The sequence below is a fragment of the Micromonospora hortensis genome (genome assembly GCF_022230935.1).
Lineage (GTDB): Bacteria > Actinomycetota > Actinomycetes > Mycobacteriales > Micromonosporaceae > Micromonospora > Micromonospora hortensis.
Genome location: NZ_JAKKFE010000009.1, coordinates 1 through 57671 on the forward strand (window position 1 = coordinate 1; position 57671 = coordinate 57671).

The 57671-nt window shown below is 72.0% G+C and carries 45 protein-coding genes, 5 tRNA genes and 3 pseudogenes (1 of these 53 running past the window's edge); 28 read left to right on the forward strand and 25 right to left on the reverse strand.

The window, feature by feature from the left end; translation table 11 throughout:
* Positions 1 to 315: 315 nt before the first annotated feature.
* Positions 316 to 636, forward strand: coding sequence for a DMT family transporter (locus tag NIE111_RS04975; protein WP_112585076.1), 321 nt, complete (start codon positions 316 to 318; stop codon positions 634 to 636).
* A 55-nt stretch (positions 637 to 691) separates the two neighbouring features.
* Here the strand turns inward: NIE111_RS04975 and NIE111_RS04980 are convergent, their stop codons facing one another.
* Positions 692 to 2068: a cellulase family glycosylhydrolase gene (locus NIE111_RS04980; protein ID WP_238683256.1), complete on the reverse strand. Its 1377-nt coding sequence runs from the start codon at positions 2066 to 2068 to the stop codon at positions 692 to 694.
* A gap of 376 nt (positions 2069 to 2444) precedes the next feature.
* On the opposite strand from NIE111_RS04980, the gene NIE111_RS04985 reads away from it, so the two are divergent.
* Positions 2445 to 3407: a TIGR03557 family F420-dependent LLM class oxidoreductase gene (locus NIE111_RS04985; protein WP_238683257.1), complete on the forward strand. Its 963-nt coding sequence runs from the start codon at positions 2445 to 2447 to the stop codon at positions 3405 to 3407.
* Between the two features lie 83 nt (positions 3408 to 3490).
* Positions 3491 to 4279, forward strand: a complete 789-nt coding sequence (locus NIE111_RS04990; protein WP_238683258.1) for an alpha/beta fold hydrolase — start codon at positions 3491 to 3493, stop codon at positions 4277 to 4279.
* A gap of 137 nt (positions 4280 to 4416) precedes the next feature.
* Here NIE111_RS04990 and NIE111_RS04995 read toward each other — a convergent pair whose 3' ends face one another.
* The 8 genes and pseudogenes from NIE111_RS04995 to NIE111_RS05025 form a co-directional block, all read right to left on the reverse strand.
* Entirely contained in the window at positions 4417 to 5154 is a 738-nt protein-coding gene (locus NIE111_RS04995) for a hypothetical protein (RefSeq protein WP_238683259.1), read from the reverse strand.
* Positions 5155 to 5221: 67 nt separating this feature from the next.
* The gene (locus tag NIE111_RS05000) at positions 5222 to 6031 is read right to left on the reverse strand and encodes an endonuclease/exonuclease/phosphatase family protein (RefSeq protein ID WP_238683260.1); all 810 of its coding nucleotides are present in this window, start codon (positions 6029 to 6031) and stop codon (positions 5222 to 5224) included.
* A gap of 11 nt (positions 6032 to 6042) precedes the next feature.
* Entirely contained in the window at positions 6043 to 7533 is a 1491-nt protein-coding gene (locus tag NIE111_RS05005) for a phosphatase PAP2 family protein (RefSeq protein ID WP_238683261.1), read from the reverse strand.
* A gap of 70 nt (positions 7534 to 7603) precedes the next feature.
* Positions 7604 to 8605, reverse strand: coding sequence for a YihY/virulence factor BrkB family protein (locus tag NIE111_RS05010; RefSeq protein WP_238683262.1), 1002 nt, complete (start codon positions 8603 to 8605; stop codon positions 7604 to 7606).
* Positions 8598 to 9602: a diacylglycerol/lipid kinase family protein gene (locus NIE111_RS05015; protein ID WP_238683263.1), complete on the reverse strand. Its 1005-nt coding sequence runs from the start codon at positions 9600 to 9602 to the stop codon at positions 8598 to 8600. Before NIE111_RS05015 ends, NIE111_RS05010 begins: the two co-directional genes overlap by 8 nt.
* 93 nt (positions 9603 to 9695) lie before the next feature.
* Positions 9696 to 9902, reverse strand: a pseudogene (locus NIE111_RS32505) (Clp protease N-terminal domain-containing protein); the annotation flags it as partial.
* A 186-nt stretch (positions 9903 to 10088) separates the two neighbouring features.
* A pseudogene (locus NIE111_RS32510) lies at positions 10089 to 10274 on the reverse strand (Clp protease N-terminal domain-containing protein); the annotation flags it as partial.
* Entirely contained in the window at positions 10274 to 10510 is a 237-nt protein-coding gene (locus NIE111_RS05025) for an HTH domain-containing protein (protein WP_030336062.1), read from the reverse strand. The gene NIE111_RS05025 and the pseudogene NIE111_RS32510, both read right to left, overlap by 1 nt.
* Positions 10511 to 10662: 152 nt before the next feature.
* On the opposite strand from NIE111_RS05025, the gene NIE111_RS05030 reads away from it, so the two are divergent.
* The 3 genes from NIE111_RS05030 (at position 10663) to NIE111_RS05040 (ending at position 14853) form a co-directional block, all read left to right on the forward strand.
* Positions 10663 to 11523 carry a universal stress protein gene (locus tag NIE111_RS05030; protein ID WP_238683264.1) on the forward strand — a complete coding sequence of 287 codons (861 nt, stop codon included), beginning with the start codon at positions 10663 to 10665 and terminating at the stop codon, positions 11521 to 11523.
* A gap of 67 nt (positions 11524 to 11590) precedes the next feature.
* Entirely contained in the window at positions 11591 to 13984 is a 2394-nt protein-coding gene (locus tag NIE111_RS05035) for a phosphoketolase family protein (RefSeq protein ID WP_238683387.1), read from the forward strand.
* Between the two features lie 11 nt (positions 13985 to 13995).
* On the forward strand, positions 13996 to 14853 hold the full coding sequence (locus NIE111_RS05040; RefSeq protein ID WP_238683265.1) for a universal stress protein: 858 nt from the start codon (positions 13996 to 13998) through the stop codon (positions 14851 to 14853).
* Between the two features lie 35 nt (positions 14854 to 14888).
* Here the strand turns inward: NIE111_RS05040 and NIE111_RS05045 are convergent.
* Positions 14889 to 15146, reverse strand: a pseudogene (locus tag NIE111_RS05045) (reductase); the annotation flags it as partial.
* Positions 15147 to 15371: 225 nt separating this feature from the next.
* On the opposite strand from NIE111_RS05045, the gene NIE111_RS05050 reads away from it, so the two are divergent.
* The 4 genes from NIE111_RS05050 to NIE111_RS05065 are packed head-to-tail and all read left to right on the forward strand — an operon-like array spanning position 15372 to position 22951.
* On the forward strand, positions 15372 to 16304 hold the full coding sequence (locus tag NIE111_RS05050; protein WP_238683266.1) for an ABC transporter ATP-binding protein: 933 nt from the start codon (positions 15372 to 15374) through the stop codon (positions 16302 to 16304).
* Entirely contained in the window at positions 16301 to 17023 is a 723-nt protein-coding gene (locus NIE111_RS05055) for an ABC transporter ATP-binding protein (RefSeq protein WP_238683267.1), read from the forward strand. The genes NIE111_RS05050 and NIE111_RS05055 overlap by 4 nt, the downstream gene beginning before the upstream one ends.
* Positions 17024 to 17030: 7 nt before the next feature.
* A complete protein-coding gene (locus tag NIE111_RS05060) occupies positions 17031 to 20195 on the forward strand; it encodes a permease (protein WP_238683268.1) in 3165 nt (1054 codons plus the stop codon).
* Positions 20192 to 22951 (forward strand): FtsX-like permease family protein, encoded by a 2760-nt coding sequence (locus tag NIE111_RS05065; RefSeq protein WP_238683269.1) that lies wholly within the window; start codon positions 20192 to 20194, stop codon positions 22949 to 22951. The genes NIE111_RS05060 and NIE111_RS05065 overlap by 4 nt, the downstream gene beginning before the upstream one ends.
* 86 nt (positions 22952 to 23037) lie before the next feature.
* Here the strand turns inward: NIE111_RS05065 and NIE111_RS05070 are convergent.
* A tRNA-Val gene (locus NIE111_RS05070) sits at positions 23038 to 23112 on the reverse strand.
* Between the two features lie 26 nt (positions 23113 to 23138).
* Positions 23139 to 23211, reverse strand: a tRNA-Gly gene (locus NIE111_RS05075).
* A 147-nt stretch (positions 23212 to 23358) separates the two neighbouring features.
* Here NIE111_RS05075 and NIE111_RS05080 point away from each other — a divergent pair.
* The gene (locus NIE111_RS05080) at positions 23359 to 23601 is read left to right on the forward strand and encodes a DUF6458 family protein (protein ID WP_091400768.1); all 243 of its coding nucleotides are present in this window, start codon (positions 23359 to 23361) and stop codon (positions 23599 to 23601) included.
* Between the two features lie 170 nt (positions 23602 to 23771).
* Here the strand turns inward: NIE111_RS05080 and NIE111_RS05085 are convergent, their stop codons facing one another.
* Positions 23772 to 24728: an NADP-dependent oxidoreductase gene (locus tag NIE111_RS05085; protein WP_238683270.1), complete on the reverse strand. Its 957-nt coding sequence runs from the start codon at positions 24726 to 24728 to the stop codon at positions 23772 to 23774.
* Positions 24729 to 24774: 46 nt separating this feature from the next.
* On the reverse strand, positions 24775 to 25356 hold the full coding sequence (locus NIE111_RS05090; protein WP_112585044.1) for a TetR/AcrR family transcriptional regulator: 582 nt from the start codon (positions 25354 to 25356) through the stop codon (positions 24775 to 24777).
* Positions 25357 to 25473: 117 nt separating this feature from the next.
* Here NIE111_RS05090 and NIE111_RS05095 point away from each other — a divergent pair, with 117 nt between their 5' ends.
* The 4 genes from NIE111_RS05095 to NIE111_RS05110 all read left to right on the forward strand — a co-directional run bounded on the left by NIE111_RS05095 (position 25474) and on the right by NIE111_RS05110 (position 32770).
* A complete protein-coding gene (locus tag NIE111_RS05095) occupies positions 25474 to 26208 on the forward strand; it encodes a GNAT family N-acetyltransferase (protein WP_238683271.1) in 735 nt (244 codons plus the stop codon).
* Positions 26209 to 26385: 177 nt separating this feature from the next.
* A complete protein-coding gene (locus NIE111_RS05100) occupies positions 26386 to 26859 on the forward strand; it encodes a winged helix-turn-helix domain-containing protein (RefSeq protein ID WP_274530705.1) in 474 nt (157 codons plus the stop codon).
* Between the two features lie 275 nt (positions 26860 to 27134).
* A complete protein-coding gene (locus NIE111_RS05105; protein WP_238683272.1) occupies positions 27135 to 31841 on the forward strand; it encodes a golvesin C-terminal-like domain-containing protein in 4707 nt (1568 codons plus the stop codon).
* Positions 31842 to 31864: 23 nt separating this feature from the next.
* Positions 31865 to 32770 carry a ricin-type beta-trefoil lectin domain protein gene (locus NIE111_RS05110; RefSeq protein ID WP_238683273.1) on the forward strand — a complete coding sequence of 302 codons (906 nt, stop codon included), beginning with the start codon at positions 31865 to 31867 and terminating at the stop codon, positions 32768 to 32770.
* A 142-nt stretch (positions 32771 to 32912) separates the two neighbouring features.
* Here NIE111_RS05110 and NIE111_RS05115 read toward each other — a convergent pair.
* The 3 genes from NIE111_RS05115 to NIE111_RS05125 all read right to left on the reverse strand — a co-directional run bounded on the left by NIE111_RS05115 (position 32913) and on the right by NIE111_RS05125 (position 33178).
* Positions 32913 to 32987: transfer RNA gene (locus NIE111_RS05115), tRNA-Val, on the reverse strand.
* Between the two features lie 13 nt (positions 32988 to 33000).
* A tRNA-Cys gene (locus NIE111_RS05120) sits at positions 33001 to 33071 on the reverse strand.
* A gap of 34 nt (positions 33072 to 33105) precedes the next feature.
* Positions 33106 to 33178, reverse strand: a tRNA-Gly gene (locus tag NIE111_RS05125).
* A 388-nt stretch (positions 33179 to 33566) separates the two neighbouring features.
* On the opposite strand from NIE111_RS05125, the gene NIE111_RS05130 reads away from it, so the two are divergent.
* From NIE111_RS05130 to NIE111_RS05140, 3 genes are all read left to right on the forward strand, one after another.
* The gene (locus NIE111_RS05130) at positions 33567 to 34169 is read left to right on the forward strand and encodes a TetR/AcrR family transcriptional regulator (protein WP_210783237.1); all 603 of its coding nucleotides are present in this window, start codon (positions 33567 to 33569) and stop codon (positions 34167 to 34169) included.
* Positions 34170 to 34252: 83 nt separating this feature from the next.
* A complete protein-coding gene (locus tag NIE111_RS05135; RefSeq protein ID WP_238683274.1) occupies positions 34253 to 34834 on the forward strand; it encodes a TIGR03086 family metal-binding protein in 582 nt (193 codons plus the stop codon).
* A gap of 141 nt (positions 34835 to 34975) precedes the next feature.
* Positions 34976 to 37906 carry a M36 family metallopeptidase gene (locus NIE111_RS05140; protein WP_308193630.1) on the forward strand — a complete coding sequence of 977 codons (2931 nt, stop codon included), beginning with the start codon at positions 34976 to 34978 and terminating at the stop codon, positions 37904 to 37906.
* Positions 37907 to 37949: 43 nt separating this feature from the next.
* Here the strand turns inward: NIE111_RS05140 and NIE111_RS05145 are convergent, their stop codons facing one another.
* Complete coding sequence (locus NIE111_RS05145) at positions 37950 to 38843, reverse strand: hypothetical protein (protein WP_238683275.1); 894 nt, start codon at positions 38841 to 38843, stop codon at positions 37950 to 37952.
* A 150-nt stretch (positions 38844 to 38993) separates the two neighbouring features.
* Between NIE111_RS05145 and NIE111_RS05150 the strand changes: the two genes are divergently transcribed.
* From NIE111_RS05150 to NIE111_RS05170, 5 genes are all read left to right on the forward strand, one after another.
* Positions 38994 to 39662: a class I SAM-dependent methyltransferase gene (locus NIE111_RS05150; RefSeq protein WP_238683276.1), complete on the forward strand. Its 669-nt coding sequence runs from the start codon at positions 38994 to 38996 to the stop codon at positions 39660 to 39662.
* A gap of 9 nt (positions 39663 to 39671) precedes the next feature.
* Positions 39672 to 40853: a cytochrome P450 gene (locus tag NIE111_RS05155; protein WP_238683277.1), complete on the forward strand. Its 1182-nt coding sequence runs from the start codon at positions 39672 to 39674 to the stop codon at positions 40851 to 40853.
* 24 nt (positions 40854 to 40877) lie between these two features.
* Positions 40878 to 41726 (forward strand): polysaccharide deacetylase family protein, encoded by an 849-nt coding sequence (locus NIE111_RS05160; protein WP_238683278.1) that lies wholly within the window; start codon positions 40878 to 40880, stop codon positions 41724 to 41726.
* A gap of 89 nt (positions 41727 to 41815) precedes the next feature.
* Positions 41816 to 42748: an ABC transporter ATP-binding protein gene (locus NIE111_RS05165; RefSeq protein ID WP_238683279.1), complete on the forward strand. Its 933-nt coding sequence runs from the start codon at positions 41816 to 41818 to the stop codon at positions 42746 to 42748.
* Positions 42745 to 43566: an ABC-2 transporter permease gene (locus NIE111_RS05170; protein ID WP_238683280.1), complete on the forward strand. Its 822-nt coding sequence runs from the start codon at positions 42745 to 42747 to the stop codon at positions 43564 to 43566. The genes NIE111_RS05165 and NIE111_RS05170 overlap by 4 nt, the downstream gene beginning before the upstream one ends.
* A gap of 36 nt (positions 43567 to 43602) precedes the next feature.
* Here NIE111_RS05170 and NIE111_RS05175 read toward each other — a convergent pair whose 3' ends face one another.
* The 4 genes from NIE111_RS05175 to NIE111_RS05190 are packed head-to-tail and all read right to left on the reverse strand — an operon-like array spanning position 43603 to position 47823.
* Complete coding sequence (locus NIE111_RS05175; protein WP_238683390.1) at positions 43603 to 44220, reverse strand: response regulator; 618 nt, start codon at positions 44218 to 44220, stop codon at positions 43603 to 43605.
* Positions 44221 to 44279: 59 nt separating this feature from the next.
* Complete coding sequence (locus tag NIE111_RS05180) at positions 44280 to 45851, reverse strand: sensor histidine kinase (protein WP_238683281.1); 1572 nt, start codon at positions 45849 to 45851, stop codon at positions 44280 to 44282.
* A 54-nt stretch (positions 45852 to 45905) separates the two neighbouring features.
* On the reverse strand, positions 45906 to 46631 hold the full coding sequence (gene bioD / locus NIE111_RS05185) for a dethiobiotin synthase (RefSeq protein WP_091400737.1): 726 nt from the start codon (positions 46629 to 46631) through the stop codon (positions 45906 to 45908).
* Positions 46632 to 46686: 55 nt separating this feature from the next.
* On the reverse strand, positions 46687 to 47823 hold the full coding sequence (locus NIE111_RS05190; RefSeq protein ID WP_238683282.1) for an 8-amino-7-oxononanoate synthase: 1137 nt from the start codon (positions 47821 to 47823) through the stop codon (positions 46687 to 46689).
* Positions 47824 to 47990: 167 nt separating this feature from the next.
* Between NIE111_RS05190 and bioB the strand changes: the two genes are divergently transcribed.
* From bioB to NIE111_RS05205, 3 genes are read left to right on the forward strand one after another with little or no spacing between them, the layout of a single operon-like run.
* Positions 47991 to 48986, forward strand: coding sequence for a biotin synthase BioB (gene bioB, locus NIE111_RS05195; RefSeq protein WP_238683283.1), 996 nt, complete (start codon positions 47991 to 47993; stop codon positions 48984 to 48986).
* Between the two features lie 5 nt (positions 48987 to 48991).
* Entirely contained in the window at positions 48992 to 49183 is a 192-nt protein-coding gene (bsaP, locus tag NIE111_RS05200) for a biotin synthase auxiliary protein BsaP (RefSeq protein WP_238683284.1), read from the forward strand.
* A gap of 4 nt (positions 49184 to 49187) precedes the next feature.
* Positions 49188 to 49694: a GNAT family N-acetyltransferase gene (locus tag NIE111_RS05205; protein WP_238683285.1), complete on the forward strand. Its 507-nt coding sequence runs from the start codon at positions 49188 to 49190 to the stop codon at positions 49692 to 49694.
* Between the two features lies 1 nt (position 49695).
* On the opposite strand, the gene NIE111_RS05210 is transcribed toward NIE111_RS05205, so the two are convergent.
* On the reverse strand, positions 49696 to 50223 hold the full coding sequence (locus NIE111_RS05210; RefSeq protein ID WP_238683286.1) for a DUF488 domain-containing protein: 528 nt from the start codon (positions 50221 to 50223) through the stop codon (positions 49696 to 49698).
* A gap of 139 nt (positions 50224 to 50362) precedes the next feature.
* On the opposite strand from NIE111_RS05210, the gene NIE111_RS05215 reads away from it, so the two are divergent.
* Positions 50363 to 52516, forward strand: coding sequence for an acyltransferase family protein (locus NIE111_RS05215; RefSeq protein ID WP_238683287.1), 2154 nt, complete (start codon positions 50363 to 50365; stop codon positions 52514 to 52516).
* A gap of 78 nt (positions 52517 to 52594) precedes the next feature.
* Here the strand turns inward: NIE111_RS05215 and NIE111_RS05220 are convergent, their stop codons facing one another.
* The gene (locus NIE111_RS05220) at positions 52595 to 55498 is read right to left on the reverse strand and encodes a glycoside hydrolase family 9 protein (RefSeq protein WP_238683288.1); all 2904 of its coding nucleotides are present in this window, start codon (positions 55496 to 55498) and stop codon (positions 52595 to 52597) included.
* 432 nt (positions 55499 to 55930) lie between these two features.
* Between NIE111_RS05220 and NIE111_RS05225 the strand changes: the two genes are divergently transcribed.
* Positions 55931 to 57496 (forward strand): aldehyde dehydrogenase family protein, encoded by a 1566-nt coding sequence (locus tag NIE111_RS05225; RefSeq protein WP_238683289.1) that lies wholly within the window; start codon positions 55931 to 55933, stop codon positions 57494 to 57496.
* Positions 57497 to 57559: 63 nt separating this feature from the next.
* Here NIE111_RS05225 and NIE111_RS05230 read toward each other — a convergent pair whose 3' ends face one another.
* On the reverse strand, positions 57560 to 57671 hold the 3' portion of the coding sequence (locus NIE111_RS05230) for a GNAT family N-acetyltransferase (protein WP_238683290.1). 965 nt of this gene lie beyond the right edge of the window; 112 of the gene's 1077 nt are visible here — the last part of the coding sequence; the start codon falls outside the window, past its right edge; its stop codon occupies positions 57560 to 57562.

Genomic DNA, 57671 nt, shown 5'->3' on the forward strand with positions numbered 1-57671 from the left:
GGGCGCGGAGCGCGGGGCGCGGGGCGCGGGGCGCGGGGCCAATCCGATGACGAAGTCTGATTCGTCGATGGGGATCTGCGTCGTTGGCGAAGGCTGATCCGTCGCCACGACCGATTCGTTTGTGACATCAGCTCCAAAGGCGTTCTGTGACAGATGCCGAGGTCGTACGGACGCCACTTCACGGGCCGCAGGGACGCCGCGCGACGGGTCGACTCGACGTCGATCGGACGTGGGCGGGCCGGCCGGGCGGGGGCAGCGCCGGCACTAGCCTGTGTGGCGACGGGCTTCATCGACCACGAAGGACCGAGGGGACGCATGGCGTACGTGCTGCTGGGGATCGCCATCCTCGCCGAGGTGGTGGCTACCAGCCTGATCAAGAGCACCGCCGGCTTCAGTCGGCTCTGGCCGACGGTGGCGTGTCTCGGCGGCTACGCGCTGGCGTTCCTCCTGCTGGCCCAGGCCGTCAAGGAGATCCCCGTGGGGGTGGCGTACGCGCTCTGGTCGGGTCTGGGCACCGCGGCCATCGTGGCGATCGGGGCGGTGTTCCTGGGTGAGTCGGTGGGGCTCGCCAAGCTCACCGGCATCGCACTGATCATCGCCGGGGTGGTCATCGTGAACCTGGCCGGGGAGCACTGAGCACTACGGTCTCCGGTGGCCGGGTCTGGCGCGGACCCGGCCACCGGTCCGACGGTCAGCTCGCCGTGCAGCTCACCACCGGCGGGCTGTTGGTGCCGGTCCAACTGCCGAGGAAGCCGAAGCTGGCGCTGGCGCCGGCGGCCAGCCGTCCGTTGTAGTCCGTGTTGCGGGCGGTCACCGTGGTTCCGCTGCTGGTGAGGGCCACATTCCAGGACTGGGTGACGCGCTGGCCGTTGGCGAAGGTCCACCCGGCGGTCCAGCCGGTGATCGCCCTCGCGCCGGCGGTCACCCGTACCTCACCCTGGAAGCCACCCTGCCACTGGTTGGTCACCGTGTACGTCGCCGTGCAGCCACCGTTCGGCGGAGGCGTCGTCGGTGGCGGCGTGGTCGGCGGCGGGGTCGTCGGCGGGGGCGTCGTCGGGGGTGGCGTGGTCGGCGGTGGGGTGCCGCCGAAGACGCTGGCCTCGCGGGCGGTCTGCCGGATGCCGTTGACTCCGTTGAAGAGGCGCTGTCCCCAGTCGGTCAAGCTCGCCGGATTGAAGTTGGTGGCCAGGTCGAGATACTCGACGCCGCCGCCGTTGCCGCTCCACGACCAGCCCAGCCAGCCGATCCCGTTGGCCTGGCTGTACGCGAGGATGGCGTCCTCGTCCGGGTTGCCGTCGGAGTGGTTGAAGCCGAACTCACCGACCACGATGGGTAGCCCGGCAGCGCGGAACCGGCCCAGATAGTCGCTGATCTCCGCGGCGGTGTCGAACACCCCGTACATGTGGATGGAGAACACGGTGTTGCGGGCCGGGTCCGCGGCGAAGACCGACGCGGCGTTGTCGCGCATGGTGAACGACCAGTCCTGCCCCCAGTTCGGCGCGTCCACCATGATCGTGTGGGTCAGTCCGCCGGCCCGCAGGCGCTTGATGGCATTGGCGCTGTCGGTGGCCCACGAGGCGTAGTTCTGGTTGCCGTATGGCTCGTTGCCGATGTTGACGATGACGTACCTCTCCTGGCCGGCGAGGACGTCGGCGAGGCTGAGCCAGTAGTCGACGGCGCGGTCGAGGGTGATCGCGCCGCTCTGCTCGCCGTACCCGGTGGTGTCGTGCACCTCCAGCACGCAGATCAGCCGGTTGGCCTTGCAGAGCGAGATGACGTTGGCGACGTCGGCGTTGGTGTTGCGGGTCCACCGGTCGCCGCTGGACAGCACCACCCGCACGGTGTTCGCGCCGAGCGCCTTCACGTCGGCGAACGAACTGGTCTGCTGCGGGTACCAGGTGTGCGCGTGGTTGACGCCGCGCATGATGAATTCGGCACCGTTGGCGTCGTACAACTTGCCGCCTGCGACGGAGAAACCAGCCGCGGCGTGCGCCGGCTGGCCGAACGCCAGCACTGTGACGAGCAACGCGAGCAGTGTCGCGCCGGCGGCGGAGAGTCGAGTCTTCATGGCCTTCCTCAGGGAGGACCCCCGGTGCCCGACAGGGGTGGGGACGTGACAGGGGAAGGCGGCTGCAGCCCGGCAGCCGCGCGCGGCTCCCGGCGCAGGCATCAGCGTAGGACGATGGATTGGTCCTCGCAACCGGTTCAGTTGACGGGCCCGCAGCCCGGACAGCCGTAACGGCCCACGCGGACGCGGGCCGTCACGGGGCGGTCATCCCCACCACAGGATGTGTCGCCATGCCCGGCTCTTAACCGGTTAAGAGCGACGGTAGGCAGGAGGCTGGGATCCGTCAAGCACGAGGACAGCCGAACCGGACGGGAGGGTTGACCGGCGTGCACTGGGGTATCTCGGGAACGATCCGTCAGCGAGAGGGGATACCAGGATGGTCAGCGTCGGCTACACCCTGATGAGCGAGCAGGCCGGGCCCAAGCAACTGGTGGACCATGCGGTACGCGCCGAGGCGGCTGGCTTCGACCAACTGGTGATGTCCGACCACTACTACCCCTGGCTGGACTCCCAGGGCCACTCCCCGTACGCCTGGTCGGTGCTCGGCGCGGTCGCCCACGCCACCTCCCGCGCGGAGCTGATGTCGTTCGTGACCTGCCCGATCCGCCGCTACCACCCGGCCGTGGTCGCGCAGAAGGCCAGCACCATCGGCGCGCTCTCGGACGGCCGTTTCACCCTCGGCCTGGGCGCCGGGGAGAACCTGAACGAGCACGTGGTCGGCGGCTGGCCGCACGTCCAGCAGCGGCACGAGATGTTCGAGGAGGCGTTGCAGATCATCCGGCCGTTGCTCAACGGGGAGACGCTGACCTTCTCCGGCAACCACTTCGACGTGCCCGACGCCTACGTCTGGGACCGCCCGGAACGGCCGGTGCCGATGGCCATCGCCGCGTCCGGTCGACAGTCCGCGACGCTGGCCGCCGAGTACGGCAACGGCCTCATCTCCACCGAACCCGACCGGCACATCATCGAGATGTACGACGACGCCGGGGGCGCCGGCCAGCCCCGCTACGGCCAGGTGGCCATCTGCTACGGCCCCGACGAGGCGGAGTGCCGCAAGATCGTGCATGACCAGTTCCGCTGGTTCGGAATGGGTTGGAAGGTCAACGCCGACCTGCCCGGCCCGGATTCCTTCGCCGCCGCCACCCAGTTCGTCCGCGAGGAGGACGTCGCCGAGGGAATCTCCTGCGGTCCGGACGTGGACGCGCACGTCGAGGCGTTCCGCACGTTCGTCGACGCCGGCTTCACCCACGTGGCGATCATCCAGGTGGGTGGGGAGAGCCAGCCGATGTTCCTGGACTGGGCGCAGGAACAACTGCTGCCCCGGCTGCGCGAGCTGTGAACCGAGGTGCGGCACCTCGACCGCCCGGGTCGACAGGCCGCAGCGCCGTCGGCGGGTTCGGGCCGGCCGAGCTGCGACTCGCCATGGCCGCTCCCCGGGCAGCCGGCGGGCTGACCAGCGAGTGGCGGGTCGTCGACGGACTGCGCACCCACACCCGCCGCAGCGCCGACCCGGGGACCGGGGCGCCACCCGTGGTGCTCGTGCACGGCCTGGCGGTCTCGCACCGCTATCTCACCCCGCTGGCCGTCGCGCTCGCCGCCACCCATCAGGTGTACGTGCCGGACCTGCCCGGCTTCGGGCTCAGCGAACATTCCCAGGGCGCGTACGACGTCCGCCGGCACGCCGACCACCTGGCCGCCTGGCTGGCCGCGTACCAGTTGCCGCCGGTCTGCCTGCTGGGGCACTCGTTCGGCGCGGAGGTGGCCGCCGCGGTCGCCGCGACCCACCCCGACGCCGTACGCGCGCTGGTGCTGGCCGGGCCGACCAGCGACCCGGCGGCCCGGTCCCGACGGGACCAGTTCGGTCGTTGGCTGGTGGACAGCCTGCGCGAGGCGCCGCTGCAGGCCCCGATCCTGGTGCGGGACGTCTGGAACGCCCGGCCCTGGCGGGTCCTCGCCACGCTGTCGCACTCGGTGCGCAACGCCATCGAGGCGGACCTCGTCCGGGTCAGCGCGCCGACCGTCGTCGTGACCGGCGACCGCGACCCGGTCGTGCCGCAACGGTGGCGGGACGAGGCGACGCGGCTGGTGCCGAAGGCAGCCCTGGTGGTCGTTCCTGGTGCCGCGCACAACGTGGTCACTACCACCCCGACGGCCGTCGCGGACGTGATCCGGCACCTGCTCGCCCCTCATCCCGCACTCACGGACAGGTGAACGTCATGCGCTTCGGCAACACGGAGATCCGCCCGCTCGGCGGGGGCCTCGGCTGCCTCCTGATGATCCTCTTCTCGATCGTGGCGTCGGTGGTGCTGACCATCCTGCTGAATCTGGTGCTCTGAGCCCCGCACGTCTCAACGGCGCAGGCCCAGGCCTTCGAGCACCTCCCGGACAGCCAGCCGGGCCGGGTCGAGCACCGAACGGCGGGCCCAGCGGGCCGCAGGCGTGACGGTGGCCCGCCACAGCCAGCGCAAGCCTCGCCCGAGTGGGCGCAGCAGTAGCCGGTGAAGCAGTCGCAGCACCCGTCCGGCCGTCCGCCACGCGCCGACCACCGCGGCGGCGACCAGCCGACCGACGGGCGTGAGCACAGTGCCCACCCAGTACAGCGGCCACAGGACCAGGTACTTGGCCAGCCAGATCAGCACGCGCCCCAGAACCACGAGGGCCGGGCGCAGCCCATGACGGGTCAACCAGACCAGCACGGGCCAGATCACCGTGCGGGCGACCCACAGCAGTGGGAGCCACAGCAGATGCCGGACGCACCAGACCAGCGGAAGCCAGACCAGCCGCTGCAGCACGCAGGCCAGCGGGGCCAGCAGCCAGCGGCGCAGGAACCGGCCCGTCGGGCGGAACAGGTACCGGTGCAGCAGTCGGCCGGCAGCCACGATCAGCTCCCAGAGCAGGCGTACCGGCAGCACCACGACCAGCGCCACACCACGCGCGACGGCCGCGACGAGCGGAGGCGCGACGGCGGCCGGCCGCGCCGTGCCCGAGACCGTTGAGTCGGCGGCCGAGCGAGCCCTCGCCGGCGCGGCCCGGTGATCGTTCGGCGGACCGGGCAGCGGTGAACGGAGGGTGCGGCGGTCGGTCACTGTGGCACGGTAATCGATGCGCGCCACGGCCCTGGGTGGCACCGGCAGCGCGAGCCGACGGGTGGCGTCAGCCGGGAGACAACTCCAGCGTGGCGAGCAGCGGATAGTGGTCGGAGGCGGTGGCCGCCGCGCCGTCGCGGATCACGCGACAGCCGTGCGTGCGCCGCGCCACCGCCGGGCTGCCGAGCAGGTAGTCGAGCCTCATCCCGGCGAACTCGGCCCCGCCGAGCCGGGTGGGCACGGTGTGGCCGGCGGCCTCCGGTGCGCCGACGTTGCCCGCCGGCCAGAGGTCGACGAGGCCGGCCGCGAGCAGCCGGGCGACAGCGCGGGTGTCCACGGCGTCACCGGAGCGACGCAGGTGCCGCCGCCGGTAGAGGGTGGGCATGCCGGCCAGCCGGGCGGTGTGGTCGACGGTCGGGTCGAGCGAGTTGAGGTCACCGGTGACCAGCGTCAGCTGCCCCCGGTCGCGGCGCATCGCGGCGACCAACCAGTCGACCTCCATCCGCCGCCGACCCCCGGAGTACGGGTAGAGGTGGGTCCCCAGCACCGTGAACGGGCCGGCGGACGTGGCCACCACGACGCGGGCGGTGGCGTGGTGGAACGGGCGGCGCACCGACCCCGCGTCGACGACCCGGTACGGGGGCCGGACCAGCACTGCCACCGGCTGCCCGAAGCAGGACCGGGCCAGGTGAGGAATCATCCCCACCCGGCCCGCCACGCCGGCCATCAGCCCGTCCCGGTCGAAGCCGCGCAACTCCTGCAGGGCCAGCACGTCCGGTGCCTGATCGTCGACGAGCTGGACCACCTGATCCAGCCGGTCGAGGCCGCCGCGATCCCGGCCGCCGGTGCGGATGTTCCAGGTCATCACCCGCAGCACGACGGCGACGCCTAGTCGGCTCGGCCGGCCCGCGCCAGCTCGTCGTCGAGGCTGTCCACGTCCTCCGACTCGATGGCCGGTCGGTTGCCTTCCCTCAGGTCCTCGTTGGGGCGGATCACCAGGTAGAGCAAGCCGATCCAGAGCGCGGAGAGCAGGATCGCGCCCATGAAGTCGGTCGGGTGGTGCATCCCCCGATACATCCGGGAGGTGGCCACCCCGACCGGCATGAGCACTGCCAGCCCCACGAAGATCCAACGCCACCACCGGTCGGTACGCGGGAAGACGACGAGGGTGATCGCCAGCCAGACGCAGATCGTGGCCGCGATGTGCCCGGACGGGAACGACGAGGTGGGCATCTGCCCGTCCAGGTTCTCCACCGGCGGACGCGGCCTGTCGATCGCGCGGGCCGACGCGAGGAAGAGGGTCAACTCCCCCACCATCGCCAGCGCCACGAAGAGCACCGGGCGCCAGCGCCGCCACACCGCCAGCACCAGCGGGCAGAACACCAGCGAGATCAGCAGGATGGCGTGGGTGTCACCGAACTTGCTCCACCACCAGCTCACGTCGGTCAGCACCTCGGTGTGCCGCTCGGCGAACCACTGCGGCACCCTCGTGTCGAGCGTGTCGAAGAAGGTGCCCTTGGCGTGGTAGCTGACGTACGTGCCGAAGCCGTACAGCGCCCCGAACACGATCACCCAGCCGACCAGCAGCTCGGCCACCGCCGAGCGGGGATGGGCCAGCACGTGTTCCTCGGCCGGGGCGGGGGCGATGTCGTGCCCCGCCTCCGGCTCCAGGCCCTCGGTCAGCGGCGGCACCGGCCGCCCCCGCTCCCGCCGCCACAGCCGGAAGGCGTACGCGGTGACGCCCAGCCAGGCGGCCCCGAGCAGCCAGGCGGCCAGCACGTCGGAGACGAAGTGCACGCCCAGCGCGATCCGGGTCAGCCCGACCAGTGCCACCAGCACACCGACGCCGACGATGGCCGGCTTGCGCCAGCGGGGCGCCATCGCCGGCAGGAACACCAGCAGCAGCGCTCCGTACGCGACGAACGAGCCGAGCGCGTGCCCGCTCGGGAAGCTGTTGCCGGGCGCGCTGGCGATCGGCACGTCCACGACCGGGCGGAGCCGGCCGACAAGCGTCTTCAGTGACGGGTCGAGGATCAGGCCACCGACCCCCGTGATGATCAGGTAGACGGCGAGTCGGGGCTGCCGCCGGATCAGCAGCCCGACCACGGCGATCGTGACCAGCCAGATGAGGATCGGCCGGCCGCCCAGGTCCGTGACCGCCTGGAGCACTGTGACCAGCGCGTGGTGCGGGGCGACGAGCCCGTTGAACCACTCGGCGAGCCCGTGGTCGACATCCTGCAACGGGCTCCACCGCACCCGGACGAGCAACAACAGCAGCCCGAAGGCCACCCCGGCACCGGTGACGGCCACCAGACCGGCAATGCTCCGTTCGGCGAAATGACCGATCGGACGGTGCGCCACCTCTTTGACCGCGGTCACCCCGCACCTCCCTTGTCGACTCTGGCGAGGCGCTTTACCCGATCCGCGTCCGTCGTACACGCCGGTGCCGCTAGAGCGCCGACATGTCCCCGGTGTCGTACAGCTCGGCGCGGTCCGGGTCGGGCTCCCACAGATCCGGTTGGGCGGGCTCCCGCGCACCGATGCGCAGCGCCTCCAGTTGGGCGGCGAAGGACAGCCCGCCGAAGAGCGCCATCCCGGTCAGGTTGGCCCAGAGCAGCAGCGCCATCATGCCGGTCAGGGCGCCGTAGGTCTGCCCGAAACCGTCGCTGAACCGCACGTACGCGGCGAGCAGCAGGCTGGCCAGCCACCACAGCGCCGTGGCGATGCCGGCGCCGAACAGCAGCCAGGACAGGCCGGGCTGGTTGCGGCGCGGCGCGTGTCGGAACAGCACGGCGACGGCGACGACGGTCAGCCCGAGGCTCAGCGGGAAGCGGATCACGTCCCAGATGCCGTTGGCGAGTTCGCCCCACTCGTAGTGTTCGCGGACCGAGTCGCCCATCGCGCCGCCGCCGACCAGGATCAGGAAGCCGGCGAGCGCGGGCAGGCCGGCGGTGACGGCCAGCACGGCGGCCCGGAGGTACTTGCGCAGCGCCGGGCGGTCCCGTTCGACGCCGTAGATGCGGTTGGCGCCCCGCTCGATCTGGGCCATCGTGGTGGTGAGCGCGAACAGGCCGGTGAGCAGACCGAGGGTGAGCGCCAGCTCCCCCGCGTCCTCGACGCGTTCGCCATCGCCGAGCAGCTCGCCGACCATCTGCGAACTCTGGCCGGGGGTGAGCGCCAGGACGGTGTCGGCGACCACCCGGCCGCCCTCCTCGACGCCCAGCTCGCTGATCAGGCCGGTGAGGGCGATCAGGAACGGCACCACGGCGAGGCAGAGTTGCAGCGCGAAGGCCCGGGAGTGGCTGAACCCGTCGCCGTAGCGGAACCGGATGAACGCGTCCCGCAGCAGGTGCCAGCCACCCTGCCCGCGCAGTGTGTGCCAGGCGTCGTCGGCGGACAGCTCCTCGTCGGCCATCAGCCGGGTCTCCGGCACGATCCGGGTACTACTCACTGCGGGCTTCCTCGATCAGCTGCTCGCCCCGCTCCCCGGCACCTTGCGCGTCGACGGCCAGGTCGGGGGCGTCCTCGGGCTGGGGGACGCAGAGCCAGAGCGCCTGCGGCCGAACCTCGGCCCGCAACTGCCGGCCCGGGGAGATCAGGTCGCCGTCCAACTCCCGAGGTTGCGCCCGGTTGCTGGTGACCACCACCCGCCGGCCCCGGAAGATCTCGAGCTGCGGCACCTGGCCGCTGCGGCGGATCACCGCCCAGCCGAGCGCGAGCCAGTGCCGCAGGTTGCGCGGGGTGAGCACGGCGACGTCGAGCCAGCCGTCGTCCGGCTCGGCCTCGGTCAGCAGGGTCACGCCGCCCTGCAGCCGGCCGACGTTGGCGATCAGGACCGAACGGGCCCGACGGCGCACCGGCGGCCGGTCGTCGATGCGGATCTGCACCCGCATCGGCCGGTCCCGGAGGTGGCGGGCGGCACCCATCACGTACGCGGGCCAGCCGATGCGGGCCTTGGTGGTCTCGTTTGTGGCTTCGAGCATCTGGGCGTCGAAGCCCATGCCGGCCATCACCGTGAAGTACTTGTCCTCGACAGCGCCGACGTCGAGCAGTCGTCGGCCGCGTTCGACGGCGACCTGCAACCCGGCGGCCAGGTCGGTGGAGAGCCCCAGGTTGGCGGCGAGCAGGTTGCCGGTGCCCTGCGGCAGCACGGCGAGGGCCACGTCGGTGCCGACCAACCCGCTGACGCAGGACATCACGGTGCCGTCGCCCCCGCAGGCGAAGACCAGGTCGACGCCGTCCTTGACGGCCTTCTCGGTCTGGCCGCGACCCGGATCGTCGACTGTCGTCTCGTACCACTGCGGCGCGGGCCAGCCGGCCGCGGTCAGGGCGTCGTCGACGGTCCGGCGCAACTCGTCGAGATCGTCGACCTTGACCGGGTTGACCACCACAGCGGAGCGCAACCCGCCGTCGCCGCCCGAGGGCCGCCTGTCCTGTCCAGCATCCACGGCGCCAGTGTGCAGCACCCGGACGCCTTCAGCGACCCGGCGACCGACGCGCGTCGGAAGTGCCACAGACAGGTTTCAACCCGGCCTCGCCCGTCAGGCCGCCGCCCGCAGGGCGAGCTCCACCCGTCGGCGCAGATCATCGAGGTCGACCCCGGACTCGGTGAGCACCAACGCGCCGAGCCCGTTGCCCTCCCTGAGCACCCCGAGCAGGATGTGCTCGGTGCCGATGTGGCGGTGGCGCAGGCGCAGGGCCTCCCGCAGGGACAGCTCCAGCGCCTTCTTCGAGCGGGGCGAGAACGGCCCGCCGAGGTACCGCTTCCGCCCCCAGCGGCGGCGTGGCGCCGGCACCGCCTCCCGTAGCGCGTCCGGGCCGAAGGACTGCTCGATGCGGGCCACGATCGCGGCCAGGTCGATGCCGATCTCCCGCAGCGCCGCGGCGTCCGCGTCGCCGAGGCCCGCGCCGCCGGTGACGGTGTGCCGGCGTACGCGTTCGCGCAGGTCGTCGGCGCGTACGCCAGCGTCGGCGAGCACCCGGCTGGCCAGCCCGGCGTCGTCGGCGAGCAGGGCGAGCAGGAGGTGCTCGGTGCCGACCGGCCGCTGGCCCTCGACCCGCGCCTCCTCCAGTGCCCGTTTCACCACGTCGCGCGCCCGGTCGGTGAACCGTTCGAACATCACGCCTCCCAGGATGAGTTGACCGCCGGTCGCCCGGCGTGCTTCTTGTGCACTGCCTGCCGGCTGACCTCGAGCGTGTCGGCGATCTCCTGCCAGGACCAGCCCTGTCGTCGGGCGTTGTCGACCTGGACCACCTCGAGCCGCTCAAGGAGCCGGCGTAGCGCGCGGACGGCACGCAACCCGACCCGGGGGTCGGTGCTGCCGGCTGCCGCCGCGAGTTCTGTCGCCTGACTCATGCCGTCAACATACGTTGACAACTGGTGGCTTGTCAACCCTGGTTGACGAGCGCCGGACGCGGCGGATCGGACCCGCCACCGGGCACATCCGACTACCCTCGGTCAGGGACAGCTTGGTCGTGCCGGGCGCGACGCCCGGGAGGTGATATCGGATGGCCGCACCCGCCGACGCAGCGGTGCTGGTCGGCCTCGGGTCGGAACTCGACCTCCCGGTCGTCGAACAGGCCGCGCAGGAGGCCGCCGGACACGGCCGGCCACTGCACCTGCTGCACACCTTCGACTGGCGCGCGGCCTTCGCCGCGGACACCGTCGCCGCACCCCGGGACCAGGCCGAAAAACTGATCACCCGCGCCGCACAACTCGCCCACCAGACCGAGCCGGGGCTGACCGTACGCGGGGAGATCGTCGAGAGCGCGATGCTGCCCACCCTCATCCGCCGCTCGGAGGGCACCTTCCTGCTCGCCGTCGGCGACAGCGGCATGGCGGGCAGCGGTCAGTGTGTTCCGGCCGAGACGACCGCCGTGCAGTTGGCCGCACGCGCCGGCTGCCCCCTGTTGGTGGTCCGACGTGAACCGCCGCCGCAGGGCCCGGTGTTGGTGGGCGTGGACGGCTCGCCCAGCTCACACCTCGCCCTGCAATGGGCCGTGCGGTGCGCGGCCCGCCGGGGCGCCCGACTGCTGGCGCTGCGGGTCGTGGAGTACGACGAGGACACCGACGCGGTCGCCGAGCAGCTCACCGAAGCACTGGCCCGGCACACCGGCCGCGACAACACGGTGCCGACCGAGTGCCGGGTGGTACGCGGCGACCCCGCCGACGTGCTGATCGACACGTCCCGCAACGCGCAGGTGGCGCTGGTCGCCGCCCGCGGCGACGAACCGGGCCGGGCCATGCTGGGCGCCGTCGCCCAGTCCCTGCTCTACCACTCCCCGGCCCCGGTGGTCGTCGTCCGCGGCCTGGCCGAGGCGCCGCTGACCGGGCCCGGCGCCGACCCGGAGCCGGACCAACGGCCCTGACCCGGGGCGTGCGCAGCGGCCAGGCTGGACGCCGGACGCCCCATTCCTACCCGCGAGAGGCAGCATGATGGAGACCGCTCTCGACGTGCACCACGCCCTCACCGACGACGAGCTGCGCCGGCTGGACGCCTACTGGCGCGCCGCGAACTACCTCACCGTCGGGCAGATCTACCTGCTGGACAATCCGCTGCTGCGCGAGCCGCTGACCCCCGACGACATCAAACCCCGGCTGCTCGGGCACTGGGGCACCAGCCCCGGCCTGAACCTGATCTACGCCCACCTCAACCGGGTGATCGTGGCGCGCGACCTCAACGCCATGCTGGTCACCGGCCCCGGCCACGGCGGACCGGCCATCGTGGCCAACACCTGGCTGGAGGGCACCTGGTCGGAGCGCTACCACGACGTGGCCCGCAACGAGGCCGGGATGTCCCGGCTCTTCCGCCAGTTCTCCTTCCCGGGCGGCATCCCCAGCCATGTCGCGGCGGACGTGCCGGGCTCGATTCACGAGGGCGGCGAACTCGGGTACGCGTTGAGCCACGCCTACGGCGCCGCGTTCGACCACCCGGACCTGTTGGTGGCCTGCGTGATCGGCGACGGCGAAGCGGAGACCGGGCCGCTGGCCGGCAGTTGGCTCTCCGACGTCTTCCTCAACCCGGCGCGCGACGGCGCGGTGCTGCCCATCCTGCACCTCAACGGCTACAAGATCGCCAACCCGACAGTGCTGTCCCGGATCCCCGAGGCCGACCTGCTCGACCTCATGCGCGGATCGGGCTACCAGCCGTACGTGGTGGCCGGTGACGAGCCCGCCCGGGTACACCGGGCCCTCGCCGCGACGCTGGACCGTGTGCTGGGTGAGATCGTCGAGATCCAGCGGAGGGCACGCTCCGGAGGCGACGTCGAACGTCCCCGCTGGCCGATGATCATTCTGCGGACGCCGAAGGGCTGGACCGGCCCGCGTGAGGTCGACGGCACCCAGGTGGAGGGCACCTACCGCGCCCACCAGGTGCCCCTGTCGGGCGTACGCGACAACCCGGCGCACCGAGCCGAGCTGGAGCGCTGGCTGCGCAGCTACCGGCCGGAGGAGCTGTTCGACGCGACCGGCGCGCCGGTGGAGGAGCTGCTGACGCTTCCGCCGCGCGGTGACCGGCGGATGAGCGCCAACCCGGTCACCAACGGCGGCGTGGTGCTGCGCGACCTGACCCTGCCGGACTTTCGCGACTACGGCGTGGAGGTTCCCGAACCGGGTACGCCGATCGCCGGCGCGACAGGGGTGCTCGGCCCCTGGATCCGCGACGTCATCAGCGCCAACCCCCAGACGTTCCGGCTGTTCGGCCCGGACGAGGTCGCGTCCAACCGACTGGGTGCGGCGTTCGAGGTGACCGACCGGGCCTGGGTGGCCGCCACGGTGCCCGGCGACGACCACCTCTCCCCCGACGGGCGGGTCATGGAGGTGCTCTCCGAGCACCTGTGCCAGGGCTGGCTGGAGGGCTACCTGCTGACCGGTCGGCACGGCGTGTTCACCAGTTACGAGGCGTTCATCCACATCGTCGACTCGATGCTCAACCAGCACGCCAAGTGGCTGAAGGTGACCCGGGCCATCCCCTGGCGGCAGCCGATCGCCTCGCTGAACTACCTGCTCTCCAGCCACGTCTGGCGGCAGGACCACAACGGCTTCTCCCACCAGGACCCGGGCTTCATCGACCACGTCGTCAACAAGAAGGCCGAGGTGGTGCGGGTCTATCTGCCGCCGGACGCCAACACGCTGCTCGCAACGATGGACCACTGCCTGCGCAGCCGGCACTACATCAACGTGGTGGTGGCCGGTAAGCAGGCCGCCCCGAACTGGCTGACGATGACCGAGGCGATCCAGCACACCCGGCGTGGCCTGGGCATCTGGGAATGGGCCAGCAACGACGGCGGCACCGAACCGGACGTGGTGCTCGCCTGCTGCGGGGACGTGCCCACCCTGGAGACGTTGGCCGCCGTCGAGCTGCTGCGCCAGAACCTGCCGACCTTGAAGGTGCGCCTGGTCAATGTGGTCGACCTGATGCGACTCCAGCCGGACACCGAGCATCCGCACGGGCTGACCGACAACGAGTTCGACACCATCTTCACCCAGGAACGGCCGATCATCTTCGCGTACCACGGTTACCCATGGTTGATCCACCGACTCACCTACCGCCGCACCAACCACGAGAACCTGCACGTGCGCGGTTACAAGGAGGAGGGCACCACGACCACTCCGTTCGACATGGTGATGCTCAACGACCTGGACCGCTTCCACCTCGTCATCGACGTCATCGACCGGGTGCCCGGGCTGGCCGCCAGCGCCGCGCACCTGCGCCAACGAATGGTCGACGCCCGACAGGCGGCCCGCGACTACACCCGCGAGTACGGCGAGGACGACCCACAGGTCGCCGAATGGCGCTGGGTCCGCGAAACCGACCCGACCACCCCCTGAAGGAGGACGACGTGCGCGACGCGGAGATCCTGGTCGGCTACGACGGCTCCACCGACGCCTCGGTGGCTTTGAACTGGGCCATGGAGGAGGCGCGGCACAGCGGCCAGCCGGTGCGGCTGGCGTACGTCTTCGAATGGCTGACAGTGGCCAGTTGGGTCGGTCCGGGCGTGGCCCCCGGCGTGTGGCCGGACGACACCGCCCGCCGGCAGGTCGAGGACCTGGTCCGCAGGGCCGCGGCGGACGCCACCGCGGCGAACCCCGGGCTGACCATTACCGGCGAGGTGTACGACGGACCGCCCGCGCTGGTGTTGCAGGAACGCTCGGCGGACGCCGGGATGCTGGTGCTCGGCAGCCGGGGTCACGGCGGGTTCGGCGGCCTGCTCGCCGGGTCGACGGCGGTGTCGGTCGCCGCGCACGCCCACTGCCCGGTCGTGGTGGTCCGGGACGGGGCCGACAGCGCCGTGACCGACACGTCGGGCCGCCCGGTGGCGGTCGGGGTGGACGGCTCGGAGCCTTCGCTGGTGGCGCTCGGCTTCGCTGCCGAACGGGCGGCGCAGCGGCAGCTGCCGCTGCGCGTCCTGCACGCCTGGACACCGGGCCCCGGCGGGGCGGCCGGGGTGCCCGACGAGCGGGCCGGCGTGGAGCAGGCGCTGGAGCCGTGGCGGCGGACGTTCCCCGGACTGGCGGTGACCGTCGACCTGGAGTCGACCAACCCGGCGGCGATGCTGATCGAGGCGAGCCGGGACGCGCGGCTGGTAGTGGTCGGCAGCCGCGGCCGGGGTGGGCTGGCTGGAATGCTGCTCGGCTCGGTCAGTCAGCAACTCATCCAGCACGCCCACTGCCCGGTCGCTGTGGTCCGCGAACGCTGATCACGACGTGCCCCTTCGGCCGACAGCGGCGTCGGTCAGGCGGCGAGCACGGCGGCCTCCACTGCCGGGTCCAGCCCGATCGAGCTGCGCTGCGGTCGTCCGGCGCGCGGGGGAACCGCACCGACCTCGCGCAGCCAGCGCCAGGTGTCGCCGACGGTCTCGGTCACCGGCCGGCAGGTCAACCCGGCGGCCAGTGCCCGGGTCACGTCCTGCTCCAACAACCCCCGGTACGGGTGCCCGCGCGGCAGCCAGATCGGCAGGTCGCTCCACGGCTGCACCCCGGCGGCGAGGATCGACCTGCCGATCTGGCCAGCGTCTCCCGGTTGACGACCTCCTCCGCCTCGTCGCGACCGGCAGGTTCACGACCCGCCACAGCGAAGACCGGCCCCCGGCGGGTGGAGGTCGCGGCGGTAGACCCTCGTCCAGAATGCAGGAAAGCCACCCCGGGCATGGTCAACGAAGGCGCCGATTGCGAAACTGCTTCAATCTGCATCAGCACAACCCGGACGGAGCAGGGAATGTCCAGCACTCCGCTGTCCCTGCCGCAGCCAACCGCGCGGGCACCAGAGTTCGGCCGGGACGCGCTCATCGTCTGCGAGAACCTGGTGCGGATCTACCAGACCGGTTCGATTGAGGTGCAAGCACTGCAGGGCCTGGACCTGGCCGTGGAGAGCGGTGAGCTGGTCGCCGTCGTCGGTGCCTCCGGATCGGGCAAGTCGACACTGCTCTCCATCCTGGCCGGCATCGACGCCCCCACCGCCGGACGGGTCCGGGTCGACAGGTGGAACCTGCTGGCGATGTCCCGCGCGGACCGGGTGGACTACCGGCGGCACACCGTCGGGTTCGTACGGCAGCAGACGGCGAGCAACCTGATCCCCTACCTGACCGCACGCGAGATGGTGGACCTGCCGATGACGGCTGCCCGTACCGCGAAGCAGGAGCGCCGGGAACGCGCGGCCGAGCTGCTGGACAGCCTCGGTGTCGCCGACTGCGCCGATCGCCGCCCCGGGCAACTCTCCGGAGGGCAGCAGATGCGGGTCGCGATCGCCGTGGCGCTGGCCAACCAACCGCGGGTCCTGCTCGCCGACGAGCCCACCGGCGAGCTGGACGCCGCCACGTCCGCGGAGGTCTTCGGCGTGCTGCGGGACGTCAACCGGCGCTACGGCGTCACAGTGGTCGTGGTGACCCACGATCCGGAGGTCAGCGGCCAGGTCGAACGGACCGTCGCGATCCGGGATGGACGCACCAGCAGCGAGGTGCTGCGCCGCACCACCACCGACGCGGAGGGCGACACGCACACGATCGCCGAGGAGTACGCCGTGATGGACCGGGCCGGGCGGGTCCAGGTGCCCCGCGAGTTCCGCGAGGCGCTGGCGCTGACCCGACGCGTCCGGCTGGCCCTGGAACCCGACCACATCACGATCCACCCCGACTCGGGAAGCGGCGAATGAGCAGCGAGCCACTGCTGAGCGTGCGCGACGTACACCGGCGCTTCCGCACCGGGCCGACAGTCGTACACGCCCTGAACGGCGTGTCGTTCGACGTGGCCGCCGGTTCGATGGTGGCGCTCGTCGGCCGGTCCGGCTCGGGCAAGACCACCCTGCTCAACGTCATCGGTGGCCTGGACCGTCCGGACGCCGGCACCGTGCGGGTCGACGGCATCGACGTCACGGCGCTCGACGAGGATGGCCTGTCCCGGCTGCGGCGGGAGAAGGTGTCGTACGTCTTTCAGAGCTTCGGGTTGATCCCGGTGCTGTCGGCCGCGGAGAACGTCGCGGCCCCGCTGCGGATGGCCCGCGTCGCCCCGGCCGAGCGTGAGCGGCGGGTCGAGTTGCTGCTGGAGCTGATCGGCCTGGCCGACCACGCCGGGCAGCGGCCGGCCGAGCTGTCCGGCGGCCAGCAGCAGCGGGTGGCGATCGCCCGCGCGCTGGCCGCCTCGCCCCAGCTTCTGCTCGCCGACGAGCCCACCGGGCAACTGGACGCCGAGACAGGTCTGTCGGTGATGGCCCTGCTACGCGGGATAGTGGAATCCGAGGGCGTCACCGTACTGGTGTCGACGCACGACGCGGTGATGATGGCCCTGGCCGACAGGGTGATCCGTATCCACGACGGGCACCTCGACGAACAGGCGGCCGGGCAGTCGCACGCGCCAGTGCCAGACGCCGGGTGACGCGACGATGAGGCTGGTCAGCCGGCGCGCCCGCGCGCAGTGGCCGTTGCTGGCAGCCCTCCTCGGGGTCGTCACGATCGGCGCGACCCTGTTGGGTACCTGCACCCTGTTGGTCACCCACACCGCCGAGCGGGCGTTGGAGGTCGCCCTGGCCCGCGCCGCCCCCGCCGCCGTCGACGTGACCGTCTACACCGGCACCGTCGAGGGCCGGGACACGTCGTCCGTCGCCGCCGACACCCGCACCGTGGTGGCCTCCACGCTCGCACCGTTTCCGGTGACGACAAGCGCGCGGGCGTCGACGGTGCTGCGGGCGCTGCCGCCCGCGCTCGCCGCTGGCACCACAGTGCCGGCCCAGGCGTACCTGTCGGGGCTGGACGACCTGCCGACCCGAGCCGAGTTGGTCACCGGGCACTGGCCACAGCACCCTGGCGACGCGGTGCTGCTGGAGTCCACCGCACAACTGCTCGGCCTCACCCCCGGTGACCGGGTACGCCTCGGCGCCGAGCTGGCCCACGCGCCCGTCCCGGCCGTCGACGTGGTCGTCGTCGGTGTGGTGCGCCCGCTGCCGGGCCGCGGCTGGGACCGCGACCCGCTGGCAGCGGCCGGCTCCGCCACCGGCTATCGGGACGGCCGCTTCCAACAGCCGGTCAACGCCTACGGCCCGTTCCTCGTCGACCTCGCCGACCTGGTCACCACCGGCGCCACGGTCGACCGGCTGGAGGTCACCGCCCATCCGGACCTGTCCGACAGCAACCGCCACGACCTGGAGACCGTGGCTGGGGCCGTCGGCAGTGCCGACGGCCGGCTGGCGGGCACCCTCGGCGAGCGCGTCCGGCTCGCACGTGTCGCCTCCGAACTGCCACTGACCCTGCGGGCCGCCGACGACCAACGGCACGTCACCGCCGCCGTCGTGCTGGCCATCGCCGTCCTCGGCGGTGTCCTGGCCGCGACGGCACTCGTCCTCGCCGGCCGTCTGACCACTGGCATACGCGCCGACGAGACCGCCCTGCGGTCCGCCCTGGGCACCAGCCGTCGCCAACTCGCCGCCACCGCGACACTCGAGGCCGGGCTCGTCGCCGCCGTCGCCGCCGCGATCGCGATACCGGCCTCGTCGGCCCTGCACGCCGGCCTGACCCACCTGCCGCCGCTGGACGGCGCCGGCCTGACCGTCCGGCCGGCGATCGCCGGTGCCCAGGTCCTCGCGGTCGCCGGTGGCGCGCTGGTGCTCGCCGCCGTACTCGTCGTCCTGGCGATCCGGCCCGTCCCGACAGCCGGCGACCAGCGAACCCGCCGCGAACTGCTGGCCCGATCCGGCGCCGACCTGATGCTCGCGGTGTTCGCCGCCGCCGGATGGTGGCAGCTGTACGCGCAGTCCGCCGCCGCCAGCCCACGCGCCGACGCGGTCCGGGTGCTCGCGCCGGCGCTGCTGCTCATCGCGGGCGCCGCCCTGGCTCTCCGGGTGGTACTGCCCGCCCTTCGCGGCGCCGACCGGCTGGCGTACCGCGCCCGAGGGCTGGCACTTCCGCTGGCGGTCTCCGAGGCCGCCCGCCGGCCACAGGCGGTCGCCGCCGGACTGCTCGTCGGACTGGCCTGCGCGGCCGGAACCTTCGGTCTCGCCTTCGACGACACGTGGCACCAGTCGCAGCGCGACCAGGCCGCGCTCGCCGTCGGCACCGACCTGGCCCTCACCCTCAGCACGGCGCCGGTGGCCGGAGACGGCGCGATCGTCAGCGCGGCCACCGCGGGGGCCGTGAGTCCGGCCCTCGACCGTGGCACCGCCGTCGGTCAGTGGCTCGGCAACGCCGGCGACGCGCCGCGCCTGGTCGCCGTCGACACCACCCGCGCCGACGCGCTGCTACGCGGGCGGCTGGACAACGACAGCGGGTGGGCGGACGTGGGCGCCACGCTGGCACCACGCACCCGGGTCAACGGCCTCGCCGTTCCGGCTGGCGCCCCACTCGTCCTGACCGGGACCGCCGCCGGCGACATTCCGCTCGTCGTGACGCCTCGGCTGATGCTGCAGGACGCCACCGGCCTCCGCACGTCCTGCACCGGTCCCGCCGTACCGCTCGACGGCCAGGAGTTCCGGCTGCCCGCCTGCGCGAACGCTGACGGGCTGCGCCTCGTCGCGGTCGCCCTGCCGGTCACCGCCGACGCGGTCGGCGGACCCGTCGCCATCGCCGTCACACTCACAGTGCCGCCCGCCGGGTCGGCCGAGAGGCCCACTGACGGATCAGATTGGACCGCCACGTCCGCGCCGCCGGTCCCGAGCAGGTTGAGCGACCCGACCGTCACGGTGTCCGCCACCCCGACGGGGACCACGCTGCGGATGGCCGCGACCGTCGACCTCGGCGGCGCCGAGGACGCCGCCCGGACCCTCGTCGCCACCGCCTTCCCGAACCCGGGCCCGGTGCCCGTCGCCGTCTCCGCCCGCTTCGCCAGCGAGGTCGGCGCCGAGAACGGCAGCAAGCTCAGCGTCACTGTCGGCATCACGCCCGTCCCGGTCGTCGTCACCGAGGTCGTGCCGACCGTGCCGTCCGCCCCCGGCGCCGTCGCCGTCCTGGCCGACTTGGACACGCTGTCGCGCGCACGTGCCGTCACCGGCGACCTGACGTTCCCGGTGGACGCCTGGTGGGTCGGCCACCCGGCCGGCCCCGATGCCGCCGAGCGGGCCGCCGCCCTGTACCTGGGCACCGTCGCGACCCGTGAGGCGGAGACCGCCCGCCTCACCGGCGGCCCGCTGCTCGCCGGGCTGCCGGCGGCACTCCGCCTCATCGTCCCGGCCGCGGCCCTGCTCCTGCTCGCCGGTGTCGTCCTGCACGTCACCTGTGACCTCCAGGTCCGCGCCGTCGAGGTGACGCGACTGCGCGGCCTGGGGATGACCCGGCGCGGCATCCGGGCCGTGCTGCTCGGCCAGCACGCCGGCGTTCTGCTGCCCTTGCTCGCGGCGGGCGCGGCCGTCGGCGCGCTCGCCACCCGCGTCGTCGCTCCCCTGCTCGTGCGCTCCGAAACCGGTGCCGCGCCCGTCCCGGCCACCCAGCCACACTGGCCGTGGCCAGCCGAGGCCGCACTGCTCGCCGTACTGCTGGCCGGATGCATGCTGGTGGTCGCCATCGTGGTCACCGTCCAGGTCCGCCGGGCCGACGCCGCGCACCTGCGGGTGGCCCCGTGAACCGGTGGCTGACCCGCTGGCGGCCGGCGCTGCACTGGCCCAGCATCCGTGGCCGTGGCCGTACCGACGCCGGACCGTTGCTGCTCACCGCCGCCGTCATCGCAGCCGTCGCGCTGCTCGCCGGGGCCGCGCCGCCGCTGCTGCGCGCCGCCGCCGACAACGCCGTCCAGGACACGGTCCGCCGCGCCGGCAGCGACTCGAACGTCCTCGTACACGCCAACTGGGAACGCGACGACGGGCCGACCGGCGGGCGGGTCCGGATGCCCAGCCTCGCCGAGGCCCTCGACAACTTCCGCGCCCGGGCGACATCCGCGCTCGGGCCCGATCTCGATGCCGCGTTGCTCCCGCCCCTCGCCACTGCCAACGGCCCGATCCTCGACATCACCGGCGGCAGCGCGCCGCGTACCTTCCAGTTCACCTACCTGGCCGGCGACAACGGCGGCCCGGACGTGACCTGGATCGCCGGCAGCCCACCCGGCCCCGCCGTCTCCGACCAGTACGTCGAAATCCCCTACGACGGGCCGCCCTGGCCGGTGCAGGTCGGCCTCTCCGAGGCGGACGCCGCCGCACTCGACCTCGGTCCCGGCGATCGAATTCCGCTCAAGGACGGCCGGGGTCGCGACAAGGACGTCCGGATCAGCGGGATCTACCGACCCACGGACGGCGACGACCCAGCCTGGCGGCTCGCCCCGGCGCTCCTGCGCCCCGTGCCCGGCGCCGACGGCGTGGGGACCACCCGGTTCGCCGGCCTGCTGTCGCGAGAGTCGTTACCGGACGCCCGGCTCGCCGTCGACGAGGACCAACTGCGGCGCACCATCCACTTCGCCCCCGTTCCCGACGCGCTCACCTGGGATGCCACTGCGGCGCTCGCCAGCCAGGTGGTCAAGCTCAAGGCGACCTCCGGCTCGTCGAGCGACCGCGAGCAATCCCTGAAGTGGGAATCGCAGCTCGACGCCGCCCTACGCGAGGCAAGTGCCCGCAACAGCGCCGCTTCCACACAGGCCGCCGTCCTGCTCGCCGGCGTACTGACCGCCACGGCGCTGGTCCTGCTGCTCGCCGCCGACCTGCTGGTCCGCCGCCGTACCCCGGTGCTGAGCGCCGCCCGGCAGCGCGGGGCGGCGCTACCCGACCTCGGTGCGGAACTGATCATCGAGTCCACAGTGGTGTCGGTGTCGGCCGCCGCCGTCGGGCTCGCGCTCGCCCGCGCGGCCGCCCCGGGCGTCTCCTGGACCTGGGCCGTTCCCGTGGTCCTGGCCGGTGTTGTCGCCGGGCCGGCGTTCGGCACCCTCGCCGCCGCCCGCGCCAGCCGTGACCGGCGCCAACCCGCCAACCCGGCCGCTCGGCGCTGGATCCGGGCCACCGGCCAGTTGCGCCGCACCGCAGCGGAGGCCGCCGTCCTGATCGCCGCGGTCGCCGCCTTCGTCACACTGCACCAGCGCGGGCTCCTGCCCCTGGCCTCCGACGGGGACAACGGCGAGCTGACCGGTGACCTCATCCTGCCGATCAGTGCCCTCGCCTTGGGCGCGCTCGTCGGCGCGCTCGTCCTGCTCCGGCTGTTGCCCCTCGGGGCGCGGTTCTCGCTCCGACAGGCCCTACGCTCGCGCCGCCCGCTGGCCGTGTTCAGTGCCGCCCAGGCGGCCACAACGGCCGGGCGCGCGCTGCCGCTGCTGGTTCTGGTCAGCACCACGGCACTCGCGTCGTTCGCGCTCATCCTCGGCGCCACAGTCACCCGAGGCCTGACCGACGGCGCGTGGAGCACCGTCGGCGCCGACGCCCGCCTCGACGTCGGCGCCGACGCCGAGGCCGCCACGCCCGCGCTCGCCGAGCGCATCGCCGCCGCACCCGGGGTAGGGCAGGTCGTCGTCGCGCAGGTGACCGACTCCGCACGCGTCTTCACCGAGTCGACGCTGCTCACCCCACGCCTGGTCGTCGTGGACACCGCGGCGTTCCAGCGCCTGCTGGCCACCACTCCCCTGCCCGACGTCCCGGCGCTGGCCCGGCTCACGGCACCCGGTCCTGGCCCCGGGGAGGTCCCAGCGCTGGTCCGCTCGACTGACGGCGGTCTGCGCACCGGCACGCGGCTGCAGCTACCCCGGGACGGCGCCCCGGCGATCCGTCTCGCCGCCGTCGGTACCGCACCCTCCGTCGGCGGCGTCGACGACGTCGTCATCGTGGACGCCACGACCCTCGCCGTCGCCGGGCTGCCCGCCGTTCCGAATACCGTCTGGGTCACCGGCCCCGGCGCGGCGCGGGCCGTGTCGAACACCGGAATCGCCTCCGACGTCGTGCTGCGTGCGGACGTCCTGCGGGCGCAGCGGGTTGCTCCGCTGACGGCGGGGCTGGTACGGCTGGCGTGGACCGTCGCCGCGGTGCTGCTGGCGCTGGGTCTGCTCGGCCTCACGCTCTCCGCCGCCGCCGGTGCGTCGCAGCGGTGGCAGACCCTGACCCGGCTGCGGACCCTCGGCCTGCGGCCACGCGACGCCCGCTGGGTCGCCGCCGGAGAACTGCTGCCGCCGGTAGTGGTCACCGCGGTGTGTGGCCCGCTACTCGGGGCCCTGCTCGCACGTCTGACGCTCGGCCCGCTCGACCTGCGGCTGCTCACCGGCCAGGCCGCCGACCCGACGGCTGTCCTGCCGTGGTGGTTGCTGGGCCTGGTCAGCGTGGCACTGCTGGCGACGGCCGCCACCGTCGTACCTGTCGAGTCGGCGCTGCGGCGACGCGACAGGCTGAGCGAGGTACTTCGCGCCGGCGAGTGACCGAGGGTCTCCCGGTGCGGGAAGCAGAAACGGCGAGACCCGCTACCGGAGATCCGGTAACGGGTCTTCTGATCCACTTGCAGAGATGGTGGGCGATACTGGGTTTGAACCAGTGACCTCTTCCGTGTCAGGGAAGCGCGCTCCCACTGCGCCAATCGCCCGTGGCGGCCCCGTGGGGCGCATCGCGAGCGGACGACGGGATTCGAACCCGCGACCCTCACCTTGGCAAGGTGATGCGCTACCAGCTGCGCTACGTCCGCACGTCTCCGGCAAGCGCCGGTGACAGGTGAACTCTACCCGATGCCAAGATCGCTTGGAACGGCACCCTGACTGGTCGCGGTTGCGCTGGTCCCCGCCGGGGTACTGAAGGGCTCGACAGCGCACCACACCCCCTTAAGGAGGCTGTCGTGGGTATCGGCACCAGCATCTTCCTGATCGCGCTCGGCGCGATCCTCACCTTCGCACTGGACGCGAGCGTCGGCGGCATCAACCTCGACGTGGTCGGCTGGATCCTGATGGGCGCCGGCGTGCTCGGCCTGATCATGACCACGCTGATCTGGGGTCGCCGCCGCCAGGTCGTCACCACCACCGAGCAGCCGGTGGAGTACCGCCAGGTCGAGGAGCGGCGGGACATCGCCCCGCCGCTGTGACCCGGCCAGACCCACAGCTGGCGGAGCCGCCAGACCACAGTGATTCCAGGCCGGCCGCCTCGCCGAAGGCGGCCGGCCTCTCGCACCCGTGACCCCGCACGCACCAGACGCCGGGTAGGCGTCGCCGCCGCCGGTGAGTGGACCATCGCGCTCCGGCGTTGCCGGTGGAATCAGAACTCGATGACCAACCGGCCGCGTACCCCTCCGGCTTCCAGGAGCTGATGCGCGCGGGCCGCCTCCTGCGGCGGGAACCGGCCGGCGACCCGCAGGGTCAGCGCACCCTCCTCGGCGAGTCGCCGAAGCAGGTCGAGTTTGTCGCGGCGCCCGTCGTACTCGTGCACGTACGCGGACACCATGTCGATCCTCCGCTGGTCGGCCTGCGCCCGCAGCACCGGATCGGGCCCGCCGCGCAGCAGCGCCACGGCACCACCCTCGCGCACGGCGGGCAGCAACGCGCCACCGAGCAACGCGGTGTCGACAGCGGCGTCCACCCCGTCCGGGGCATGCTCCCGGAAGCGGTCGGCGACACCCGGGCCTCGGGTCACCGTCACGTCGGCGCCGAGCGCCGCTACCAGTTCGGCGTCATTCGGCGCCGCGTCGGCAAACACTCGGTGACCGGCGGCCTTGGCGAGCTGAACCGCGTACCCGCCAACGGCACCGGCCGCGCCGGTCACCGCGAGGGTGCTGCCGGGCGGCAGCCGCAACTGGTCCAGGGCATGCAGGGCGGTCAACCCGTTCAACGGCAGCGTGGCCGCCTCGGCGAGTGACACGCCGGCCGGAGCGGGCACCACCCAGGCCTCCGGGAGCACGACCCATTCCGCGTACCCGCCGCCGGCCGCCCGGGTCGGGTTGACCATGGCCATCACCGGGTCACCCGGGGCGAGTGCGCCACTGGTGCCGGAACCCACCTCGTCGATGGTGCCGGCGATGTCCTGGCCGGGCAGCAGCGGGTCGCTGCCGCGCAGTCGCACCGGCGTCATACCGGCCCGGATCAGGGTGTCCGCCGGGTTGACCGACGCGGCGCGTACCCGGATGCGGACCTCGCCCGGGCCCGCGTGCGGCGTCGGGAGCTCGACAACCCGCAGCACCTCAGGCCCGCCGTAGCGCAGCAGTCCGACCGCTCTCATGCTCGACTCCTCATTCGGGTGAACGGCCGACCACCGTGTCCGGCGGTCAGTTCAGGCAGGTGAGCGCGACCTCGGCGTAACGCGTCAGCGCCGCCCGGTCCGGGTTGATGGCACCCATCACCCGCAGGCCCTGGAGGCTGGTGACCAGGAAGCCGGCCAGGTCGGTGGCGCTGCGGTCGGTGGTGATCTGCCCCCGCAGCTGCGCCTCGGCGAGCAGGTCGTAGAGCGCCAACTCCAGGGACTGGGTGGTCGAGCGAAGCCGCTCGGCGACCCGCACGTCCTGGTGCGCCCGTTCCATCGACGCCCCGACGATGAGGCAGGAGAGGTGCCGGCCGTCGCCGGTGATGTCGTCCACCGTGCCGATGAACACCTCACGGATGACCGCCCGCGCGTCGTTGCCCGAGCGCAGCAGATCGACCATCGGTGTGGCATAGCGCTGCCGGTACAGGTCGAGCACCGCCAGGTAGAGGCCGTCCTTGCTGCCGAACGCCGCGTAGATCGAGCCGCTGCCCAGGCCGGTCGCCTCGGAGAGGTCCCGCATGGAGGTGCCCTCGTAGCCCTTGCTCCGGAACACGTCCATGGCAGCGTCGACTGCGGCGTCGAGGTCGAACTCACGGGTGCGGGCCATGGCTGAACGCTACCCGCTATCTGGAACGATCGACAAAGTACCGCCGGTCACAGCCGCCGCTCCGAGAGCCGTTTCCGCTGGCCGAAGGGTGTGCCGGCCCGCGTTACGATCCAGATCATGGAGCCTCTCGACACGGTGCTGGCCGCGCACCGGGCGTACCTGCTCGGTTGGAACATCGGTGTCGCGGGGGGTCCGGACCTTCCGACCTACCGCAGTGACGTGCCGCACGCACCCCTCAACGGTGTGCTGCGGGTGGTCGGGCGCACACCACGGGACGCGCTCGTCGCAGCCCGGAAGCGCCTGCACGGCGTACCCCGCATCTGGTGGGTCGGCCCGGACAGCGACGCCGGCACCGCGGACGGCCTGGTCTCCCTCGGCGCGGTGCAGGTCGCCCGCATGCCGATCATGACCGTGCGAATCGGGGCGGTGGCCGAGGTGCCGACTCCCGCCGGCGTGCAGATCGCCGAGACGACCGACCTCGCCGCGTTCGTCCCGGCCTATGCCCGGGTGTCCGGAATCCCGGCGGACGGTGTGGCGGCGACGATCGAACGGGAGAAGGCGTTCACCGGCGACGGCACCGTGCTGCGCCTGGCCGGTCGCCTCGATGACGGTCGGATCGTCGCGACGGCCGTCGCCTGGATCAGCCATGGTCTGGTCACCCTCTACTTCGTCGGCACCCAGCCAGAGCAGCGCCGCAGGGGCATCGGAGCGGCCATGACCAGGGCGGCGCTCTATCTGGCTGCCGAGCGGGGCGCCCGCACCGCCGCCCTCACCTCGTCGGCAGTCGGCGAGTCGGTCTACCACGGCCTCGGCTTCCGGCCGGTGGGCGAGTTCCGCCTGTTGACCTTCTGAAAGCGAACGAGCGACCCGGCGAGCCCGAGTGGATCACGGGGTGGCCGGCCGGCGGAAACCATTGACTACGGGGTTCAGACAGCGTTGTCTTCTACTGGCGCCTGGGGAGGTACGACAGTGATCGACGATGTGTCCCTCGTGTTCTGTGTGACCGCCGACGTGTCGGTGCGCGAGCGGATGGTGCGGCGCCTGGACGGACTCGGCACCCTGGTGATCTGCACCGACCTCGCGGAGTTGCAGGCGATGATCGGCGGGCCGGTCATCAGCGGGCCGGCGAGGCTCCCCACCCCCACCACCGCGTCCGCCCCCGCTCCAGCCGCCGCCGCAGCCGCTCCAGCCGTCGGCGTGGCCGGCCAGATCAACCTCGGTGACCTCACCATCGACCCGCTCGACCATCGGGTGACGTGGCGCGGACAACCGCTGGCCCTGACCCGACTCGAGCGCAACCTGCTCACCCAACTCGCCACCGCACCGGTCGGAGTCTGGACCTACCAGCGGCTCTTCGAATCGGTCTGGGGCTGCGCGTTCCTCGGCGACACGTCGATCCTGCACTCGGCCGTGAAGCGGTTACGTCGCAAACTGCACGCCGTCGACGACGCACTGCGCGTGCACACGGTGCGAGGCATCGGCTACCGGCTCAGCGTCGACTGATGGCCGGGGCCTCCGACGCGTTCCGGTGAAACCTCCGACCTTCATCCACCGAGCGGGGATCTCCGGACCGGGACGGTTGTTCGACGACCGACCCGCCTGTTCGAGTTCCTGTCCGAGCGATGCCTTGACCAGCCCGGACAGGACTGTCCTGTTCGGAACAACTGCGAGCCCTTCCCAGCGCCCGGCCTAGCTCGTGACGATCCCTCTGATCCCCTGACGGGTTGGGCAGAACGCCCGTCGCCCTCTCGGGGACCACTCTCGAGGGAGGCATCCGTATGGGACGCACGCCGTTGGCAGCCCGGACCACTGTGGCGCGCGGCGCCGGCTGGCGCCGACTCCTGGCGACGCTGACGGCGTCGGTCGTCCTCCTGTCCACCGCCGCCCTGATTCACGCGGCTCCCACCCAGGCAGACCCGAAGGCACCACCACCGGCGCCCGACTCCCCGGCGGCCGACCCGTCGGAGGTGGCCCCCGGCAAACGCGCCGCACTCCTGGGGCCGCGTTGGCGGACCTCGAAAGACCGGGCCTGGGTCACTTCCGGGGATGCGGACGGGCTGCACGTCCTGGTGGCCGACGCGCGGGAGGGCTACCGCTGGCGCACGGCGGCGACCTTGTCCGAGCCGGGCTTCGACACCGACAGGTGGATCGGGAACGCGTGCGTGACCGGCTCCGGCCGGCGTCTCGTCGTGGCCTACGCGCCACGCACCTTCACCAACGAGGCGGCGCTGTTCGACCGGGGGGCGTTCACGGCGGTGGTCGACCTGACCACAGGGGCGGTGGTGAAGCTGCCGGTGCTGTCGTCGCTTGCCTACTTCAGCCCGGCCTGCGGGGTCGACGAGAGCGCCGTACTGACCCAGGCGCGTACGGCCGACCAACCCGGAGACTCCGCCACCCGGACGCGGCTAATCCGGGTGAACGCGGCCAGTGGGAGGACCGACACGCCACTGACCCTGGATGGTCAGGTGACCTCCGCCGTTCCGATGGCCAACGGGCAGATCGTCGCGGTCGACGCCAATCGGCTGATCCGCATCGACGGTACGGGTAGACGGGTCGCGGTCGCCGGCACGAGCGGGGTGCCGTTCCGGCTGGTCGCGGGTTCGGACGGGGGTGTGTCCTTCCTCGACCGCGAGGGCGACGTCGCTTCGGTCCGGCGGGTGGACGCCACCACCGTGACCCGAGCCAGAGCCGGTCAGCGCCGTCCCGCAGGACCACTGCACACCGTCGCGAGGGGCAGGCTCACCGAGATCGACCTGGCGCCGGGAGCCGGTGGGCGCACGTTCGTCACAGGTGCGGCACGGCGCCCCGACGATGCGGGCCCCGCAGGCCCGGTGCGGCTACTGCCCGTACCGAAGGGCGCCGAGCTGTCCACCCTCGGTGGGGCTGCCACCATCACCAACTCCTGGACCCCCGAACACGGTGGTGACAGTTCGGCAGCCCGTACGGTCGGGTTGACCCTGTCCTTCACCTCCACCGGCAAACAGGCCGCGTTCACAGTGGACCCCGGCACCGACCGGACCGCGGCCGCCGGCCGGGACATGCACCCGTCACTGGTCGCGGGAAAACCCGCAAACGCTCGCAAGTCGTCCACGACCACCGCGGCCGGCTCCCCGAGCAATCCGGTCGAGGAGGAGCGGACCTGCTCGGTACCGCGTAACGATCCACGCAACCAGGCGCTCCAGCCCAAGCCACGCCAGGTGGAGTGGGCGGCTAACCAGGCGGTGAAGAACGCACTCACTGTCGCGCGGCCGGCGAACTGGAAGAGCCTCGGCATGCCCGCGTACACGCCGCAGGGGCTGTTCCCACCGGTGCCGCTCGACGGCGGGGGCGCCGTACCCGCGCAGATCCTGCTGGGCATCGCCGCCCAGGAGTCCAACACCTGGCAGGCGTCCAGCAACACCGCCCCGGGCGTCACCGGCAATCCCCTGATCGGCAACTTCTACGGCCGCCAGGTCTACGACGACGACGCCGGGAACGACTGGGACGTCGACTTCGCCGAGGCCGACTGCGGGTACGGGGTCATGCAGGTCACCGACCGGATGCGCCGGGCAGGTCGGGAACGACCTGGTGACGGGCCCGCCCTGCCGTACGAGACGCAGCGCGCCGTCGCGTTGGACTTCGCCGCCAACATCGCCGCCGGGATGACAATCGTTCAGGAGAAGTGGAACGAGACCCGGCGAGCCGGTCTGATCATCCACGGCGGCCAGGCGCATTTCCTGGAGAACTGGTTCTTCGCGTTGTGGGCGTACAACTCGGGGTTCCACCCACAGAGCACTGCCGCCCAGAACAACGGCGCCTGGGGAGTGGGGTGGATCAACAACCCGGCGAACCCGATCTACCCGGCGAACCGGCTGCCGTTCATGGACTCGACGGCGGCCGACGCCTCCAACCCACAGCGATGGCCCTACCAGGAGAAGGTGCTGGGCTTCGCGGCTCGCCCCAACGAGGTGCTGGAGGCCCCAAACGTCCTCGTCGCGCAGTTCCGCCCGGCGCAGTGGAACGGGGGTCCCGTCGCCGGTCCGGTGAACCGACGCGGGGTCAAGCCGCCGGTCAACCTGTTCTGCGATGCCACGAACAACTGCGAGCCCGGCGCGCAGCACGAACCGACCGCGCCCGGCCTCGAAGAGCAACCGCCGGGGCCGTGCGCCCACCGCAACGCCGCCGGCCAGTTCGACCTGAAGTGTTGGTACAACAAGGCGGTCAGCTGGAAGCCGAACTGCCTCGACACCTGCGGCTACGAGTTCATCCGGTTCGACGAGGGATACGCCTACCAGGAGGACGGCACCTCCTACCCGCCACGGTGCACCCGTGACGGTCTACCCACCGGCGCGTTGGTCATCGACGACGTCCCGGCCGACGTCCCCGCCATCCGCCCCAACTGTCCCGGTACGGGTCCCCAGGCCGGCACCTTCACGCTGAACTTCGCGATGGACACCGCAGGGTTGTTCCCCTCGAAGGTGGACTTCCACCAGTTGGGTAGTGGCTTCGGCGGCCACTTCTGGATGGCGCACACCCGGCACCGGGACATGCGCGACGGCAAGCAGAAGGTCTCCGGCACCTGGGCACTCAGCCAGCCGATCCACGGCTGGACCCGGGTCATGGTCCACCTGCCTCAGCAGGGTGCGTGGACCCGGCAGGCCGACTATGTCATCGACCTCGGGAACGGGCAGACCCGTCACCGGGTGGTGAATCAGGCGGTCCAGGCACTCACCTGGGTCGACCTCGGGGTATTCCCGCTCGCCGGCGATGCCCGGGTACGGCTGAGCACCGAAACCGTCGACGGTGACGGTGAGGACGCGGTGGCCTTCGACGCGGTCGCTTTCGTGCCCACCACGAAGCCGTTGGCCAACTACGTGGCGATGGGTGACTCCTACTCGTCCGGTGAGGGCGTCGCACCGTACTTCACCAACAGTGACTACAAGCGTTCCAACGGCGACGTGAACGACTGCCACCGCTCTCGGACCGGGGCCTTTCCCACCCAGGTGAAGCTGCCCGGCCACACCAAGACGATCGCGCAACAGGCCGCCGAGGGCACTGCCTCGTTCGGCTTCATCGCCTGCTCCGGCGCGATCTCACCGGAGGTCAGTCTCGACGCCGCCAACGACCCGCCCGCGTCCAGCGACGTCGCTGGGCACACGGTGTGGGGTGACGTCGGTGGCACGTGGGGGCGCAAGTCGCAGAAGAGCGGCGAGGTCATCCAGGTCGACCAGGGGTGGCTCGACGTCGACACCACCCTCGTGACGCTCACCATCGGAGGAAACGACGCCCGGTTCGCCGAGGTCATGCGCAGCTGCATCGCATCCCAGGACTCCTGCTACTCGCCGTCGCACAAGCTCACCCGAGGCAACGGCAAGGTCGATCCCGAAGCACTGCGGGTCTACGGGAAGAAGATCATCCGGGATTGGCTGGGAGAACACCTCGAAGCCACCTACCGGGCCGTCGCCGCCAAGGCCCCCAACGCGCAGATCCTCGTCCTCGGATATCCGCAACTCTTCCCCGACAAGCCCGCCTCGAGCGGCTGCATCGGCATCGAGAAGACCTCCCTGCACTTCCTCAACACCCTCGGCGACCTGCTCAACATCGCCATTGCGAACACCGTCGAGAAGGTACGGCAGGACGGCGTGAACATCCGATTCCTAAACTCGACCCAGACCTGGCGGGAGGGCGTGGCCCACTGGGCGTGCTCCTTCATGACCATCGAGTGGAGCAACGGCGTCATCGCCACTGCCTCCCCGGGCAGTGGCCAGGAGGTGCCGGGCAGGGGCAGCTTCCATCCCACCGCCGAGGGACAACAGCAACTCGCGGCGATCGTCAACAAGCAACTGAACGGGGTGAGTACGGCGGCGACCGTGAAGCAGCGGATCCTCGACTACGTCGCCACCCGGACACCGAAAAACGGACGTTGGGTGGTCAGCGACGCGCAGGCGCTGCACGCCGCCGAGACGTGCCTACGACTCAGCGCCCACGGGGGAGTCGTCGGCGACCCGTGCATGGATCTTCCCCTGATCTTTCCCACGACCGGAAACGCAGCCGGCGCAGCCGAGAATGATCTCGACGCACTCGTCGCCAACCCGCCCTGGGTTCACCTCAACTTCGTCAGCAACACCGAGATGGAAAAGGTGCAGAGCCGGGACTGGATGGACTCCGCGCCATATGCCCAGAGCGCCTGCCCGGATCCGCGTGTGCCCACCGGCCACCAGTGCGACGAGTATCCCTTCTACTCCAGCGCGCTCGCCGCCGCATGGGACTTCATCGAGGGCGAAACGTCACCCAGCTCGACGAAACTCAAGATGATCCCGGCGCCGGAGAACAGAGCCGAGGGCAGCGCGTTGCGGTGGTTCTACCCGACCTGCGGCATACCGACCGGAACATATGTCGGCTCCGCGAACGGTGGCCAACCACTGACGGTCGGCGGCGGCTATCTGACCATCCCGATCGTCACCGACCCGCCCTCCCAGGCGCCGTTCACCTTCTACGTCTGCTGATCAACCAGCCAGAGGAGAGAATCATGCTCAAAACGGTCCGAAGAGTCGTGGCGGTGCTCACGCTCGTGATCACCACGGTGATCACCGGGCTGACGGTGATGGCGCCTCCCGCCTCCGCAGCCGAGTGGGATCCGACGATGCCATCAGAGTGGCGCCGGCGTGCGCTCTTCGCCGGAGGCATTCCGTCGAACCTGCGCCTGGACGTGCAGTACGGGGGCGGACATGGAACGCCTGTTCACCTGTGGTCTTCCAGTAACGCACCGACCCAGGTCTGGGTGGAGGAGGCAGCCGACCAGGGCGGCTTCTACCTGCATCCCGGATTCAACCGTTGGCTCTGCCTCGACTTCGACGGCGACCGGGCGGCCGGAGCAACCCTCAAGGTCAACAACTGCAACGGCTCCGCGTCCCAACGCTGGCACGAGGGTTTCCAGTACGACCACGCCTTCGGCCTGGTCACGCACAGCGACAACCAGTACTGCGTCGATGTCCCGACCAGCAACTTTTCGAGCGGGCAGATCCTGCAGATCTGGGGCTGCAACCAGACCAACGCTCAGCGGATCTATCACGCTGGCTGTTACGAGGACAGCTGCCTGGGACGTAACCCGGAGACCATGGGGTGCGGGCTCGTCTCGCAGGTTCGAGTCGACTTCACTGTCAACAGCAGTCGGGTCACCCTGCACTACTCATCGACCTGCAATTCCAATTGGGGTCGGATGACAGCCGGCCAGGGAATCAATATTGGCAGAAAGGTCCTGATACAGCGGTACTGGCACCGCGTCATCCAAGACCAGTTCTCATCGGATTACCTCCTCGGAGGTCAAACCGGATTTACCTCGATGTACGGCCGGGGTCTCGGCTGGACATTCTCGGTGTGCTTCGACGACACGCATAACGGCGGGCCACTCGAGTGCAGCGGGCTGGTGCGATGAGCCTCCGGGCCGGATAATCCGGATGGCCGGACGCCCGGTCGGGACGAAACCGTCTCGATCGGGCGTCTACTGGCTCTCGACACAAGGCCACACAAACGGAACGGCTCGTTACCGGACTTCCGGTAACGAGCCGTTCACCTGCTGGTGGGCGATACTGGGTTTGAACCAGTGACCTCTTCCGTGTCAAGGAAGCGCGCTCCCACTGCGCCAATCGCCCGTGCTTGTTGCCGAGGTGGGGACGGGATTTGAACCCGCGTACACGGCTTTGCAGGCCGTTGCCTCGCCTCTCGGCCACCCCACCGAGGTTGCCCCCGTCATACGTGGCGGCAGCTCCGAGCGGACGACGGGATTCGAACCCGCGACCCTCACCTTGGCAAGGTGATGCGCTACCAGCTGCGCTACGTCCGCACGCCCCCGGACGTTCCCGGGTGACGGATGAGAACTTTAGCCGAGTGGGTGTTTGACTGCCAACTCGGGGTCGCCTCGGCGCGTCAGGGGTGGCCGGGGCTGGAGCGGGAGTCACTCTCGGTCGGCTTCCTAGGGGGCTGACCCAGTAGCTGGATCCAGCACGGACCGTCACACTCCGACATTCCTCGGCAATGATCGTCATCATCGCGTCGCATGCCCGACCATCGACGTCTCCGCCACCCGGCACCGGGCAGCGGACCTCGATGAACACTCTCCGTGGAACGACAGACGACACCCGAAAGAAGTGTCCGGCTTCCGACTGTCACCGCGCGGATCGGCGCGTGGTGGTAACTGTTCGTGTTCACTCGGATGGGCTACGGTAACGGTCGTGACGAGACGTGCGGCCGAGATCCGCCTGGATGCCCTGCTGCGCACCGCCTGCGACGTGATCGTGGAGCGCGGTCTGGCCAACACCCGGACAGCGGACGTGGCGAATGCCGCGGGCGTGAGTCAGGCGTTGGTTTTCTACCACTTCGCCACCAAGGAGCGGCTGCTCGCGCAGGCCTTCGCGTACGCGGTCGAGCAGGATCTGGCCCGACTCGACGCGGTGACCCGCTCCTCGGCCACACCACTGACCAAGCTCCGCCGGATCCTCAAGCTCTACACCCCGGCTGGGCGGGCGACCTCCTGGTCCATGTGGATCGACGGCTGGTCGGAGTCGCTGCGTACGCCCGAGTTGGAGAAGGTCTCCCGGCGGCTCGACCTGCGCTGGCGGCAGGACCTGGCCGCGGTGATCACCGCAGGGGTGGCCGACGGCACCTTCCAGTGCGCCGACCCCGACGGGGCCGCCTGGCGGATCAGCGCGGTGATGGACGGCCTCGCCGTCCAACTCGCCGTGCACGACCGGGTGATCTCCCGCCGCCAGTTCGGCGAGTGGGTCCGGCTGGTCACCTCCCGAGAGCTCGGCCTGGACCCGGCCGACCTGGACTGAGCTGGGCAACCCAGCAGCGATCCCCCGCACCGGGCCGGGCAAAACGGACTCAGTCCGCCCCGTCGACCGGAACAATCGGCAGCATGGACCTCCTGGAGGCGTACCGCCGGAGCCTGGCCGAATTCATCGACCGGGTGGATCAGATCGAGCCCGGCCAGTGGTCCGATCCGACACCCTGCTCGGACTGGGACGTCCGCACGCTCGTGAACCACGTGGTGACCGAGGACCGGTGGAGCGTTCCGCTGCTCGCCGGCCGGACCATCGACGAGGTCGGCGACCGGCTCGACGGTGACCAACTCGGCGCCGACCCGATCGCGACGGCCCGGGAGGCCGCCGCGCAGGCCGAGATAGCCGCCACCCACCCCGGCACCATCGATCGCACAGTGCACCTCTCCGCGGGCGACACCCCGGCCACCGAGTACCTGCGGCAACTCCTCGCCGAGCACCTCGTGCACGGCTGGGACGTGGCGGTGGCCATCGGCGCACAGCCCCGGCTCGACCCGGACGCGGTGCACGCCGCCGCCCAGTGGTTCGCCGGTCAGATCGACGCCTACCGGCGCAACAAGCTGGTCCACACCGGCGTACGGGTGCCCGACGACGCCGACGAGCAGGACCACCTGCTGGCCGCGTTCGGCCGCGACCCCGACTGGGCGCCGAGCGACTGAGCGAATCTCCGATCTGTTGGTGCGATAGCGGCTCGGGACCTTGCCGCGACCTCGGGAGACTGATATCCACAGATGCGCATGCGTCACCGCGCATCTGTGGTCGGCGACTGGCCGACCACCTCGCTCCCACGAGGAGGTCCCGTGCCACAACCGGAGTGGTCACCCCCGATGAGCCGGCCTCGACGCCGGCTCATCGCCATCCTGGCGACGACGGCGACGGTCGCCGCGCTGCTCCCCACCGGCGTGAGCACCGCGGCCCCCACCGGCGGCGCGGCGTCCGCCGAGCGCCGGTCCGGGCCGTTCGCCGAGGGCCACGCGCCCGCCGACGCCGACAACCGCACCGGTACGGCGGCACCCGACGCCCGCCAACGCGGCCTGGCCCGCGCCGTCGACCCCGACGTCCGGTGGAACCGGCTCGGCACCCCGCAGGCGCTCGGCCCCGGCCGTACCCCGCTGGCCAGCGGGCTGCCCGCCGACCCGGAGGCCGCCGCCCGCGCCTACCTGGCCGCCAACCACCACCTGTTCGGCATGGACGCCGCCACGGTGGCCAGCATGGAACGGGTGCTGGTCCGGCCGATCGGCAGCGGCACAGTGGTCACCCTCCGGCAACGCTTCGGCGACCTGCCCGCCGGGCCGGACGGCCTCGTCACCCTCGCGGTCGCCGACGGCGCGGTGCTGTCGGTCAGCTCCTCGCTGGCCCGCAACACCGGCACGCCGGCGCCGGCCACCCGCACCGCCGAGCAGGCCTACGCCGCCGCGCTCGCCGACGCCAAACTGACCGCCGACGCGGTGGCCAGCCACACCATCCGGTCGGTGGCCGTGCCCACTCCGCTGGACGGGCCACGGGCCGCCTACGAGGTGACCATGATCGGCGCGGACACCGAGCACCCGGCCGCGTTCACCAGCTACGTGGATGGCAGCACCGGGCAGGTGCTGGTCCGCGAGGACCTCGTCGACTTCGACTCCGACAACCCGAGCTGGGCGGTCTTCCCGGCCACCCCGCCCCGCGACCTCGGCCCCGGGCAGGACCCCCGGGTGCGCTGGTGCGGCGACCCGACCCCCGGCTGCCAGGCCGCCTTCCGCGACCCGGCCACCGGCCAACCGTGGGACGTCGACGCGGCCACCGGCACGCCGACCTTCACCTCGCGCGGCAACTCGGCCAACACCGTGTTGTCCTGGGGTGCCGGCACCCCGGTCGTGCCGGCGCCCACCAGCCCGGAACGCCACTATGAGTACCCCTTCACCGACCAGTGGCACCAGGCCCGGTGCAACCCGGGGGTGTTCACCTCCGCACAGCGCAACGACGCGGACGCGTCGATCGCCAACCTCTTCGCCATGCACAACCGGATGCACGACTGGTCGTACCAGCTGGGCTTCACCGAGTCGGCGTGGAACCTCCAGGCGGTCAACCTCACCCCGTCCGGCCTGGGCGGTGACGCCGAGCAGGGCCGCGCCCAGCAGGGCGCGCTGACCGGCAACCGGAACAACGCCAACCAGGGCACTCCGCGCGACGGGCTGCCGCCGACCACCAACATGTACCTCTGGCAGCCGCAGGCCGGCGGGCCGTACCCGCCGTGCGTGGACGGCGACTACGACATGACGGTGATCGGTCACGAGTACACCCACGCGATCACCAACCGGATGATCGCCGGCCCGGACAGCGGGATCAGCGGCCACCAGGGCGGGGCGATGGGTGAGTCCTGGGGCGACCTGCTCGCCGCCGAGTACCTCTTCCAGCACGGACTGCGCGCGCCCGGTGAGACGCCCTTCATCACCGGCGGCTACGTCACCGGCAACCTGGTCAGCGGCATCCGCAACTACGACCTGAGCCGCAGCCCGCTCAACTACTCCGACATCGGCTACAACACCGCCGGCCCGGCCGTGCACGCCGACGGGGAGATCTGGGGCGCCACCAACTTCCGGGTCCGCTCCGCCCTGGTGAAGCGGTACGGCCTCGGCACCCCGCAACGGCAGCTCGACTGCGCGTCGGGCACTGTCGCGGCAGATCAGTGCCCGGGAAACCGGCGCTGGTCCCAGCTGGTCTTCGACTCTTTCCTGCTCCAGGCCGCCAGCCAGGTCAGCATGCTCGACATGCGCGACAACATGCTCACCGCCGACCTGCTCCGCTTCGGCGGCGCGAACCAGGACCTGATCTGGGCCGAGTTCGCGCGCTCCGGCATGGGCCGGGACGCCGCCACCAACGGTGCCGGCGACACCGACCCGACGCCGAGTTTCGCCTCACCGAGCGGCGGCAACGCGACGCTCACCCTGCGCCCGCGCGGGGACAGCGCCGAAGCGCCGATCCGGTTGTACGTGGGGGCGTACGAGGCACGGGCCGTGCCGGTGGCCGACACCGATCCGGCGACGCCGATCCCGGACACCGTGGAGATGGTGGCCGGCACGTACGACCTGCTCGCCGTGGCCCCCGGGTTCGGGCACCAGCGGCTCAGCGTGGTGGCCAAGTCCGGTCAGGACGGATACGTCGACCTGCGGTTGAGCCGCAACCTCGCCTCCGCCGCGTCCGGCGCCACAGTCACCGGCGACGGTGTCAACCTGGACCGGGTCGTCGACGACACCGAGGCGACGAACTGGGCGTCCCTGGACGGGGTCGCCGGCCGGCAGCTCACGGTGGCGCTGCCGGGCGACGCCCCGCGGACGGTCAAGCGGGTGAACGTCAGCGCGATGCTGCGCCCGGCGATCACCGGCGACCCCGACACCGGCGCCCAGAACGCGCTCACTGCCCTGCGCTCGTTCGCGGTGTCCGCCTGCAACGCGACGACCACCGACTGCGCGGATGCGACGCGCTGGCAGCGGATCTACACCAGTGCGGGGGAGGCGTTCCCCGGCGGGGCGTACCGGGCGTACAGCCGCGACATCAACCTCCGGACGTTCGCGGTACCCACCACCCTCGCCACCCACCTGCGCCTCGAGGTGCTGGCGAGCCAGTGCACCGGAGGCCCGCACTACGCGGGAGAGCAGGACGACGACCCGGCCACGACGACGGACTGCGCGACCGCCAGCCCGGCCCGGAGCCAGGTCAGGATCGCCGAGTTCCAGGCGTTCTCGAAGTGACACAGTGGGGCCGGCGGGTGTCCGCCGGCCCCACTGCCCTCGATCAGCGGTGCGCTCGGCGCCAGGGATCGGCGGCGGCCGGGCGCTCCCAGCGCCGGTCCACCGGGGGGTCGTCGGCCTCGTCGGTGTCCCCGGCCACGGCCCGGGTCAGGTGCCGCAGCCGCAGCAACAGCCCCACCCCGAGGAAGAGCAGCAGCCCGCCGAGCAGGAAGGCGAGCTGCACCACGCCGAACGCGCCGGACTGCGCGACCGGGCGGTTGGCAGCCGGTGGCGCGGCGTCGGCCTGCTGCTCCGCGACCGTCTCCTCCGTCGCCGTACTCTCGCCCTCGGCCGGAGCGCTAGCGGATTCGGTGGGCTCCGGCGGGGTCGACGTCGGCTTCGGCTTGCTGGTCGGGGCGCCGCCCACCCCCACCACCGAGCGGGTGGCGGTCTGCCGGGCCAGCAGGCGAAGGTTGGCGTCGTACGCCTCGGCCGCGAGGGTGACCCGCCCCTGGGTGACGTCCTCGGCGAAGGCCACCCGGTAGCGGGCCGTGACAGTGCGGCCGGGGCAGAGCGTTCCCGGGTCGAGCTGCCGGTCGGTCAACCGGGCCACGTCACCCTCGGTACGGATCTCCAGCGGAAAGTCGCCGTTCTCCTCCACCCGATCCATCTTCACCTGGTCGAGCCGGAGGCCGCCCTGCACGGTGAGCACCATCGACCAGCGCACCTTCGCGCACCTGGCACGCCGATCCGTCTGGGAGACCACAGCGGAGATCGTCCGCACCTGCTCACCGGCGGTGAACCGACCCGGCAGGCCGCTCATCTCGGTGGTGAAGGCCGCCTGTGCCGGGGCGGCCACCGCCAGCTCCACCCCGCTCAGACAGGCCAGCACCACCCCTGCCCTCAGCGCATACCGCCACACCGTCACCACCGCCGTCCGCCGTTCGGTCGCCTCCACCCCGCAACGCTAGAAGCGGGGCACCGCGCCGACCAGACGGGTGTGTTCGCACCGGACGGCAAGGACGGGGTGGGTTTTCACCGCCCGTGGTGAACCGGTCACCGCTCCCCCGCGACACGCCGGGAGTCGGGCCGCTGGGAGAATCACACCGTGTCCGAGCTCTCCAGCACGTTCGTCCGGCTGCACGCCCGGCTGGCCCCGGTCCCCTTCGTTCCCGAGGTGCTGCTGCACCAGGCGGACGAGCCGATCGGCCTGTGGGAGCTGACCGAGGGCGAGTTCTCCACCGACCGGCCGCCGCCGTTCTGGGCGTTCGCCTGGGCCGGTGGGCAAGCCCTCGCCCGTCACGTCACCGACCACCCGGAGCTGGTAGCCGGCCGGCGGGTGCTCGACCTCGCCTCCGGCTCCGGCCTGGTGGCCATCGCCGCCGCCCGCGCCGGCGCGGCGTCCGTGCGGGCCGTCGAGGTGGACGAACTGGCGGTGGCGGCTGTCGCCCTCAACGCCGAGGCCAACGGGGTACGCGTCGACGCCGAGTTCGGCGACATCCTCGACGGCGACGCCGGGGACGCCGAGGTGGTGCTCGCCGGGGACGTCTTCTACAGCGAGGCGATGGCCCGCCGGGTCCTGCGGTTCCTGTTGCGCGCCGCCCGGGCCGGCGCGCCGGCGCTGGTCGGTGACCCCGGCCGGGCGTTCCTGCCCCGGGACCGCTTCGACGAGGTGGCCGGGTACGACGTGCCGGTGCCGGAGGCGCTGGAGAGTGTGCGGGTGAAGCGCACCACCGTCTGGCGGCTGCGAGCCGGGCTGCCGGGGGCCTCCGGCTAGCGTGTCCGGGTGCTGTTCCGCAGCTGGGCGCAGGTGGCCGACCCCGCATGGCCGGACGTGGCCCGGGTGCCGGACCACGTCGGCGGCACCCACCTGGTCGTGACCCGGCACGCGCTGGTCCGCCAGGTCCTCGCCGACCCGGTCACCTACCGGCCGGACAACGCGCTGGACGCGGTGACACCGATGCCGGTGACCGCGCTGCGGGTGCTCGCCGGGCACCGGTTCCGGTTGCCGCCGACCCTGGCGAACAACTCGGGCGTCAGCCATCCGCAGATCCGGGCGATCGTCGCGGAGGCGTTGCACCCGGCCCGGGTGGCCGCGCAGCGGCAGTGGCTCACCGCACTGGTCCGCGACCGGGTCACCCGGATCGGCGCCGCGCTCGACGCCGGCGAACCGGTCGACCTGTACGCGGACCTCGCCGCCGACCTGCCGCTGCTGGTGCTGGCCCGGCTTGTCGAGTTGCCGGACGCGCCGGTCGGCGCGGTCAAGGAGTTCGCCCGCGCCGCGCTGGAGTTGTTCTGGGCACCCCTGGACGCCGACCGGCAGGTGGCGCTCGCCGCCGAGGTCGGCCGGTTCCACCGGGTACTGCGGGACTTCGCGGCCACCGGTGGCGGTCTGGCCGCTGAGTTGCGCGCGGCCGGGCACCCGCCGGACGTGGTGGTCGGCGCGCTCTTCTTCCTGTTGGTCGCCGGGCAGGAGACCACCTCGCAGTTCCTCACCCTGCTCCTGCACCGGCTGGCCGGCGAGCCAGTGGTCCGGGCCGGCCTGCGTAGCGGCGAGGTAGCGGTGGCCGACGTGGTGGAGGAGGGGTTGCGGCTGGAACCACCGATCGTCACCTGGCGGCGGGTGGCGACGACGGAGAGCACGCTGGGCGGCACACGGGTGCCGGCGGGCAGCAGTCTCGTGCTGTGGCTGGGCCGCGCCGGTCGGGACCCGGCGGTGGTGGAGTCGCCCGACGAGTTCCGTCCGGGTCAGCGTGGATCGCGCCGGCACCTGGCGTTCGGGGCGGGGGCGCACCGCTGCGTCGGGGACGTGCTGGCCCGAATGGAGGCGGCCGTGGTGGTGGCCGAGGCCGCGCCGCTGCTGGACGGGGTGACGGTGCTCCGTCCGCCCTGGTGCCCGGACAATCTCACCTTCCGGATGCCGGACGCGTTCGTGGTCCGCCGCTCCCCCGGGGTCACCGGATCCTGACATCCGCTCGGTATGTTTCCGGGCGTGTCAGCCATCCCCACCCGTCGGATCCCTGCCGTCGTAACGCTTCTGGCCCTGCTGGCGTTGACTGCCTGCACAGTCGGTCCCAGCCACCCGGCGCACGCTCGGCAGGTCACGGCGGCCCAGCCGACTCCGTCCGCCTCGGCACCCACCCCCTCGGCCTCGCCGTCCCCGACCGCGAAACCCGCGTTCAAGAGCCTGGCCTGGTACGTGTCCCAGGTGCCGACGTTTCCCGAGGCCCCGCAGCCGCAACCGGTGGCGCTGCCCACTACCGGTTCGGCGGCGTTCTGGCACCGACTGCCGACCGACCAGAAGGTCGCCTTCATCACCATCGACGACGGTGGGCTGGCCCGCCCGCCGGGGGTGATCGACTTCATCTGGGAGGCGCGTATCCCGGTGACGATGTTCCTCAACTCGCCGGCGGCGGCGGAGCACACCGACTACTTCCGGCAGATCGAGGCGGTGGGCGGGGTCGTGGAGAACCACACCATCTCGCACAACTCGCTGGCCGGCCGGTCGTACGACTACCAGAAGCAGGAGATCTGCGGCGCCGCCGACAAGCTGGAGGGGCTGTTCGGCAAACGGCCCACCCTGTTCCGGCCACCGTTCGGCGAGCATGACAGCACCACGCTGAAGGCCGCGCACGACTGCGGCGCGAAGGCGGTCTTCCACTGGACCGAAACCGTCCACGAGGGGAAGGTGCGCTACCAGACCCCGGAAAAGGTGGTCCAACCCGGCGATGTGCTACTGATGCACTTTCGCCCGGCGCTGATGGACGACCTCCTCGCGGCACTGAAGGCGATTCACCGGGCCGGGCTCACCCCGGCACTGCTGGAGCAGTACGTACGGTGATCGGCCCGTCGCCGACCTGACGAAAGTCAGGGGCGGGTGGTGCCGTTCGGGCGCGGCGGGGCGCCCGGCCGCTCGCCTAGCGTCAGCACATGATCACATTACGTGGGTTGACGAAACGGTTCGGCCCGACAGTCGCTGTCGACGCGTTGACAGTCGACATCGCGCCCGGCCGGGTCACCGGCTTCCTCGGCCCCAACGGCGCCGGCAAGTCCACCACCATGCGCATGATCCTCGGGCTGGACCGTCCCACCGCCGGGCAGGCTCTGGTGGGCGGGCGCGCGTACCGGGAGCTGCGCCGACCGCTGCACGAGGTGGGCGCGCTGCTCGACGCCCGGGCCATCCACCCGGCCCGGTCCGGCCGGGCGCACCTGCGTGCCATGGCGCACAGCAACGGCATCCCGGCCCGCCGGGTCGACGAGGTGCTGGACACCGTCGGGCTGGACGGACGGGCCGCCGGCAAGCCCGGCCGGGCCCTCTCCCTCGGCATGGGTCAACGACTCGGCATCGCCGGGGCGCTGCTCGGCGACCCGCCGGTGCTGATGTTCGACGAGCCGGTGAACGGCCTCGACCCGGACGGGGTGCGCTGGGTGCGGCAGCTGACGCGCTCACTGGCCGACGAGGGGCGGACGGTCTTCGTCTCCAGCCACCTGATGAGCGAGATGCAGCTCACCGCCGACCAGCTCGTGGTGATCGGCCGGGGACGACTGCTCGCCGACTCGCCGATCGGCGAGGTGATCGCCCGCAGCACGGTAGCGGTCCGGGTCCGCAGCCCGTACCCGGACGGGCTGGCCGCGCTCGCCGCGCGCCTCACCGCCGCCGGGGCGAGCGTCGAGAGCGCCGACCGCGACGCGCTGACCGTCACCGGCGCCACCGCCGACCAGGTCGGCGACCTGGCACACGAACTGGGGGTACGCCTGCACGAGCTGAGCGCGCAAGCCGCGTCGCTGGAGCAGGCGTTCATGGAGTTGACCGCCGACAGCGTCGAGTACGCCGGCGGTCCGACCGAGGGTGGGCAACGATGAGCACGCAGACCGACGCGGGCACCCGCCCCGCCAGCACGCCGGCCGCCGGAGCGTCCGCCACCTTCCGGGGGGCTGTCGCCGCCGAGTGGACCAAGCTCTCCTCGGTGCGGAGCACCTGGTGGACGGCACTGGCCGGGCTGCTGGTGATGTTCGCGAGCGCCGGCCAACTGGCCATCTACGTCGCCAACGACAACACGAACGACGACCCGACCGACGACCGGGGGATCGTCACCGTCGGCAGCGTGCTGATCGACTCGGTCGAGCTGACCCAGTACGTGGTGCTGGCGCTGGGCCTGCTGGCGATCACCGCCGAGTTCACCAGTGGCACCATCCGCACGACGTTGCAGTGCACCCCGTCGCGCGGTCGGGTGCTGCTGGCCAAGGCCGCGGTCGCCGGTGCGGTCACCTTCGCGCTCGGGCTGGTGCTCGGCGGCGTCGGCGCCCTGGTCGCCCGACCGGTGCTCGGCGAGTGGGGCAGCGCCCCCGCCGCCGACACGATCGGCGACATCGTGGCGGTGGCGACCTACCTGGCGCTGATCGGCGTGCTCGCCCTGGGTCTCGGCGCCGCGCTGCGCAGCGCGGTGCTCACGCTCACAGTGCTTCTCGCCACCCTGATGATCGTGCCGCTGTCCCTCCAGGAGCCGGACATCGACGTGTTGAACCGCATCGCCGACGTGTTCCCCGGTGTGGCCGGCGGGCACTTCCTGGCCGGCGACACCGAGCCGTACCCGCCAGTGGTCGGGCTGCTCCTGCTCGCCGGATGGGCGGGCGCCGCGCTGCTGCTGGGCCGGGCCGCCCTGCGCCGCCGCGACGCGTAGGGCCGGCGAGCTGGGCGGGGGCCGACCGGTCCCCGCTCAGCCGTCGACCAGCCCCGCCTCGTACGCCAGGATCGCCGCCTGCACCCGGTTGCGTACGTCCAGCCGGGTGAAGATGCTTGTCAGGTAGCTCTTCACCGTGCCCTCCACGAGGTGCAGCCGGCGGGCGATCTCGGCGTTGGAGAGGCCCGCCCCGACCAGGGCCAGCACCTCCCGTTCCCGCTCGGTCAGCCCGGCGGCACGTTCCCGGGCGGCGGGTCGGCGGGCCAGCCGGTCGGCCCCCAGCTCGATCACCCGGCGGGCCACCCTCGGCGAGAGGTACGCCCCGCCGTCGGCGACGGCGTGCACACCGGCGATCAACTCACGCGGGTCGCCGGCCTTGAGCAGGAACCCGCTGGCACCGTGCCCGAGCGCCCGGGCCACGTGGTCGTCCTCGCCGAACGTGGTCAGCATGATCGTCGCGGTGTCCGGCACGACCCGGCGGATCTCGGCGGCGGCGGCCAGCCCGTCCAGCCGCGGCATCCGGATGTCCAGCAGCGCGACCCTGGGTCGGTGGGCACGGACCAGCTCCACCGCCGCGTGCCCGTCGCCGGCCTCGGCGACCACCTCGATGCCGGGATCACTGGCGAGGATGGCCCGGACACCGGCCCGGATCATCGCCTCGTCGTCGGCCAGCACCACCCGGATCGGCGGTGCCCCGGTCGTGTCGGTGTCCACTACGCGATCCACTCCTTGCTGACCAGTCGGCCGTCGGTGAAGCAGAGCCGCCAGGTCGGTGCGGCGAGGGGGAAGTTGCCGTCGGTGTAGTACTCGCAGCCGGCCCGGTCGAGAGGTGTCGGGCGTTCCAACTGCCGCCGGGGCAGCCCGACCAGCTCGGACCGGGCCGCGCCGACGCGCATCTGGTCGAAGGTGGCCCGGTCCAGCACCGTCCCGGCGGTCGCCACCGGGTAGTAGACGAACGAGAGCACCAGGGCGAAACCGACCGGGGCGACGAGCGCCACCAGCAGGCTGCGCCGAACCCGCCGCCGGGCGTCGTGCAGCCGCCGCTCGGCGTCCACCGGCCGCTCCGCCGGACCCTGTCGCGCGTCGGACCAGGACGTCGGCCCGGCCTCGACCACCGACCCGATCGCCTCGGGCGGCGGTGCGGTGGCCGGCAACACCGCCCGTACCACGAACCCGCCGTCGGCCCGGTGGCCGGCGTCGAGCGTCCCGCCGGCGAGGCGGACCCGCTCGGCGAGGGCCAGCAGCCCACTGCCCTGCGACGGCGGAGCGGGCAGCGGCCCGGCCGGCGGAGCGTCGTTGACGACTGTCACCTCGACCCGGTCACCGTCGCGGGTGAGGCGCACGTCGACCGGGGCGCCCGGGGCGTACCGGGCCGCGTTGGTCAGCGCCTCCCGGACGATCCGGTGCGCCGCGTGACCGGTCATCGCCGGTAGGTCCGCGACCGCCGGGGCGGCGTCCAGCCGTACCGCCATGCCGGCCTCCCGGGCCCCGTCGACCAGGTCCGCCACGGTCTCCCCGCTCGGACGCAGCGACGCGCCAGCCTCCTCGCGGAGCACCCCGATGATCTCGTGCAGTCGCTCGGTGGCGGCGGAGACGCTGGCCCGCAACTCCCCCGCCGCGGCCCGGTGCCTGTCGTCCAGGTCGGCGGCGACCTCCAGGGCGGCGGCGCGCAACGCGATCAGGCTGAGGTCGTGACCGAGCGAGTCGTGCATCTCCCCGGCGATCCGGGCCCGCTCCCGCAGCCGGATCCGCTCGGCGGCACCCCGCTGCTCGCGGGTCAGCGCGTCGACGTGCCGGCGACCGGCGTCGGTCAACTCCTGCTGCTGGCGCCGGTACCGGCCGACCAACCAGGGGAACACGGCGGCGAAGAGCAGCACCGAGGCGAGCAGGAACCAGGTGGCCGCGCCGGCGCCGAGCAACCCCAGGTTGAGCGCCGTGCCACCGGCCGTGATCAGCACGAAGACCATGATCGCCGGTCCCACGGTGGCGCTGCGCCGCCCGGCGAGATAGCTGAAGACCGGAATGGCGAACACGAAGTTGCCATCGACCAACGACCCGAGCACCGCCAGCACCAGGGCGACCAACGGCTGACGTCGACTCGCCGCCACCGCCACACCGAGCAGCAGCAGCTTGCCGACCAACAACGGCAACGTGTACCGCGTATAGGGCGGGCTGGCCTCGGCGTAGCCGACCGGGGCGGCCACCACCGCAAAGAGCAGCACGTCCAGCAGCAGGTGACGCCGCCGGTGCAGCCAAGCCGACGGCGGGGAGTCGAGGATCCGCACGGCGGTCAGGCTACCCACGCCCGACCTGCGCGGACACCGACGAAAGTCAGGTGTTCAGCCGCTCTCCTCGGCCCAGACCCGCCAGTCGTCCAGCACCCCGTGCAGGGCCGGGGTGAGCCAACCCGGCGCGGAACGCCGGAACACCCCCGGATCCATCGCGCCAGCGCCGTCGGGCAACGCGCCGAGCAGGTTCGGCACCAGATCGGTGAGGTTCGTCCAGTGCACCAGCTCCGGCCGGGCCGGCCAGGCGCCGATCACCACACCGGCCGGCACCGCCCTACGGTCCAGCGCCTCCAGAGTCAACGCCGTGTGGTTGAGCGTGCCCAACCCGGCGCGGGCGACCACCACCGCTGGCGCGCCGAGCGACACCGCCAGGTCGGCCATCGTCCACGGCTCCCCCGACGGTCGCAGCCCCATCGGAACCAGCAACCCGCCCGCGCCCTCGATCAGCACGAGGTCGTGCTTGTCGGCCTCCGCGCGGACGGCGTCCACCGCCGCGTACAACTCCAGCGGCGGCAGGTCGGCGACCCGCGCGGCGGCCAACGGGGCGAGCGGATCCGGGTAGCTGGCCAGGGTCCGACCGGTCAGCGGCGCAGCCAGCCGGTTGACAGCGTCCACGTCGCCGGGCTCACCGCCCGCCGTACCGGTCTGACCCGGTTTGACCACCGCCACCCGCAGCCCGGCGGCCTGCGCGGCGGCCGCGATCGCCGCGGTCACCACAGTCTTGCCGACCTCGGTGTCCGTCCCGGTGACCAGCACCGACCCCGCCCACCCGGTCATAGCGGCACCTCGGTTCGCGACTGCGGGGCTCGCAAACCCGGCTCACTCCTCGCGCTCACGGCGCAGAGTCCACTATGACGTCCAGCGCCCGCTCGAACGCCGCCCGGGTCACCCCCGCGCTCACAGTGAGGCGCAGGCGGGACCGGCTGTCCGGGGTGGACGGTGGCCGGAAACAGCCCACCGAGACGCCCCGGTCCCGGCAGTCCGCGGCCCACGCGGTCGCCGCCTCCGGCCCCGGGGCGGTCACCGAGATCACCGCCGCGTCCGGGGCGGAGACGGTCAGCCCGGCCGCGCGCAGTCGACCGACCGCCAGTCCCACCCGGTCGGAGAGTTCGGCGCGCAGGTCGTCGCCGGCCTGGGCGAGCCGCAGCGCCGCGTGCACACCGGCGGCGACCGCCGGCGGCAGTGCCGTGTCGAAGATGAACGTGCGACCGGTCTCGACCAGATGCCTGACGAACTCGGCCGGGCCGGCGACGACGCCACCCGCGCCACCGAGCGCCTTGGACAGGGTGGCGGTGACCACCACGTCCGGCTCGCCGGCCAGCCCGACGGCCGCCACCGCGCCCGCGCCGGCCGGGCCGGTCAGGCCCAGCGCGTGCGCGTCGTCGACCAGCAGCAGCGCGCCGTGACGGCGGGCCACCGCGTGCAACCGAGCCAGTGGGGCGAGATCACCGTCGACCGAGAAGACCGACTCGGTCACCACCACCGCCGGGCGGCCGGGAGCGGCCGCGAGCGCGGCGGCCACCGCGTCGACGTCGGCGTGCGGCGTGACCACCGTCTCCGCACCGGAGATGCGGCAGCCGTCGATCAGCGACGCGTGGTTGTGCGCGTCGGAGACGAGCAGCGTCCGAGGTTGGACGAGCGCCCGCAGCGCGCCGAGGTTGGCCAGGTAGCCGGAGGAGAAGACCAGGGCGCCGTCAGTGCCCAGCCACCGGGCCAGATCGTCCTCCAGCAGCCGGTGCGCGTCGGTGGAGCCGCGAACCAGTCGCGAGCCGGTAGCCCCCAGCCCGTACGCCGACAGAGCCGTCGTGGCTGCGGCGACGACGTCCGGGTGGGTGGCCAGGCCGAGGTAGTCGTTGCCGGCCAGATCGGTCATCTGATCGTCGGCCGGACGCGGATGCAGTCGCCGGGTGAGCCCGGCCTTCGCCCGCAGCTCCGCGCGGCGGTCGAGCGCCGCCAGCCAGTCCGCCACCGTCACCCTCCCCCGCTGTGCGTGCCGGTCAGCCCGACACCCGCCGGGCGAAATTACCACCCGCCGCCACCAGCCCGACGATTCCACTCGGTGCGAGGTGCCGACCGGGCCGCCAGGTCATTCCGGCTGATCGAGGGCTCTCGCACAGGCCTAGTAGGGTACGAGCCATGCCAGAGATCCTCGACCAGGCCCGGACCCAGGTCCTGGGTGACGGTGTCGGCCTCGATCAGGCCGGCATCCTCGCCGTGCTGAACCTGCCCGACGAGCACCTGCCCGCCGCCCTCCAGCTCGCTCACGACGTGCGGATGCGCTGGTGCGGCCCGGAGGTCGAGGTCGAGGGAATCGTCTCGCTCAAGACCGGCGGGTGCCCGGAAGACTGCCACTTCTGCTCGCAGTCGGGCCTGTTCACCTCGCCCGTGCGCTCGGTCTGGCTGGACATCCCGTCGCTGGTCGAGGCGGCGAAGCAGACCGCAGCGACCGGGGCGACCGAGTTCTGCATCGTCGCCGCGGTCCGCGGTCCGGACGCCCGGCTGATGAAGCAGATGCGCGAGGGCGTCGCCGCCATCAAGGCGGCTGTCGACATCCAGGTCGCCGCGTCGCTGGGCATGCTCAGCAAGGAGCAGGTCGACGACCTGGTCGACATGGGTGTGCACCGCTACAACCACAATCTGGAGACCTGCAAGTCGTACTTCCCCAACGTGGTCACCACGCACTCGTGGGAGGAGCGCTGGGAGACGCTGCGGATGGTGCGCGACTCCGGCATGGAGGTGTGCTGCGGCGGCATCCTCGGCCTCGGTGAGACCATCGAGCAGCGGGCCGAGTTCGCCGCGCAGCTCGCCGAGCTGAACCCGCACGAGGTGCCGCTCAACTTCCTCAACCCGCGTCCCGGCACCCCGCTGGGTGACCGTCCGGTGGTGGAGGGCAAGGACGCGCTGCGGGCCATCGCCGCGTTCCGGCTGGCCATGCCGCGCACCATCCTGCGGTACGCCGGTGGTCGCGAGATCACCCTCGGCGACCTCGGCACCCGTGACGGTCTGCTCGGCGGCATCAACGCGGTGATCGTCGGCAACTACCTGACCACGTTGGGTCGACCGGCGACGGCCGACCTGGAGCTGCTGGACGAGCTGAAGATGCCGGTCAAGGCGCTCTCCGCCACGCTGTGACGACAATGACGACGACGGAGCTGTGGTGCGACCGGTGCGGTGAGTCGACGACGGCCACCGCCCACCCGGCCTGCGCGTCGGCCCGCCAGTTGGAGCCGCCCCGGTTCTGCCCCCGCTGCCGTCGCCGGATGAAGGTGCAGGTGCTGCCGGTGGGCTGGGCGGCAATCTGCGTCGAACACGGCGAGATCCGGGGCTGAGCCGGTGCTGCGAGGGCGGGCGGTGACCCTACGACCGGCGACGGCCGCTGATGTGCCGGCCCTCGCCGCGATCCGGGCCGACCCTGAGGTACGACGGTGGTGGCGGGGCGGCGACGACCTGGCCGACTCCGTGCGCGCCGACCTCGCCGACGACGACCTGCACGTGTACGCGATCGAGCACGACGGTCGGGTGATCGGCGCGATCCAGTGGTACGCCGAGGCGGACCCGGACTACCGGCACGCCAGCCTGGACGTCTTCCTCGACCCGGCGGAGCGCGGCGCGGGTCTCGGCGGTGACGCCATCCGCACCCTGGCCCGACACCTGATCGACGAGTACGGTCACCACCGCTTCACCATCGACCCGGCCGCAGCGAACAGCGCCGCCATCCGGGCGTACGCGAAGGTCGGTTTCCGTCCGGTGGGGGTGCTGCGCCGCTACGAGCGCGGCGCGGACGGCCGCTGGCACGACGGCCTGTTGATGGACCTGCTCGCCGACGACCTGGTGGAGTGACTCAGCCGTCCCACAGCAGGTGGCCGTCGGGCAGTCGGCGGGCGCCCCCGGCCGGCCGGTGCGGGCTGAGGCGGCCGTCCGGCATCAGGTGCGCCACGGGAACTCCGCCGCCCAGCGTCGCGACGTCGGCGATCAACCGCCGGTGGCAGCGCCACCAGACGCTCTCGCTGCACATGATCGCGGTGGTCCGACGATCCGCAGCGGCGAGCACCTCGGCGAGCGCGTCGTCGAACTCGGCCGTCCGCGTGTGGGCGGCGTACGCCCGGAACGCCGCGACCGTCCACCAGGTGTCCGGCTCCGGCTCCCCGGCGGGGACGTGCCGTCGTCCACCGAGCCGCGGCTCCCAGCGGTAGTCGACGCCCCACTCGGGCAGCCACAGTTCGAGTTCCTCACGGCGGACATCCGGGTTGGTGCGACTGGCCGGGTATCGCCGGACGTCCACCACCTGGGCGATCCCGGCCCCGGCCAGCAACTCTCCCAGCCGGCCCCGATCGGCGGCGCCATGCCCGACGGTCAGCAACTCCCGCACGATCGTGAGGTGCCCGAAATCCCGCCAACCTATCCACCCGGGTTGCGCCGGCGCGGGCCGGGCCCCGGGATGCAGCCCGATACTGCTCCATTTGCGGCATTTATCCCATAACAGTCACATCGGGCTTATCGTGCCTGAGGTGAGAGTGGAGACGAGGGGACCAGACACTAGCGCCGGCCCGATCCTCGCGGGCCGGTTCCGTGGCGACATCGAGGGGCTGCGAGGGCTGGCGCTGGTGCTGGTGCTGGTCGGGCATGCGGGCATCTCCGCGCTCCCCGCCGCGTTCGTCGCCGTTGACGTCTTCTTCGTGATCTCCGGGTTCCTGATCACCGGACTCCTCGTCGACGAGATCCGCCGGACCGGCGGAATCCGCATCGTCGACTTCTACGCCCGACGTGCCAAGCGGTTGCTGCCGGCAGCCACCGTCGTCCTCGTGGCGAGCCTCCTGCTCACCTACCTCTTCCTGCCCCCGATCCGGTGGTCCGAGACTGCCCGGGACGCCCTGGCCAGCGCCGTCTACGCGATGAACTGGCGTCTGGTGGAGCAGTCGACCGACTATCTGCGCTCCGAGGAGGCCCCCAGCATCCTCCAGCACTTCTGGTCGCTCGCCGTGGAGGAACAGTTCTACCTGGTGTGGCCGCTGCTCCTGCTCGTCGTCGCCCTCCAGGTTTCGCGCCGCACGTCCCGGCACGCCGACGCGCGGCGTCCGATCCCGGGCGGTCGGCCGGCCCGACACCGCAGACCGTTCCTCGGCGACCGGATGTCCCAGTGGCTGCTCGCCGCCTTCGCCCTGGTCGGCATCCCGTCGCTGGTCTGGTCGATCCACCTGAGCCAGACCGAACCCGCGCGGGCGTACCTCGTCACCACCACCCGGATGTGGGAACTGGCGTTGGGCGGCGGTCTGGCGATCCTGGGTGGACACCTGTCCCGGCTGCCGCGTCCCGCCGCGATAACGCTCGGCTGGGCCGGTATGGCCACTGTCGGCCTCGCCGCGACGCTGATCCGACCGGAGACCGCGGCCTACCCGGGATATCTGGCGTTGCTGCCCACCCTCGGCGCGGTCGCGATCATCGCGGCCGGGCCCGGCGCCGGACGATACGGACCGGCTTTCCTGCTCAACAGGCGGCCGACGCGCGCGGTCGGTGCCGTGTCGTACTCGTGGTATCTGTGGCACTGGCCGCTGCTGGTGGTGGCCGAAGCCCGGTGGGGGCCGCTGGGAACCACTGCCGGCCTCGCGATGATCCTCTGTTCGGCCGTCCCGGCGGTGCTGACCTACCACCTGGTGGAGAATCCGTTCCGGTACGCGCAGTTCTCCAAGGCCCGCGTGCTGCGCATGGGACTGGCAGCCACCAGCGTCACCGTCCTCACCGGAATCGGGTTGCAACTGGCGGTCCGGCCACCGGTCTCGGCCCAGGCACCACTCGCCGGTGCCGCCCCGCCGGGCGCGTCCTCCGGAGGCGAGCGGGCAGCGGCACCGGTGGACCGGTTCGCCCGCATCACACCCGATCCGCTTGAGGCCCGCGACGACCTGCCCGACGTCTACCGGGACGACTGCGTCACGCAGGCGCAGGAGGCAAGCCTGCGCAGCTGTACCTACGGCGACAGTGACTCGGCGGTCGAGGTGGCGCTGGCCGGCGACTCCCACGCGGCGCACTGGGTGCCGGCCCTACAGGTCATCGCCGCGGAGCGCGGCTGGCGGCTGGTCACCTACATCAAGACGACCTGTTCCTTCCTGACCGCGCCGATCAGCATCGCCGGACGGCCGGATCCCAGCTGCACGGAATGGAACCGCAATCTCCGCACCGCGCTCACCGGCGAGCGGCGGCCTCGGCTGCTCATCGTCTCCAGCGTGACCCAGATTCCGCTGGTGGACGGCAGCCCGCCACCACCGGGCCCGGCGACGACGGACGCGCAGACGACCGCGCTGTCGGAGACGTGGTCGGAAATGACCAGGGCCGGCCTGCCGCTGGTGGTCATCCGGGATACCCCGTCGTTCACGGTGGACATCGCCGAGTGCGTCTCGGCGAATCGCGAGCGGCTCACCGCCTGCGCGCAGCCCCGGGAGCGCGCGCTCACCTGGGGCATACCGCAGGAGCGCGCCGCGACGGCGGTGCCCGGCGTGCGCCTGGCCGACCTCAACGACGCCATCTGCCCCACCGAACCATGCCCCGCGGTGATCGACGGGCTGCTCGTCTACCGGGACGCGCATCACCTGACCGCCACGTACGCCCGCAGCCTCGCCCCGCGGCTGCACGACCGGTTGCGTCAACTCGTGCCACAACACCTGCCGTAGGCAAGCATCACCGCAGCTCGTGGACAGTCACCGTTCCGCGCGGAACGGCAACCGTCCACGATCTCGTCGCGGTACCGGTCAGGCGATGGCGCACTGGGTGTTGTTGACGGTGAAGGCTGTCGGTTTCGGGTTGGCGCCGCTGTACGTGCCGTTGAAGCCGAAGCTCACCGACGCGCCCGGGGCGATGGTGCCGTTGTAGGACAGGTTCGTGGCGGTGACCGCCGCGCCGCTCTGGCTGATCGTCGCCGACCAGCCCTGACCGACGCTCTGCCCACCAGGGAAGCTGAACCGTAGGGCCCAGCCGTTGATCGCTGTGGTGCCGGTGTTGGTGATCGACACGTTGGCGGTGAAGCCGCTGCCCCAGTCGGTGGTGGCGTACCCCACCGTGCAGGTGCCGCCGACCGGCGGTGCCGCGGTGGTCACCGCGACCGGCGTGGACGCCGCGGAGGCGTTGCCCGCCGCGTCCATGGCCACCACGTAGAACTGGTAGGCCGTCGAGGCGGTCAACCCGGACACCGCCTGGGTGGTGCCGGTCGGCGAGCCGACCAGCGCGTCGGTGGCGCCAGCCTCACGGTAGACCCGGTAACCGGTGACGCCCACGTTGTCGGTGGACGGGGTCCAGGCCAGTGTGAGCCCGGTGGCGGTGACGGCCGAGGCCACCGGCGTGCCGGGGGTGCTCGGCGCTGTGGTGTCGGCGGTGCCGGCCGGTGGCGTGGTCACGCTGAGCTTCGGCGAGGCGGCCGACTCGTTGCCCGCGCCGTCGCGCGCCACGATGGTGTACTCGAACGTCCGCTCCGGTAGCAGGGTGGTGATGGTGATCGAGTTCTCGGTGACCCGTCGGGTCGCCACCACGTCGTTACCGACCATGAACTCGCGGACGTCGTACCCGGCGAGGCCGCTGCCGCCGCTGTCGGTGGACGGCGCCCAGGTCAGGGTGACGGTGCGGGGGCCGAGGTTCGACGCCACCGGGGTACCCGGCACGGTCGGCTTCGTGGTGTCCGGTACGACCGGGCCCGGCTCCTCACCCCAGACGCGGGTGGCGCCGGAGTAGAGCGGCACCTTCCGGTTGGGCCCGGCGGTGGCCTGGTACGACGGGTCGTTGGTCGGGTCCCAGGTGCCGCCCTCGGGCACGCCGATCTTGAACTGGACCTCCATCCGGTGCTGCGACTGGCCCGCCGGGGCGATGGTGTGCCCGGCGCAGTCCACCTCGACGTACCAGATGTCGCCGCTGAACTGCTTGGCGGTGGTCGGCGACGGGCAGCCCTGGGTGTAGCCGGCGGTGACCTGTACCGGGCCGGTGCCGTCGGGCCGGAAGTAGTACCGGAACCGGCCGTCGGTCAGCGCGCGGGCCGGGAACGCGGACTTGTTGTAGACCATCACCTTGAGCCCGGTGGCCCGAGGTTCGGCCTGCGTCACAGTGGTCTCCACTGTCAGCTCGTCGATGTCCGGCGTCTCGGCGACCGGGAAGTTCGCCAGTGGCGTGCCGCCGTACTCGGAGGTCAGCCGAACCAGCGCGGACGTGAAGCCGGCGTTGTAGTCGGTGGCCACCTCGTTCATCACGTAGTCCGAGCGGCTGTCGCTGTACGCGTCGTTGGCCGAGGACGGGCCGCCGACCAGCGCGCCGTAGAGGGTGTGCCGGGTCTCCACCGGCACGGTCTGGCTGTCCCACCAGGAGCCGTGCGCGGTGCGGTGGTGCGGGTTCTTCGGAGAGTTGGCGCCGAACCCGATGACGTAGCTGGAGTTGCGCGGGTTGTCGCCGAGCGCGTAGTTGATCTGCCGGACGGCGAAGTCGTGGTAGCGCGCCTTGCGGGTGGTGTCGGTGGTCTTGTCGCTGTAGACCAGCGCGGCGAAGGAGGTGTTCGCGGCGTAGCGCAGCGCGCCCCAGGAGTCGAGCACCGCCATTCCACCGGGTGAATACGGAACCCGCTGCCCGTTCACCCCGACGGTCCAGTAGTCCAGCCACCGGTTGGCGTCGTCGACGTACTTCTGCTTGCCGGTCAGGTTGGCCAGCAGCACGTACGCGCCGAACTGCTTGTTGTCCCAGGCGATGGTCCACTTGTAGGAGCGGGTGGTGGACTGGTTCTCGGTGCCGAGCTTGTCGTACTCACTCTCGGCCTTGGTCAGGTAGCTGGCCTCGCCGGTGGCCCGGTGCAGCCAGATCGCGGCCCAGACCAGCTCGTCCTGCCAGCCGCTCCACGAGCGGTAGAAGCTCGTGGCGTCGGTGATGCACTCGTGGTAGGCCTTCCGCACCGTGTCGGCGAAGGTGTAGAGCTGCCGGGCGTGCCCGAGCAGCTTGTCCGCGTAGGCGGCGTCGGTGGGCCGGAACACCATCGAGGACGCGGCCATCGCGGCCGCCGTCTCCCCCGCCAGGTCCGCGCCGCCGCAGGTCGCATCGATCTTGTACGCGGGCCGCGCCATCGGCATCACCTCGGCCGGACCCCACCACTTGTGGTCGTCGTCGCCCTTGCCGACCTGTCCGTAGAGGACGTTTGCCGACGGGTGCGCCTTGATGAAGTAGTCGTTGACGAAACGCAGGTTGTTGAGCAGGTGCGGCAGTTGCCCGGACGAGGTGTAGCCGCTGCGGTACTCGACGGCGCCCCAGGCGAGCATCGTGGCGCTGAACGCCATCGGAAAGCCGAACTTGACGTGGTCGCCGGCGTCGTACCAGCCGCCGGTGAGGTCCACGCCCGCGCTGGCGCCGTCGGTGAGCGCGCTGTCGCCGCGCCAGGAGACCCGGTTCCAGTCGGGCAACGGGCCGGACTGCTGCGCCTCGTAGAAGAGCAGCGACTTCTGCAACGCCTCGGCGTAGTTGTAGGTGGCCGCAGGCGCGGCCGAGGCAGGCCCGGACGGTGGCGCGGTCACCGCGAGGGACGCGCCGGTGAGCAACGCGACGCCGAGGGCCAGCAGCCGCCGCGGCCAGGGCTGGTCGGCGGCCGGCGACCGGCCGGGCTGGCCGCTGAACGGCCGGGTCAGGTGGCGCATGGCGGACTCCTGTCGGAGGCGCCGCCGGCGGTCGCACCGACGCGGGACGGCGTACGGGCGGCACGGCCACCGGCGACAGCGGGGTGGCGGTGTGACCACGGGTCATGGAAGCGCTCCCATGGATAACCGACAATGTAATGGGCGGGTCGGCGGTTGGGAAGCCCGCCGATCGGGGTGGACACGCGCCGCGCCGCTCCCGTACTAGCGAGTAACATTGCGGAGCATCTCACACCATCGACACAGGTCGATCCACGTTCGACGTTTGCGCACGTCACGACGGAAGCCTCCGGAAAGATCCTCGCGCCATTCGAGCGCTTCGGAGGCCAGCCAGACAAACGTACTGTTGCTGACCCACTACGAAGCGCGAGACAGTACCGCTCACCAGCGGTGCCGTCGACGCCGCCGCTCCCTGGTCAACCCTGAGGAGAAGCGATGGCACGACGACTCGCCGACGACACCGCCTGGACCGACATCCTGGCCCGCGCGGTGGCCACCACCCCGGAGGCGTTCGGCGCCGAGGTAGACGGCGTCACCACACTGCACAACCTGGTCGAGGGCGAATGGCGAGCTGTCGGCCAGCCAGCCCCGGTCCGCACCCCGGTGGACAACACCATCCTCATCAACCTGCCCCGGGTCGACGCGGCCACCGCGCGCGCCGCTGTGGCCCACGCCGCCGACGCGCACCGGGCCTGGGCCCAGACCCCGCTGGCCGACCGCAAGGCCCGGGTCGACGCGGCAGTGGACTCGCTCACCGCCCACCGCGACCTGCTCGCCCTGCTGCTGGTGTGGGAGATCGGCAAGCCGTGGCGGCTGGCCTGCGCCGACGTGGACCGGGCGCTCGACGGTGTCCGCTGGTACGCGGGCGAGATCGACCGGATGCTCGCCGACGGCCGGGAGCCGCTGCCCGGCCCGGTCAGCAACATCGCGTCGTGGAACTACCCGATGAGCGTGCTGGTGCACGCCGAACTGGTGCAGCTCCTGGCCGGCAACGCGGTCATCGCCAAGACCCCCTCCCAGGGCGGCGCGGTGTGCCTGACCGTCGCGCACGCGCTGATGCACCGGGCCGGCCTGCCCGCCACGCTCGTCTCCGGCAGCGGCGGGGAACTGTCCGAGGTGCTGGTCCGAGCGCCCGAGATCGGCGCGGTGGCGTTCGTCGGCGGCCGGTCCAACGGCGGCAAGGTGGCCGCCGCGCTGCTCGACAGCGACAAGCGGCACTTCATCGAACAGGAGGGTCTCAACGCCTGGGGCATCTGGAACTTCTCCCAGTGGGACCTGCTCGCCACGCACCTCAGGAAGGGCTTCGAGTACGGCAAGCAGCGCTGCACCGCTTACCCCCGGTTCGTGGTGCAGCGCGACCTGGTCGACGAGTTCCTCGACATGTATCTGCCGGTCGTCCGCTCGGTCCGCTTCGGTCACCCGCTCGCCGTCGGCGACGACTGGGCCGCCGGTGACCCGCTGCCCGAGCTGGACTTCGGGCCGCTGATCAGCGCCGCCAAGGCCGACGAGCTACGCCGCACCGTCGACGAGGCGGTCCGCGGCGGCGCGATCCCACTACACCGGGGCAAGCTCTCCGGCGCGCCGTTCCTTCCCGGGCAGGACACCTCGGCGTACGTGGCGCCGTCGGTGCTGCTCGCCCCGCCCGGACGGTCCCGACTGATGCACGCCGAGCCGTTCGGGCCGGTCGACACGATCGTCGTGGTGGACACCACCGACGAGCTGCTGGCCGCCATGAACGCCTCCAACGGCGCGCTGGTGGCCTCGCTGGCCTGCGACGACACCGACGAGGCCGGCAAGCTCGCCGTGGACCTCCAGGCGTTCAAGGTGGGCATCAACAAACCGCGCTCACGCGGCGACCGGGACGAACCGTTCGGCGGCCGGGGGGCCTCCTGGAAGGGCGCGTTCGTCGGCGGTGACCTGCTGGTGCAGGCCGTCACCGTCCGCGGGAACAGCCGGCTCTACGGCAACTTCCCCGACTACAACAGCTACCCCACCACCTGACAGTCGCATCGGAAGAGGCCCCCTTGTGGACGTTCGCCGCGCACAAGGGGCCCCCGTCGGGCCCTAGACGCCAGGCGTGGAGAACACGTCCTCTCGGTCCGCCCTGAGGGCGACAGCGAGCGGGACGGTGAGGGTGAGCAGCCCGCCGTCGCGCTCCACCGCAGCGGGCCGGCCC

Coding starts and splice junctions, on each gene's coding strand:
- NIE111_RS05100 (WP_274530705.1), top strand. CDS start 26,386: ATGGTGCGGCGCCTGGACGGACTCGGCACCCTGGTGATCTGCACCGAC.
- NIE111_RS05110 (WP_238683273.1), top strand. CDS start 31,865: ATGCTCAAAACGGTCCGAAGAGTCGTGGCGGTGCTCACGCTCGTGATC.
- NIE111_RS04985 (WP_238683257.1), top strand. CDS start 2,445: ATGGTCAGCGTCGGCTACACCCTGATGAGCGAGCAGGCCGGGCCCAAG.
- NIE111_RS04980 (WP_238683256.1), bottom strand. CDS start 2,068: ATGAAGACTCGACTCTCCGCCGCCGGCGCGACACTGCTCGCGTTGCTC.
- NIE111_RS05170 (WP_238683280.1), top strand. CDS start 42,745: ATGAGCACGCAGACCGACGCGGGCACCCGCCCCGCCAGCACGCCGGCC.
- NIE111_RS04975 (WP_112585076.1), top strand. CDS start 316: ATGGCGTACGTGCTGCTGGGGATCGCCATCCTCGCCGAGGTGGTGGCT.
- NIE111_RS05055 (WP_238683267.1), top strand. CDS start 16,301: ATGAGCAGCGAGCCACTGCTGAGCGTGCGCGACGTACACCGGCGCTTC.
- NIE111_RS04990 (WP_238683258.1), top strand. CDS start 3,491: ATGGCCGCTCCCCGGGCAGCCGGCGGGCTGACCAGCGAGTGGCGGGTC.
- NIE111_RS05090 (WP_112585044.1), bottom strand. CDS start 25,356: ATGGCCCGCACCCGTGAGTTCGACCTCGACGCCGCAGTCGACGCTGCC.
- NIE111_RS05220 (WP_238683288.1), bottom strand. CDS start 55,498: ATGCGCCACCTGACCCGGCCGTTCAGCGGCCAGCCCGGCCGGTCGCCG.
- bsaP (WP_238683284.1), top strand. CDS start 48,992: ATGACGACGACGGAGCTGTGGTGCGACCGGTGCGGTGAGTCGACGACG.
- NIE111_RS05050 (WP_238683266.1), top strand. CDS start 15,372: ATGTCCAGCACTCCGCTGTCCCTGCCGCAGCCAACCGCGCGGGCACCA.
- NIE111_RS05105 (WP_238683272.1), top strand. CDS start 27,135: ATGGGACGCACGCCGTTGGCAGCCCGGACCACTGTGGCGCGCGGCGCC.
- bioB (WP_238683283.1), top strand. CDS start 47,991: ATGCCAGAGATCCTCGACCAGGCCCGGACCCAGGTCCTGGGTGACGGT.
- NIE111_RS05225 (WP_238683289.1), top strand. CDS start 55,931: ATGGCACGACGACTCGCCGACGACACCGCCTGGACCGACATCCTGGCC.
- bioD (WP_091400737.1), bottom strand. CDS start 46,631: ATGACCGGGTGGGCGGGGTCGGTGCTGGTCACCGGGACGGACACCGAG.
- NIE111_RS05025 (WP_030336062.1), bottom strand. CDS start 10,510: ATGAGTCAGGCGACAGAACTCGCGGCGGCAGCCGGCAGCACCGACCCC.
- NIE111_RS05085 (WP_238683270.1), bottom strand. CDS start 24,728: ATGAGAGCGGTCGGACTGCTGCGCTACGGCGGGCCTGAGGTGCTGCGG.
- NIE111_RS05035 (WP_238683387.1), top strand. CDS start 11,591: ATGGAGACCGCTCTCGACGTGCACCACGCCCTCACCGACGACGAGCTG.
- NIE111_RS05095 (WP_238683271.1), top strand. CDS start 25,474: ATGGAGCCTCTCGACACGGTGCTGGCCGCGCACCGGGCGTACCTGCTC.
- NIE111_RS05030 (WP_238683264.1), top strand. CDS start 10,663: ATGGCCGCACCCGCCGACGCAGCGGTGCTGGTCGGCCTCGGGTCGGAA.
- NIE111_RS05175 (WP_238683390.1), bottom strand. CDS start 44,220: ATGATCCGGGCCGGTGTCCGGGCCATCCTCGCCAGTGATCCCGGCATC.
- NIE111_RS05165 (WP_238683279.1), top strand. CDS start 41,816: ATGATCACATTACGTGGGTTGACGAAACGGTTCGGCCCGACAGTCGCT.
- NIE111_RS05060 (WP_238683268.1), top strand. CDS start 17,031: ATGAGGCTGGTCAGCCGGCGCGCCCGCGCGCAGTGGCCGTTGCTGGCA.
- NIE111_RS05135 (WP_238683274.1), top strand. CDS start 34,253: ATGGACCTCCTGGAGGCGTACCGCCGGAGCCTGGCCGAATTCATCGAC.